Annotated in this window: 48 protein-coding genes, 2 tRNA genes and 1 other RNA gene (1 of these 51 only partly in view); 36 read left to right on the forward strand and 15 right to left on the reverse strand. The window is 55.6% G+C overall.

Going from position 1 to position 57,671, the window contains the following annotated elements:
- From J7E41_RS23090 to J7E41_RS23100, 3 genes are all read right to left on the reverse strand, one after another.
- Window positions 1-1,375, reverse strand: the 5' portion of a protein-coding gene (locus J7E41_RS23090) for a type I restriction-modification system subunit M (protein ID WP_214996537.1). Its footprint begins 95 nt before the window's first position; the window shows 1,375 of its 1,470 coding nt (coding positions 1-1,375); it begins with the start codon at window positions 1,373-1,375; its stop codon lies beyond the left edge, outside the window.
- Window positions 1,376-1,465: 90 nt separating this feature from the next.
- Window positions 1,466-3,832: an EcoAI/FtnUII family type I restriction enzme subunit R gene (gene hsdR, locus J7E41_RS23095; RefSeq protein ID WP_214996539.1), complete on the reverse strand. Its 2,367-nt coding sequence runs from the start codon at window positions 3,830-3,832 to the stop codon at window positions 1,466-1,468.
- Window positions 3,833-4,016: 184 nt separating this feature from the next.
- Entirely contained in the window at window positions 4,017-4,904 is an 888-nt protein-coding gene (locus J7E41_RS23100) for a hypothetical protein (RefSeq protein WP_214996541.1), read from the reverse strand.
- Window positions 4,905-5,588: 684 nt separating this feature from the next.
- Here J7E41_RS23100 and J7E41_RS23105 point away from each other — a divergent pair.
- Genes J7E41_RS23105 through J7E41_RS23115 form a run of 3 tightly spaced genes read left to right on the forward strand, consistent with a single transcriptional unit; the run spans window position 5,589 to window position 8,495 of the window.
- Entirely contained in the window at window positions 5,589-6,632 is a 1,044-nt protein-coding gene (locus tag J7E41_RS23105; RefSeq protein ID WP_214996542.1) for a hypothetical protein, read from the forward strand.
- Between the two features lie 7 nt (window positions 6,633-6,639).
- On the forward strand, window positions 6,640-7,812 hold the full coding sequence (locus tag J7E41_RS23110; RefSeq protein WP_214996544.1) for a hypothetical protein: 1,173 nt from the start codon (window positions 6,640-6,642) through the stop codon (window positions 7,810-7,812).
- Entirely contained in the window at window positions 7,809-8,495 is a 687-nt protein-coding gene (locus tag J7E41_RS23115) for a hypothetical protein (protein WP_214996546.1), read from the forward strand. The genes J7E41_RS23110 and J7E41_RS23115 overlap by 4 nt, the downstream gene beginning before the upstream one ends.
- A 686-nt stretch (window positions 8,496-9,181) precedes the next feature.
- Here the strand turns inward: J7E41_RS23115 and J7E41_RS23120 are convergent.
- Entirely contained in the window at window positions 9,182-9,553 is a 372-nt protein-coding gene (locus J7E41_RS23120; protein WP_214996548.1) for a hypothetical protein, read from the reverse strand.
- Window positions 9,554-9,803: 250 nt separating this feature from the next.
- Window positions 9,804-11,087 carry an ATP-binding protein gene (locus J7E41_RS23125; RefSeq protein WP_214996550.1) on the reverse strand — a complete coding sequence of 428 codons (1,284 nt, stop codon included), beginning with the start codon at window positions 11,085-11,087 and terminating at the stop codon, window positions 9,804-9,806.
- 655 nt (window positions 11,088-11,742) lie between these two features.
- On the opposite strand from J7E41_RS23125, the gene J7E41_RS23130 reads away from it, so the two are divergent.
- Window positions 11,743-13,788, forward strand: coding sequence for a P-loop ATPase, Sll1717 family (locus J7E41_RS23130; RefSeq protein WP_214996551.1), 2,046 nt, complete (start codon window positions 11,743-11,745; stop codon window positions 13,786-13,788).
- Window positions 13,789-14,107: 319 nt separating this feature from the next.
- Here the strand turns inward: J7E41_RS23130 and J7E41_RS23135 are convergent, their stop codons facing one another.
- The gene (locus J7E41_RS23135) at window positions 14,108-14,440 is read right to left on the reverse strand and encodes a hypothetical protein (RefSeq protein ID WP_214996553.1); all 333 of its coding nucleotides are present in this window, start codon (window positions 14,438-14,440) and stop codon (window positions 14,108-14,110) included.
- Between the two features lie 532 nt (window positions 14,441-14,972).
- Here J7E41_RS23135 and J7E41_RS23140 point away from each other — a divergent pair.
- From J7E41_RS23140 to J7E41_RS23160, 5 genes are all read left to right on the forward strand, one after another.
- Window positions 14,973-15,509 carry a LasR-specific antiactivator QslA gene (locus J7E41_RS23140; RefSeq protein WP_214996556.1) on the forward strand — a complete coding sequence of 179 codons (537 nt, stop codon included), beginning with the start codon at window positions 14,973-14,975 and terminating at the stop codon, window positions 15,507-15,509.
- A gap of 1,066 nt (window positions 15,510-16,575) precedes the next feature.
- Window positions 16,576-17,982 carry a YfjI family protein gene (locus J7E41_RS23145; RefSeq protein WP_214996558.1) on the forward strand — a complete coding sequence of 469 codons (1,407 nt, stop codon included), beginning with the start codon at window positions 16,576-16,578 and terminating at the stop codon, window positions 17,980-17,982.
- Window positions 17,969-18,322, forward strand: coding sequence for a hypothetical protein (locus J7E41_RS23150; RefSeq protein ID WP_214996560.1), 354 nt, complete (start codon window positions 17,969-17,971; stop codon window positions 18,320-18,322). The genes J7E41_RS23145 and J7E41_RS23150 overlap by 14 nt, the downstream gene beginning before the upstream one ends.
- Window positions 18,306-19,289 carry an integrase domain-containing protein gene (locus J7E41_RS23155; protein ID WP_214996562.1) on the forward strand — a complete coding sequence of 328 codons (984 nt, stop codon included), beginning with the start codon at window positions 18,306-18,308 and terminating at the stop codon, window positions 19,287-19,289. The genes J7E41_RS23150 and J7E41_RS23155 overlap by 17 nt, the downstream gene beginning before the upstream one ends.
- A complete protein-coding gene (locus tag J7E41_RS23160) occupies window positions 19,286-19,555 on the forward strand; it encodes a hypothetical protein (protein ID WP_214996563.1) in 270 nt (89 codons plus the stop codon). Before J7E41_RS23155 ends, J7E41_RS23160 begins: the two co-directional genes overlap by 4 nt.
- A gap of 147 nt (window positions 19,556-19,702) precedes the next feature.
- Here J7E41_RS23160 and J7E41_RS23165 read toward each other — a convergent pair whose 3' ends face one another.
- The 5 genes from J7E41_RS23165 to J7E41_RS23185 form a co-directional block, all read right to left on the reverse strand.
- A complete protein-coding gene (locus J7E41_RS23165; protein ID WP_214996565.1) occupies window positions 19,703-20,959 on the reverse strand; it encodes an integrase domain-containing protein in 1,257 nt (418 codons plus the stop codon).
- Window positions 20,960-21,145: 186 nt separating this feature from the next.
- Window positions 21,146-21,543: a transfer-messenger RNA gene (ssrA, locus tag J7E41_RS23170) on the reverse strand.
- Between the two features lie 102 nt (window positions 21,544-21,645).
- Complete coding sequence (locus J7E41_RS23175) at window positions 21,646-21,930, reverse strand: hypothetical protein (RefSeq protein ID WP_214996566.1); 285 nt, start codon at window positions 21,928-21,930, stop codon at window positions 21,646-21,648.
- Between the two features lie 137 nt (window positions 21,931-22,067).
- Window positions 22,068-24,878: an FAD-binding and (Fe-S)-binding domain-containing protein gene (locus J7E41_RS23180; RefSeq protein ID WP_214996568.1), complete on the reverse strand. Its 2,811-nt coding sequence runs from the start codon at window positions 24,876-24,878 to the stop codon at window positions 22,068-22,070.
- Window positions 24,879-24,948: 70 nt separating this feature from the next.
- Window positions 24,949-26,649, reverse strand: a complete 1,701-nt coding sequence (locus tag J7E41_RS23185) for a lactate permease LctP family transporter (RefSeq protein ID WP_214996570.1) — start codon at window positions 26,647-26,649, stop codon at window positions 24,949-24,951.
- 260 nt (window positions 26,650-26,909) lie between these two features.
- Between J7E41_RS23185 and J7E41_RS23190 the strand changes: the two genes are divergently transcribed.
- The gene (locus tag J7E41_RS23190) at window positions 26,910-27,677 is read left to right on the forward strand and encodes an FCD domain-containing protein (RefSeq protein ID WP_179449047.1); all 768 of its coding nucleotides are present in this window, start codon (window positions 26,910-26,912) and stop codon (window positions 27,675-27,677) included.
- A gap of 42 nt (window positions 27,678-27,719) precedes the next feature.
- Here the strand turns inward: J7E41_RS23190 and smpB are convergent, their stop codons facing one another.
- Complete coding sequence (gene smpB / locus J7E41_RS23195) at window positions 27,720-28,202, reverse strand: SsrA-binding protein SmpB (RefSeq protein ID WP_214996572.1); 483 nt, start codon at window positions 28,200-28,202, stop codon at window positions 27,720-27,722.
- A gap of 118 nt (window positions 28,203-28,320) precedes the next feature.
- Here smpB and J7E41_RS23200 point away from each other — a divergent pair, with 118 nt between their 5' ends.
- From J7E41_RS23200 to J7E41_RS23210, 3 genes are read left to right on the forward strand one after another with little or no spacing between them, the layout of a single operon-like run.
- Entirely contained in the window at window positions 28,321-29,724 is a 1,404-nt protein-coding gene (locus J7E41_RS23200) for a sodium-dependent transporter (protein WP_214996574.1), read from the forward strand.
- A gap of 7 nt (window positions 29,725-29,731) precedes the next feature.
- Window positions 29,732-30,166: a type II toxin-antitoxin system RatA family toxin gene (locus J7E41_RS23205; RefSeq protein ID WP_214996576.1), complete on the forward strand. Its 435-nt coding sequence runs from the start codon at window positions 29,732-29,734 to the stop codon at window positions 30,164-30,166.
- On the forward strand, window positions 30,159-30,473 hold the full coding sequence (locus J7E41_RS23210) for an RnfH family protein (protein ID WP_214996578.1): 315 nt from the start codon (window positions 30,159-30,161) through the stop codon (window positions 30,471-30,473). Before J7E41_RS23205 ends, J7E41_RS23210 begins: the two co-directional genes overlap by 8 nt.
- A gap of 63 nt (window positions 30,474-30,536) precedes the next feature.
- Here the strand turns inward: J7E41_RS23210 and J7E41_RS23215 are convergent, their stop codons facing one another.
- Entirely contained in the window at window positions 30,537-31,064 is a 528-nt protein-coding gene (locus J7E41_RS23215; RefSeq protein WP_214996580.1) for an outer membrane protein assembly factor BamE, read from the reverse strand.
- 98 nt (window positions 31,065-31,162) lie between these two features.
- Here J7E41_RS23215 and fur point away from each other — a divergent pair, with 98 nt between their 5' ends.
- Entirely contained in the window at window positions 31,163-31,567 is a 405-nt protein-coding gene (gene fur / locus J7E41_RS23220; protein ID WP_010174299.1) for a ferric iron uptake transcriptional regulator, read from the forward strand.
- Window positions 31,568-31,651: 84 nt separating this feature from the next.
- Here the strand turns inward: fur and recN are convergent, their stop codons facing one another.
- Window positions 31,652-33,325 (reverse strand): DNA repair protein RecN, encoded by a 1,674-nt coding sequence (gene recN, locus J7E41_RS23225; RefSeq protein ID WP_214996583.1) that lies wholly within the window; start codon window positions 33,323-33,325, stop codon window positions 31,652-31,654.
- A gap of 253 nt (window positions 33,326-33,578) precedes the next feature.
- Here recN and grpE point away from each other — a divergent pair, with 253 nt between their 5' ends.
- The 8 genes from grpE (at window position 33,579) to J7E41_RS23265 (ending at window position 44,044) form a co-directional block, all read left to right on the forward strand.
- Entirely contained in the window at window positions 33,579-34,139 is a 561-nt protein-coding gene (grpE, locus tag J7E41_RS23230) for a nucleotide exchange factor GrpE (protein WP_003212224.1), read from the forward strand.
- A 102-nt stretch (window positions 34,140-34,241) separates the two neighbouring features.
- Window positions 34,242-36,158, forward strand: a complete 1,917-nt coding sequence (gene dnaK, locus J7E41_RS23235; RefSeq protein ID WP_214996585.1) for a molecular chaperone DnaK — start codon at window positions 34,242-34,244, stop codon at window positions 36,156-36,158.
- A 315-nt stretch (window positions 36,159-36,473) separates the two neighbouring features.
- Complete coding sequence (gene dnaJ / locus J7E41_RS23240; protein WP_010174305.1) at window positions 36,474-37,598, forward strand: molecular chaperone DnaJ; 1,125 nt, start codon at window positions 36,474-36,476, stop codon at window positions 37,596-37,598.
- A 10-nt stretch (window positions 37,599-37,608) separates the two neighbouring features.
- A complete protein-coding gene (dapB, locus tag J7E41_RS23245) occupies window positions 37,609-38,415 on the forward strand; it encodes a 4-hydroxy-tetrahydrodipicolinate reductase (protein ID WP_214996587.1) in 807 nt (268 codons plus the stop codon).
- A gap of 259 nt (window positions 38,416-38,674) precedes the next feature.
- Window positions 38,675-39,811, forward strand: coding sequence for a glutamine-hydrolyzing carbamoyl-phosphate synthase small subunit (gene carA, locus J7E41_RS23250; protein ID WP_214996589.1), 1,137 nt, complete (start codon window positions 38,675-38,677; stop codon window positions 39,809-39,811).
- Between the two features lie 105 nt (window positions 39,812-39,916).
- Window positions 39,917-43,138 (forward strand): carbamoyl-phosphate synthase large subunit, encoded by a 3,222-nt coding sequence (carB, locus tag J7E41_RS23255; protein ID WP_214996591.1) that lies wholly within the window; start codon window positions 39,917-39,919, stop codon window positions 43,136-43,138.
- Window positions 43,135-43,611 carry a transcription elongation factor GreA gene (greA, locus tag J7E41_RS23260; RefSeq protein WP_076013757.1) on the forward strand — a complete coding sequence of 159 codons (477 nt, stop codon included), beginning with the start codon at window positions 43,135-43,137 and terminating at the stop codon, window positions 43,609-43,611. The genes carB and greA overlap by 4 nt, the downstream gene beginning before the upstream one ends.
- A 28-nt stretch (window positions 43,612-43,639) precedes the next feature.
- Window positions 43,640-44,044 (forward strand): MFS transporter, encoded by a 405-nt coding sequence (locus tag J7E41_RS23265; RefSeq protein WP_214996593.1) that lies wholly within the window; start codon window positions 43,640-43,642, stop codon window positions 44,042-44,044.
- Window positions 44,045-44,053: 9 nt separating this feature from the next.
- Here J7E41_RS23265 and J7E41_RS23270 read toward each other — a convergent pair whose 3' ends face one another.
- The gene (locus tag J7E41_RS23270; RefSeq protein WP_154742957.1) at window positions 44,054-44,362 is read right to left on the reverse strand and encodes a YhbY family RNA-binding protein; all 309 of its coding nucleotides are present in this window, start codon (window positions 44,360-44,362) and stop codon (window positions 44,054-44,056) included.
- 105 nt (window positions 44,363-44,467) lie between these two features.
- Between J7E41_RS23270 and rlmE the strand changes: the two genes are divergently transcribed.
- From rlmE to rpsO, 14 genes are all read left to right on the forward strand, one after another.
- The gene (gene rlmE, locus J7E41_RS23275) at window positions 44,468-45,118 is read left to right on the forward strand and encodes a 23S rRNA (uridine(2552)-2'-O)-methyltransferase RlmE (RefSeq protein ID WP_214996595.1); all 651 of its coding nucleotides are present in this window, start codon (window positions 44,468-44,470) and stop codon (window positions 45,116-45,118) included.
- A 200-nt stretch (window positions 45,119-45,318) separates the two neighbouring features.
- Window positions 45,319-47,229: an ATP-dependent zinc metalloprotease FtsH gene (gene ftsH / locus J7E41_RS23280; RefSeq protein ID WP_155584227.1), complete on the forward strand. Its 1,911-nt coding sequence runs from the start codon at window positions 45,319-45,321 to the stop codon at window positions 47,227-47,229.
- A gap of 8 nt (window positions 47,230-47,237) precedes the next feature.
- Entirely contained in the window at window positions 47,238-48,089 is an 852-nt protein-coding gene (folP, locus tag J7E41_RS23285) for a dihydropteroate synthase (protein ID WP_214996597.1), read from the forward strand.
- 16 nt (window positions 48,090-48,105) lie between these two features.
- Entirely contained in the window at window positions 48,106-49,443 is a 1,338-nt protein-coding gene (gene glmM, locus J7E41_RS23290) for a phosphoglucosamine mutase (RefSeq protein ID WP_214996599.1), read from the forward strand.
- A 66-nt stretch (window positions 49,444-49,509) separates the two neighbouring features.
- Window positions 49,510-50,265 (forward strand): triose-phosphate isomerase, encoded by a 756-nt coding sequence (tpiA, locus tag J7E41_RS23295; RefSeq protein ID WP_214996601.1) that lies wholly within the window; start codon window positions 49,510-49,512, stop codon window positions 50,263-50,265.
- A 4-nt stretch (window positions 50,266-50,269) separates the two neighbouring features.
- On the forward strand, window positions 50,270-50,653 hold the full coding sequence (gene secG / locus J7E41_RS23300) for a preprotein translocase subunit SecG (protein ID WP_026078118.1): 384 nt from the start codon (window positions 50,270-50,272) through the stop codon (window positions 50,651-50,653).
- Window positions 50,654-50,675: 22 nt separating this feature from the next.
- Window positions 50,676-50,761: transfer RNA gene (locus J7E41_RS23305), tRNA-Leu, on the forward strand.
- A gap of 96 nt (window positions 50,762-50,857) precedes the next feature.
- Window positions 50,858-50,934 (forward strand) — tRNA-Met (locus tag J7E41_RS23310).
- A gap of 140 nt (window positions 50,935-51,074) precedes the next feature.
- Window positions 51,075-51,533: a ribosome maturation factor RimP gene (gene rimP, locus J7E41_RS23315; RefSeq protein ID WP_169352877.1), complete on the forward strand. Its 459-nt coding sequence runs from the start codon at window positions 51,075-51,077 to the stop codon at window positions 51,531-51,533.
- A gap of 47 nt (window positions 51,534-51,580) precedes the next feature.
- Window positions 51,581-53,062 carry a transcription termination factor NusA gene (gene nusA / locus J7E41_RS23320; RefSeq protein ID WP_214996603.1) on the forward strand — a complete coding sequence of 494 codons (1,482 nt, stop codon included), beginning with the start codon at window positions 51,581-51,583 and terminating at the stop codon, window positions 53,060-53,062.
- Window positions 53,063-53,089: 27 nt separating this feature from the next.
- Window positions 53,090-55,612 (forward strand): translation initiation factor IF-2, encoded by a 2,523-nt coding sequence (gene infB, locus J7E41_RS23325; protein ID WP_214996605.1) that lies wholly within the window; start codon window positions 53,090-53,092, stop codon window positions 55,610-55,612.
- Between the two features lie 159 nt (window positions 55,613-55,771).
- Complete coding sequence (gene rbfA / locus J7E41_RS23330) at window positions 55,772-56,173, forward strand: 30S ribosome-binding factor RbfA (RefSeq protein WP_214996607.1); 402 nt, start codon at window positions 55,772-55,774, stop codon at window positions 56,171-56,173.
- A 3-nt stretch (window positions 56,174-56,176) separates the two neighbouring features.
- Window positions 56,177-57,094 (forward strand): tRNA pseudouridine(55) synthase TruB, encoded by a 918-nt coding sequence (truB, locus tag J7E41_RS23335; protein WP_169352881.1) that lies wholly within the window; start codon window positions 56,177-56,179, stop codon window positions 57,092-57,094.
- A 159-nt stretch (window positions 57,095-57,253) separates the two neighbouring features.
- Window positions 57,254-57,523 carry a 30S ribosomal protein S15 gene (rpsO, locus tag J7E41_RS23340; RefSeq protein ID WP_003176135.1) on the forward strand — a complete coding sequence of 90 codons (270 nt, stop codon included), beginning with the start codon at window positions 57,254-57,256 and terminating at the stop codon, window positions 57,521-57,523.
- Window positions 57,524-57,671: the final 148 nt, after the last annotated feature.

A 57,671-nucleotide genomic window follows, 5' to 3' on the forward strand; every position in this document is an offset into this window, starting at 1 on the left:
GTTCATTCGGGTCATGGCTGATCTTTTCGCCGATATGCGGGTTTTTGCAGTCCAAGTTCCAGTTGCGGGCTTGTAGGTCTTCGACGCGGACCTTCCAGGCAAACTCGTTCTCCACCCGTGCCGCAAAACCATCGGCCTCGCTGCCCCACCAGGCCTCTTCCACGGCGAATTCTTCGATTCGCATGGGGCGGGTCTTGGAGTAGTTCTTAACGCCGGCCGGGTACTGGTGCTCGTAGAACCACACCTGTTTGGTCGGTGTGCCTTTGGTGAAGAACAGCAGGTTGGTCTTGATACCGGTGTAGGGGTTGAACACGCCGTTGGGCAAGCGAACGATGGTGTGCAGGTTGCACTCGGTGAGCAGCTTTTCCTTGATGCGGTTTTTGATGCCTTCGCCAAACAGAAAGCCATCGGGCAGCACCACGGCGGCGCGGCCACCGTCTTTGAGCAACTGCATGATTAGCACGAGAAACAGGTCGGCAGTTTCGCGGGTGCGGAAGGCCGCGGGGAAGTTGTTTTCAATGCCATCTTCTTCCATGCCGCCGAACGGCGGGTTGGCAACGATGCAATGCACGCGCTCGCTCGGGCCCCAACTAATCAGCGGTTTGCGTAGAGTGTTGTCGTGGCGAATCTGATTAGGCACCTCAATACCGTGCAGGATCATGTTAGTGGTAGCCAGCAGGTGCGGCAGCGGCTTTTTCTCCACGCCAAAGATGCTGGCTTGCAAGGTGCGTTCGTCTTCGGTGGTTTTTACATAACGGCTGCGTTTGTGTTCGATGGCGCAGGTCAGGAATCCACCCGTGCCGCAGGCCGGGTCCATCACTTTTTCGTCCAGCTTCGGATCGACCATACGCACCATAAACTCGGTGACTGGGCGCGGTGTGTAGAACTCGCCAGCATTACCCGCGTTCTGTAGGTCTCGTAGCAGCTGCTCATAGAGGTTGCCGAACTCGTGGCGCTCCTGGGCCTTGTTGAAGTCCACGCCTTCCTGAATTTTGTTGATCACCTGGCGCAGCAACTGGCCGGATTTCATGTAGTTGTAGGCGTCTTCAAACACGCTGCGCACCACAAAGGCCGGTGGTGTGTTGCTGTACTCGTGCAGGTTCTGCAACTGGGGGAACAGGTTGTTGTCGATAAAGTCCTTGAGCGCATCTCCGGTCATACCTTCCGGATTGGCGGCCCAGGTGCGCCAGCGGCAACTGTCGGGAATGGGCGAGCGGTAGTTGTCGTCCATCAGTTCCCATTCCAGCTCGCGGTCATCGAAGATCTTCAGGAACAGCAGCCAAACCAGTTGGCCGATACGCTGAGCGTCGCCGTCTACGCCAACGTCTTTGCGCATGATGTCCTGAATGGACTTGATGGTGGAGCTAATGGACATGAAGTTCTCTCAACGCGTACCGCAAAGGGGGGGCGAAATTCTACCGGATAGTGGAGACGACTGCTTTGGCATGTCGTCGGCGCTTAGCCCTTAGCTTGCGTAAAGTTCGTCTTCCAGTTCGTGGATAGCCTTGTTGTAGCCAGCCTTGCCGCCAAAAGCCTTGACCAGCTCGATGGGCGCACCGATTTGGCTAAATGGGTCGAGCTGAAGGATTTTGATGTCCTCGATATGCTCGATGCCGGTATCGGCGTATTTATCCAACAATGCTTCCAGCACCTGGCGGGCTGCACCAGAATACTTGGCGAAATAGTTGCGCTTTTTCACCTGATCGGCTCGCTCGCGGCGTGATAAGGCAGGCTGATCGAAGGCGACGTGGCAGATCAGGTCGAACGGATCAAGCGGCTTGCCTTGTTTCTTTTCCACTTCTTCGGCCAAGGCTTCCCACATCACGCCCTGGACGGCCATCTCTTCGATGATGACTTTCTTTTGCTCGGAATCACTCCAGCGCCGAAGGAAGTCGTCCAGTGAGGCGAATTGCTTTTGTACGCAGGTGCGGGTGTAGTCGTGCAGTGATTCGGTGATCAGTCGGCCGTCCGGGCCGTAGTACTGCACACGCTCGGCGATGACATAAATCGGGACGTTGTCGATGACGTACTTGATGCGTTTTTTGCCCTCATCTTCGCCGGTAAAATCCAGGTCATCGCCCTCGTTATTGTTGCCTGCGCTTATGCCATCTTCATCGGCAAGCGGTTCATCCGGCGGTACGGGGGAGTCATCGCCTTCTGGGGCGTAGATCACTACTGGGTCGCCGTCGAAGGCCGGGTCGGCAAACAGCTCGGTGGCCTTTTTGAAGTCCATGATGGTGAACCAGTACTTGCCGTATTCCTCGTTGATGCGAGTGCCGCGACCGATGATTTGCTTGAACTCGGTCATCGATTTGATGTGCTGGTCGAGCACGATCAGCTTGCAGGTCTGAGCATCGACGCCAGTGGTCATCAGCTTGCTGGTGGTGGCAATCACCGGGTAGCGCTCTTCCGGGTTGATGAAGTTGTCCAGCTCGGCCTTGCCTTCCTGGTCATCGCCGGTGATACGCATGACGTATTTGCGATTCTCGGCCACACGTTCAGGGTTGAGGTTGACCAGGGCTTGGCGCATGCGCTCGGCGTGGTTGATGTCGTCGCAGAAGACGATGGTTTTCTGAAACGGATCGGTGGCCTTGAGCAGTTCGGTGACCTTCTTCGCCACCAGTTGGGTGCGCGCCTCGATAACCAGGGTGCGGTCCATATCCTTGAGGTTGTAGATGCGGTCTTCGATCAGCTCGCCATTTTTATCGAGCATGCCTTTGGGTGGTCGCCAGCCTTGCAGGTCTTTGTCGAAGTCGATGCGCACCACTTTGTAGGGGGCGAGAAAGCCGTCTTCGATGCCTTGCTTCAAGGTGTAGCTGTAAATCGGCTCACCGAAGTAGGTGATGCTGGATACCTCTTTTGTCTCCTTCGGTGTGGCGGTAAGGCCGACATGGGTGGCGCTGGAGAAGTAGTCGAGGATTTCACGCCAGGCTGAATCCTCGGAGGCGCTGCCACGGTGGCATTCGTCGATCACGATCAGGTCGAAGAAGTCGCGGGAGAACTGCTTGTAGATGTTCATCTCTTCATCAGTGCCGGTGACGGCCTGATAGAGCGACAGGTAGATTTCGTAGGAGGTATCGATCTGGCGTTTGGCGATTTTGGTCATCGCCTGGCCGAAGGGCTTGAAGTCATTGTTCTTGGTCTGGTCGACCAAGATGTTGCGGTCAGCCAGAAACAGGATGCGTTTCTTCTGTTTCGATTTCCACAGCCGCCAGATGATTTGGAAGGCTGTGTATGTCTTGCCGGTGCCCGTAGCCATTACCAATAGGATACGGTCTTGGCCGCGCGCCACAGCCTCGACGGTGCGGTTGATGGCATTCATCTGGTAATAGCGCGGCATGCGCCCGGAGCCGTCGTCGTAGTAGGGCGCTTCGATCTTGTGCAGGGCGGTAATATCCAGCCCCTTCCACTGGCAGTAGCGCTGCCAGAGTTCGGTGGGGCAGGGGAATTGATCGAGGGTGAGTTCGGTTTCTACTTGGCTGCCTGTGCCACTGCGGTCATGAAACAGAAAACCATCGCCATTGCTGGAGAACACAAACGGTACGTCCAGCGCCTCTGCATAGCCCAGGGCTTGCTGCATGCCGGAGCCAACGGAGTGCTTGTTGTCCTTCGCCTCGATTACAGCGATAGGCAGGTTGGCCTGGTGGTAGAGGATGAAGTCTGCGCGGCGTGCTTCGCCACGGCTGTGAAGTTTGCCTCGGACGATAATGCGGCCTTTGGTAAAGCTGACTTCCTCGCGCACCTGCTTATGCATGTCCCATCCAGCTTGCTGAACGGCTGGGGCAATGTACTTGCTGCAGATGTCCCGCTCGGAAAGCGACTTTTTGTCCATAACCCCAATTCCCTTTCAAACCGGCCTGGTCGCTCCATTCCGGCACTGCTGATCGTGCTCGATGGGCGTAAATGTACCTTGTTTGATAGTGGCACGGGGGAAGATCAGATTTTGGTGGTTGAAGCTGTATGCAAGATGAGTCGAGGCCATGACAGCGCGAGTGTTTTGCGTCGTCCCGATTCCTTTATCTTGGATCGTTCTCTGCAGCGGGCTGAAGATGGCTAGGGTGGATAGGACCACAAGCGAATCGTTGGTACTGAATTAACTTCCGTCGGCGTACATCACCAATTTGGCGGAGCATGTTCGGTCTTTCCCGATCCATGTAGGCCACTGGAAACAGCGCCGGATCGTAGGGGATGGCGTCCAGCACGTCGATTCCGTATTCGACATAAAGACGCTTGCCGAGCGGTGTCAGGGCCAAGGCCTTAATTCGATGGATATGCTCTGATATGACTCGATACCCATCATGAACCAACAAGTCGCGCAGGTAGTGGTTCGATGCGCGTAGTGCGATCTTCACTCGCACTGACTCCCGGTGCTTTCGATCCTGCCAGTAAGCGAATAGATTGAACAAACGGGACTTTAAACACGTGATGGGGTCGATGACGGCGACCTGCACACCTTCGATATCCAGGACGGATAAATACTTGAAAATCTCTTTTTTGGGCGCGCCCCCTACGCTGTCCATTTCCAGGATATCGACGATGACCTCTTTACCGTCAACCCAGTCAATGTACGCGGCGGCAATATTTATCGTGTTGTCGTCCATCTTGGCCTTGCGAAAAGGGACGCCCATCATCTGGGCGCAATAATCAATAGAGTTGGGCTTGCCGATAAAGTCCAAGTCATCGCTAGTGACGAATCCGACATCCTCGCCTGTCATTTCGTCGATGAGGTATTGCCGGGCCCAAAGCGTAAGCGATTGCCCGCCGACGATCACAAGGCCGTAATCGGTGACAGCTGATTGAATTGAGGGACGGTAGACGCGCTGAATTAGATCGAGGAGGAAAGCGAAGAGCTCAGAACGTTCAAGTAGGGCGAACGGAGGGTCTTCGTTTACCGCTTCGGGCATCAGTTGCTTAGCGCAGAGAATCGTTGTGGGCGAGCGATTGAAGCAGAGTTGCCACGAAGGGCGGCTTTCGCACGGGCAGCAGCCATTTCAAGCATCTGAGGGTCAGCTGCATAGACAGCATCAACCTGGCGGTCACGTGAGCTGCTTTTAAGGCTCATCATTTCCGCAAAGCTAAGGTCTTTTGAATGCTGGTGGCCGCTGATCATGGCGAAAGTACCCATAAGGGTGAAATGGACTTGGATTTGAGGTTAGCACATTCAGTCGGCGCATTTGCAGTCGAAAGGCTGTGATTGCAAGGGATTACCGACGAAATGCATATGGGTAGGGTGCCGTCTAGGTGCAAAGGTATCCATCTGTCAAGTGAAATGTCAATATGGTGGACAGTTTGGTTTGAGCGAATCGGTGGGTATTATGAAAAAAGCCAATGCGCCCTGGGTTTTTCAATACTAGATGTGCGGTTAGGCGGAGTAATCAAAGGCTTGCGTTCTAATTGGGTTGGATGCCCCTTCCAAGGCTCCGCTCCACTGCAACACGTGACGCGCGAGCTGGTGGCCGGACACGATGTTTTACGGTACTTTGTGCTGGCATGAGGCCATACTCACAGCAGGACGCACCCCCACGGCTAGGGCCAATAGCTCCTCGCCAGTACCGTTCCTGCGCATTCATTTCGTGACAGGAACGACCATGTCAGGCGGCGAAACCGAAAAAATTGCGAGGCTCGCGGAGCTCGTTTCAAGCGACATCTTCAACTTTTTCCGCTGGAAGAAAGAGGGGCCTGCCAACCTCAACTTCGCCTGTGTGAAGAAGGAAACACACGCGCCCTTGAAGAAGTCTGAGCACACGCACCCGACTGACGTGGTGTTCAAGTACGCAGACCCTTACCTGAACAAAGCCATCTACCTTCATACGGATTTGAAGAGCTATGCGGTTGGCTCCATCACTCTGGACTCGATCAAGAAGGCCTTGAAGTCCCTGGGCAAGACCATCGACTGTGCCCGTGCTTCGCTGGAATGGCAGACTCGCTACCATTTGGCCAAGCGTGAGAAGTATGAAGTTCGTGGGATGCTGTTCGTCTACAACCACGATGACGAGTACGACAAAAATTTCTACGATCACTTCAAGGATTACAAAGGTGAGAATCTGCACATCAAAGATTCTCAGCAGGTTCATATCGTCGAGCCTTCATTGATCAATTACCTGAAGACACTGCAGCTCGATGTAAACACCCTCAGAGCAGAAGGGAAATTCCCGAAGGAAAATTACACCTTCTATTACCCTGACCTCGTCTTGCACAAGGCCAGTGGTGAGTACTGGGATCGTGCGGCAACCGCAGAGCTCATCGCCTCACCGTATATGATCATTCACCACAAAGAGGTGATGTCGTACTGCGAGAAAGCCAAAGACGTGACTGAAACGTATAGCGAAGGCTATCTGATCTATTATCGCCGCGATGGCAGTACCGAGATCGAGTTCAGGTACCTCTTTGACGCACTGTCCAGGTTCCAGATCCTCAACGCCAACAAGGACTTGAAAATCCGAATCAGGGTTGCCAATCGCCACCATCACAGCAGCATCCTCAGCAACTTCAATGCTGCCATCAACAGCTATGTGACTGAGTGGGGCGAAGACGAAAACCGCAAGCGGAAACTGCAGGCGATCGAACTGGAAATCGTGAATCACGCGATTCCGAACTATAAGCCCGAAGCGATCGGATGGGAGCGAGACTGACATGAGAATGGGGAGTTTGTACTTTGCATCCGACAAAGCGATCTACGATGCGCTAACGCAGCGAAGCCTGACGAGCGCTGAGCTCAGGAAAGTATTCCTCTCCAGAGGGATCGTGATCTCCAACGAGTCGGACAAAAAATTCCTAGCCAATCGATTCAGTGCCCTGTTCCATGACTACTACGATTATCGGAATCTGTCGCTCCTGGTGGGTGGCCGTGACAGTCGTGAGAAAACCACCAACGTGGTCGTCACGACAGCGGTTACCAAAGATCAACTGACCGACGCTCTCACCTCCGTCAAGGAATGGCTGGTGGATGACCAGCACGAGCAGGCTGAGGTGGCCGTCCACGGTGATCAGCTCAAGCTCACCGTCAAATACCAGAAGCTCGATCTGAGTCAGGCAGAGTTCCGTCAGGTGGTTGAGAAGACGGCGGAGGTGATCCTCGAGAAGCAGGGCAGTGGCTGGAAGATCACTGGCCCCATGAACGACAAGTTCAAGGACATCACAGATCAGTTGTATTCCCAGATCGAGATCGTCACTGATCAGGACGTGGCGACCCGAACCATTTCCTTGGAGGCGATCCCTGATGCGGGTATCAGGACGAACTTCCTTCGCAGCTTGATCCGCAATCTCAAGGACATGGAGGTGGTCGATGTGGTCGACGTCTCCACGTTCAACCCTAAAGACCAAGAAGATGATGACCTGGATCTCAGTGACGATGCGCTGGTGATCGAGGATTCGATTGAGGTTGAGTCAGAAGATGAGGGTGAGGAAGTGGAGGATGGCGACCCTGAAGCCGAACTGGCCAGGCCGCAGCCAGAAGCCAGGATTCACAAGATCATCCGCATCGACAAGGCGTCCCTGAAGGGTAAGGGTGTCTTGGAGTCGAAGCAGTTGCTTGAGCTTGAAGGCCACGGGTTCTATATGTGGAAGATTCGATGGAAAGCTCGTGAGAAGCTCGTTGGATCTGAGCTAGTCCTGTTTGAGGCTCAGTTTGGTAACCAGGCCAAGTACTGCGATTTCTCCTACATCGTCAAAGGTGTCTATAACTACAACAACGGGAAATACGCCAAAAACCTGGTACGTGCCGAGCCGGTATTCGAGCAGAAGCTCAAGATCCGCTTGGAGGAGGCGGCGCAGAAGACTCTGAATGACATCGAAAGGAGTCTGACGACATGAAGTCAAAGCGGCTGAAACTCTGGGTTCTGACCGCTCGCATTGACTTTCAGACCCTTGTGCATGGCCTTCGACAGCAGCCTTTCAACGAGCAGAGCCGGGTCGGTGTCGAGGCTATTGAGATCCTGGATGGCAAAGCTACTTTCCGGTACCACGAGCAGCGCGATATCACCCAGTCGTTCACGAACCCTCTGGGCGAAACCGTCGAATCGAGCTACTCGACGTTCATCAGCTTCGACATGGTATTCGAAACGCTTGGGCCGGATCGGTATTCGATCTGCATGGGTTCGCCGCCGAAGGATTTGAAGCCGTTCGTGGAGCTCATCCGAGCGGCAACCGGGACGAACTTCGCGCTGGAAATCGTGAAGTCGGACATTTCTTTGGTCTATCAGCAGCTCAAGGCTGACAAGCGCTTCACGAGAGTCATGGCCAAGCGGATCGTTTCTGGAGCGGTGACGTTTGATATCGAAAGCAGCTATCGAGTCGATATTGCATCGACAGGGAACGCAATGACCAAGTTGTTGGAGATCACGGGTGGCCGCGCGGCACCGATCGACAAGATCAAAATCGTCTACACGTACGACTCAACGCCCGTTCAGATTGAGCTGTCGCGCTCAGGTTCGATATCTGTGTCGTGGGATGACGAGGAGCATCTGGCCCTGCTGACAGATCTCTTGATCCGGTAGATAGAGAGGTCGAGCGGGATGTCTCAGGTCTGTCTCGGCGCTTGGGGCGTTCACAGAACCCGGCGCTGCCCATCATGCCCCTGACTATCAGTAACCAGAATTGGGGCGGCTTTATATTATCGAGTGGCCCCTTTTGGCCCAGAGTGTGTAAAAACGCTTCGACAAAATTGAAGTGTGCGCGTCTACGTTAAATCTGAAATTTATCGACACGTCAGCAGATGTGGATTTCGCGTAGAAGCGAGATTCCCCGTCCGTTTTTGAGTACCTGTCGCGCTCAAAAATGTTTTTACACAGCCTCGGCCGAAAGCTGCCTGTTGCGAAGGGCAGCTTTCGGCCGATTCTGTTGAAAAAGTCGGTTCTCTCGAATTGCCCGGAAGCTGAGCGGTGAAGGAGCCTATTTTTCGCGCGGCTACGTGAAATCTGTGTCCGAATGCCTGTGCGGCCATTTGAGATTTCAATCTCATGCGCTTACTTTTCTGCCCTGAGAACCGCGTCCGACTTTTTCAATACAATCGGCCAAAAGCAGTCACCGAGCTGACAGTGATTTAGCTCTGAATGGTCTTTCTGTTTTTATATGCCTTAAATTTTCTTGAAACCCAAGGTAAGGCCATTTTTTCCAGCTCTTTTGTAAGCTCACTATGTGCGAGTCCGTAAATTAATGACACCACATTTGTAGTTCTGCTTACTCAGTCCTTGAATTGTTCTTTCGACATTGCCGGCTCATTATAACCCGGCTTAGTAATAATTTGCCAAAATGTATTGTTAAGCACATCAACAGATGAACCAAAGTTTGAACCTTTTATCTTATGCATCAGGATCAGTCCTTCATGAAAATATTCGCGCGAGTATTTCCTTGACGCAATGGGTATTTCATCACCAACAAACTCAAAATTCGCGCCATAAAGCTCGCCGATAAACTTTTCAATATCAACCAGTACAGAGTTACGCCGTTCAATTAACATCTCAAAAGTCTTAAGCCTCAACTGGTTTCGATATGTTGAATAAGCTACAATTATGGCCGTAAATATAGTGATATATGGTGCAATTTCCGCGATCATCCGAAGCCCCTTTTAGCTAACCCTCACATTAAGGGCAGCTACCATACTTGTTCAAATAGCATGAGTAAATATTGTCTAGAGCGCATATTAGGTACCTTCTACTTCGAAGGTGACTAACTATTCGGCCTATATTAATTACTCGCTTGCGACTCAAGCATTCCGGTCAGAAATTTTGACCAATAGTTGTCGGTCATAAGCACGAAAAGTTTCAAAAAATTAGAACTTCCGCCCTGCCCTGACAGATCTAATACTATCTTGGTTTTTTATTAATGCCAGCAAGTAAAGCCTCGATCACACTGCTCAGACTGATCTCTAAAGTAGTCTTCGGCTCATCGGAATTTAATGCCATGGCAAACGCACGATATAGTGGGTCAATGAACGAATATTTTCCAGAATTTTCATCAAGCCGAACCAGAGGAGTCGGTTGAACCAAACATAGCTTTTCGATTCCATTCGCTAGGTTCCTCTTGCTGTAGCTTGACTCTTTGTTTTTTATTTTTTGAAGAATCTGATCAGCTGTCGCCCCTTCTTGAGCCAATTGAGCTAATGCATGGATTATAAGTTTTGAATGAGCGTATTTGGTTTTTCGCTTTTGCTTTAATGATGCTTCAAACGCCATTTTTAGAGAGTCCGAAGTGTTAGATAGATACTTGTTCAAAGCAGGCTCAAGATGCTCAACGGAAAGTGTTACTAGAGTTGTTAACTGATGGCTGACAGAATTTCCATGACATATATTTAAGCACAGCGTGTGGCAAATCGCGGGCAATCCGTTAGCATAATGACTAATTTTATTTGTAAGCGACGGACTAAATCTAATATTTAAAAGTTTGGTTCCAAGATTCACGATCTCCTGAAGCTCGTGAGGTTCCATAAGCGGAACATGAATTTCTGCAATACGAGTACGCATCTCTGAATCATATTGCACCACTTGCCTTGCCGAGTCCACCGCACCAATTGCAATAACTTTTACATTTCTATAGTCATCCGCCATATCCATGAATACTTTCATAGTCTGAGATAGTTGGGTACGTTCAACCTCATCTATTTTATGAAAATCCTCAAGTACCCAGCAGCAATTAGCTTCCCCCATCAATCTCGCTAAATTCTGGGCTGTTAGTTGAGGAGGGATTACTCTGATCTTTTTATTTGATACTTCGCTAGATGCTGCCGCCGCTAGCTGAATCCTAATAGCAGCCAACGTTGAATGTGCAGATGCCGAGATGGAGCTTGTTTTCTTATCTAACTTTTCAGAAATATAGTAAGAGTCCAGATCATCGAAAGCGCTAAGCATAAGCTGGTCAAAACTAGTAGAGGAAGTGCAACGCGTAGTGATTTCACGCTCATATAGCTGCCGGAGTTTATTCCTCAGAAGTGTAGATTTCCCCGACCCAGAATATCCGTACACTACCAGTTGCGTACCGGGGGTCATTAGTGCTTCCACCAGTTTATCATTGACCTCCTCTCTTTCGATGAATGATGCCCTGGCCGGTGTGGTTGGCGTAAAAACCTCATAAACACTTATTGGTGAGCTCATCACTTAACACTCAATTATTAAAAATAAAAATACTATTTTTTATAAAAAACTTTAATGCGTAACGCATTAGCTTCAAGATACCACTACCCATTACTCGAAAAAAATTCTTAAAAAAGTGCAATCTTAAATCGACTGCTGCAATAATTGTCCTTGAGGTTTTTCGACATCAAAAAAACTTTCTTCATAAAAATCCCTTTTGATTATTTGTTAAGCATCGCTGATGCGTAGAAGCTCTAATTTTAGCCATCATAATGCCAGCCTCGTGTACCTTGCGCCAGCCAGGAGAGGCAGAGAGTTTCAAATGTGGAACAAACAAGCGCATCGGGGAGGAAACTGATTGAATGGCCGTTTTCTGCCTGTTGCCGAGGTCCAAATCGCCTCATAGATGGGAGTGGTTGCGGGTACAGATCGTCCCAATGCGAACCTCGACGTTGACGGAGCATGCCCCACGCTCATAAGAGAGTGATGCCAAAAATAGGCTGAATACGGTCGGCTTATGAGCGAAACCGTTGGAATTGGTAAAAAATGAATCTGGCATCCGACCAATAACCGCCCGTGGATGGAGATTTCGCCGAATTCAGCTACTCTCCGCTGCGGAGCGTTAGAGCTATTTATCCCTTTGTATGCGTCTCTGATAAGCACAAGGATGTTCCCTTTGGCTAAAATCCAGTTACCTAAAGATGCTTTGCAACGAGTAAAGCTGGGCCAGGCTTTTGCAGAGTACGATATAATTAGAAGTGATCATGAATTATTCGTAACTACACCGGCGACTCTCTCTGCGCTCAATCCGGATAGCTCTAACTGTTTTTTTATAGGCCGTCGCGGTGCCGGGAAAACCGCTATTACGTTTGAAGTTGAGCGGCGTTTCCCTCGAACGATCAACATTGTTCCACAAATATTTGATCTCTTACGGCTCCCACTAGAGCAAGAGTTGTTTCTAGACACAAGGCAGCGTCCTTTCAAATCATTAATGCATTCGATGGAAAGGGCTTTGATCGATGAGGTGATCAAGGTATGGGTCATGGAAGGGCGTTTAAGTTTCGACAAAGCGCCAGATACTATCCGACGAGAAAGAGGCCTGATTGAGGATTGTGATTTTGATCAGCGTATCTTGAATTTGACCGAAGAGATTTTTGATGCATATACCAAAGACAATGATAAGTTATGGCTTCGCCAGATAAGTCGAAGCAAAAACCTGCTGGCGGAAATTAATCAGATCTCATTTTCTTCGCCAATGAGTTATATCATCCTAATTGATCGACTGGATGAGTCCTGGGATGGTTCTGGCTCAGCTATAATATGTCTCATGGCATTGATGCATGCCACGGTTAGATTAATCGCGTCAACTCCACACGTAAAGCCCTATGTCTTCATACGCGAAAACATCTATGACAGAATTCGCTCCCTCGATAACGAGTTTGCGAGGCTTGAGACGTCAGTGGTTTTTCTTGATTGGTCCTCTGAAAAACTTACCGAGCTTGTAGAGCGTCGATTGGTAAAGCCTTTTACTACTAAACCAAAACTAGGAGGAGAGGCATGGAATTGTTTTTTCGAGGAGGAAGACTCAAAAACTAGCGTGCCCTCGGTGATGAGCCTTTGTCAGCATCGGCCTCGGGATGTACTGATGTTAACTAGCTATGCAATAGACTCAGCCATTAATCACGGAAACCAAAAGGTTAGAAACGCAGATATGGATGTCGCGTCCAAACGCTATAGCACAAGTAGACTGAAAGATTTGGGTGACGAGTATGCTGAGAATTATCCAAATATTAGTTTAATTCTCGAGTACTTTTTTGGCTTAGGTAATGAGTACACCTTGGTGGCAATTGAAGATTTTATTCAAAAGTTGCTGGTTACGGAATCCATCAACAAATACTGCAATGGTTGGTTTTACGACTACACAACGCCTTTTCGTTTCGTCGAAGTTTTGTATGGAATCGGTTTTCTTGGTATTCGACGAAAAAAAACTGTGGAGTATAAAGAGTCTGGTAAAGACTCAAATGCCAAGCCATCATTTGATAATAGCTCAACCTTCTATATTCATCCAACCTACCACGAAGCGCTAAATCTTCAACCACTGCTATTGAAGGATTTGCGCGACGAAACGCAGCTGAAGAATGAAGGCATCTTAGAGGAACTGCCCGACACTTTTAACTTGGACGACTATAAAGGTGCGTTGCAGGACACATTAGATAATTTGCGTACCCTGCCCAAGGGACCGTCGGGGGCTGCTGGATTTGAAGAAGTTGTAGGCAATATCATAAAACTTTGTTTCTTTCGGTCTTTGACGAATGTTCAACCACACGAGCGAAGTCACGATGGCGCGTCAATACGGGATTGGATAGCGTCAAACCGAGCGCCTGACGGATTTTGGGAAGTCATAAGGAATAAATACGGTTCTACCCAAGTCGTATGGGAGTGTAAAAATTACGAAGACCTGAGCGCAAGTGATTTTCATCAAATCAACTATTATCTTAATGACACTTTTGGACGATTTGGTATCCTTGCCTTTCGTGGCGAGGAGGTAAAAAACAGTTATTATCGTCACATCTCTAACATAATAAACCGAAACAAATCAGGACTGGTTGTGTTGTTGACGCAGAAAGACTTGGAGGTTTTTCTACGCCAAGCAATCAAGGGGGCTTTTAAGGAATCACACTTACAGGACAGATATGATCAAACGATTCGCCAGATATCATAGGCAGCTGAAGAAAAAACGGTGTCTAAATTAGTGCAAATCTTTGACGTTCTAGCCGGTTGCTCCCGGCCGCTCTCTGAATCGCCCCCAATTTCTTGCACAAATCTGACCGACTACTTTTGGCCGGTTTCTGCCTGTCGCCGCTCTGGGGTGAGGGGGAGGACTGGCGTCCAATTAGGACTTAAAATTTTTGATGGAGCGCAAGTTTTTTAGTTTGGGGACGGCTAACGCCAAGGAGGCTTAAGGCCTCGCTCAACATGAACTGTTGTCCTGAGTGAGCGACAGGAATGGAATGCGGTTGATGGGAAGCTGGCGGGTCCACTTACATCGAACTAACCGAAATAACTTCCACAAACCTGAATTTTTTCTTGGCTATCTTTGTAGCTTCTTGCTCTGCAGCTAGGGAACTGAGCGTATTGGCCTCGTGTACGATCTCGTGCATCTTGCCTTCAAACTCATTCCCCACCCTCAGTGTGACTCTCAATCTGGGAGTAAAGGTTTTTGATAATTTCTTTTTCTTCATTGCATTTGTCGGCTCCTCGATCACAAATTCCGGTGCAGTGTCTTGCTCGTGGGTGTCGATCACTGATGTAGGGGCCTCAGGTTCACCGAATAGCGCCCGACGCATTTCTTCTTCCGTCAGCTCTGTAGTCATAACATTTCTCGAGAGTGTGTCGTGTGTAGCGTCACGGATTCTATCACTGTGGACGGCTTCGGAAATAAGAAGGCTTTGTGTGGTATCCGGTTGGCCATCGCCACTAAATTCGGATGAGCGTGAGTTTCTGCCCGGAGCGCTCTTTTGAAGGCGGCGCTTATTGACACTCATGCTTGTGTTGTCGCCGCTTCACATTTACGCTTTGTCCCGTCGCGGTCAATCCCGTGGCCGGGTGTCAGAACCTGAATTGTTCGAGGCGCATAGCGCCATAGCTAGCGATTAAGTGCTTTCAGAGGCTTAGCTGCTGCTTTTCTATGGCGGTCCGTGCGGGGCAGGCTTCGGCCTGGCCGGTTCCCTCGGACGCCGGTTTCTGACCCCCGTACGGTCCGCCACCCATTTCGTGTCAGAACGGCTGGGTGGACGGCTCCTTAACTGTCCGAGGAGATAAGGAAAATGACCTGTCCCCCTTTTAAGCTCGTGCGCCACCCCGGCCAAATGGTTCAAGCTGCAAACTATCTCGGAGGATTCCGCGATGTTTGATCTTTCGCTTCTCATTGGCCTCCCCAAACCCAACAGCATCGATACTTCATCGCTTAGCCCTGAAGATGCCGCGATTAAACTGCGGCAGGCTGCCACTCTCCGGCTTAACGGAGCCCAGAGTATTCTGCTTCATTTTCCGCAAGACGTTGAACTGGCAGTGGAATTGTTGGATGACACCGCCGTGTTGTACGACAAGGCATTCCGGAATTTGACTGGGATCCCAGCTCAAAGCGTTTATCAACAGATTCATGAGTATGTCTCTGTCCCGTCCGCTGAAGGATCTCCCGCGATCCAAACTCCGTGGGGCGATGAGTTCGCTCCGGTAATAAAGGAGGGTGTTCGGTGCGCAGAGACGTGGCTTGAAGGCTCATCATTACCGTTATGGTGGGCGCTGTCTCAGAACCGAAAGCGTCATCGTCCAGGTGATCCACAAGAGGCATTTGAAGCAGGTTTTTTGCTGCGGTTGCAGCAGACGCTGATCATGCGACGTGAGGCCGTCACTTCCCAATCAACCCGCCTTGATGCCTGAGTCTGTAATTGACGTTTGAGATTTGCTTTTCCCGCCAACCCTCCGATCAAGCGATCTTTGATCGCGCTGATCGGAGGGTTCACTCGCTTTTTCTCGAAGCCGCCGCGTTCCATCCTCTCGTTTTCAGATTTGATTAACGCCACGTTTGCTTTCACTCGTCAGTAATTCCCGTGATCTCTATCGAGCGCAGCGTCATTCAGTGTGCGTGCGAATCTTTTTGCTGGGCATGTATGTAGGTGTGGCGACAGCGGCGACGCCGGCGACAACCCACGTAGAACGTGGCCTGGGGCATGGCGACAGAAGTGGCGACAGTCGCCACTTTTTCAGCGCATTGACCGTGACGCTTGACCGTCTTTTCGAGTGGGTATAAAAATTGGCGCACGGATCGCTGTCGTTGACAGCACCAGCCCAGGTAGCCAGAGCCTTTAAGGCTACGCCACTTGCGTGGTGGTTCTTCCCCAAGTGCGATTAGCGTCCGGCGGCTCGCACGGTCACTCCCCGAGAGTGATGGATGCCTACTCTACCAATCTGTCCACTGCGGCAGACGATGGACCTACCTCGCTGCGCTGCAGCAATCTTACCTTTCGGCACACTTCGGTGCGCCAGACCGCGCCCGTCTCTTTCTCCTGGAAAGAGACGGGCGCTCGTACCACTGCTGCAAGCCACGCCGTACATGGCATTGCCGCAACTCTCCTCGTGACAATCGGCCTGACAAATCCGATTCGTCGCCATCTGCAACGACAAAGGACCGGTGCCGCAGCCTATGGAAGGGCTGCACCTGACTGACAGTCAGGCATGCCCCAGGTGTCCACGTCGTTGCCTTCTCCCACCCAGGATCTCCAGGTGCCGAACTCGTCAGTCGGCACAGCCTCCACCCGCCCGTATCTTCGGATGCGCTTAGGGAGGCCAGATCTTTGGGTTCATGCCCTCGCTCCCGGTCGTAAGGAGCCGTGCGTTCCGCGTCAGTGAACACCTCACAGGCCGCAGGGGCCTTGATCCCTGATAACACTCAACACCCGTGGCGGGATTACGTGAGGACAACCAGCAATGAACGAGGAGAGGACCCATGCAGCAGTTAGATCCCAAGCTTGAGCTACCACGGCCACCTCGACCGTTAATCGAGTTGAATCCTGTCGCCGAGACTTATCCGGTCCAGGCACTGGGTGGGATTCTTGGGCCTGCGGTCGAGCGCATGGCCGAAGTCATCGGCGTGCCCCTGGCGCTGGCCGCACAATCGGTGTTGGCTGCCTCAGCACTAGCCACCCAGGGCCATGCGGGCTTACAGCTCGACGGAAGAAATTACCCCCTGTCGCTGTACCTGATCACGGTGGCCGCGTCAGGTGATCGTAAGACAGCAGCAGATCGATTTGCCTTGCTGCCAGCAAGGCAATGGGAGCGTGAACAGTGGCAACGCTATCGTGAACAGCTTGCTCGATACCGTGCCTTACAAAAACATTCTCAGCCTAATAATCCTGGCGATCCTGACTCCGCAAACCGTATGCTCGTAGAAGAGGAGCCCTCTGCCCCTAGGTTGATCACTACGGACCCGACTATCGAGGCGCTGATCAAAGGGCTCTGTCACGACTTACCGAGCATGGGCCTGTTCTGCGACGAGGGCGGGCAATTCCTCGGTAGCAGCACCATGAGTCGGGATAACCGTTTGAAAGCGGTCACGACCTTGTCGTCACTCTGGGACGGTAGCCCAATTGATCGTGCCCGCTCCATGGCCGGGGAAAGCTTACGGGCTTATGACCGGCGTTTGAGTCTGCACTTGATGCTGCAACCGTACTTGGCGATTCAGTTGCTCAGCGATCCTTTGCTGCAGGGGCAAGGCATCCTTGGTCGCTGCCTCATGACCTGGCCTACTAGCCTGGCCGGACAACGCAGCTACCAGGCTGTCGACTTGTCCAAAGATCCCGCCCTGAAGCGCTATCACCACCGTCTTTCAGGCCTGTTTCATCAGCCTTGGTCGCTGTCCGCTGACGGCGCTCTGCTGCTTTCAACGCTGACCCTCAGTGCGTTGGCTCGCCGTCGCTGGATTGATCTGCATGACGCCATCGAGGCCCAGTTGGGTGAGTTTGGCGAGCTGGCCAATGTGCGGCCCAGTGGATCAAAGGCCGCCGATAACCTGCTGCGTGTCGCCGGCATCCTTGCGGTCCTGGAGGAAAGCAGTGTAGTGGAGGTTGACCATATCCAGCGGGCCTCGACCTTGATGGGCTACTACCTTACCGAGATTCAGCGCCTGACCGAACAGGAGCCGGTGTGCCAGGTAAAGGAAGAGGCGGATCGGTTGCTGCGCTGGCTACAGGAGAAGGATTGGAAGCGTTTCAGCGTTCGAGAGCTAAATCGCAACGGCCCCCGCTTTGCCCGTAAGAGCAGCCGTCATACCACCAAGCTGTTGGTCGAGTTGATTGATCATCAGTGGCTGATCACTGACGGCCAGACCTTCGAGGTGCGCCATGTTCAATCTTGACGAAGCGCTGCGCAATCACCTGGCTCAACGCCAAAAGGAGCCTAAAGCGCGTTTTGTCGCCGCCAGTGTCGCCACTTTGTCGCCAGGCTCAAAGCCCGGTGGAACAAAGGTTGTCGCCGCTGTCGCCGATGTCGCCACCCTCCGTAAAACCATCACCTCGCCGACAGCCATCATCCAATGGTTGAAAGAGGAGGGCGCGTATCTCTACGTCTCCGATAACAGGCTGAGTTTTCGTCCGACGGATTGGGCCCAGCTCGCCATCGTGAGTGCGCACTGGCAAGCCCTTTTGCATGATCTCGCTGCAGTCGATCAGGAACAGGAAAATGACTCGAGTCGGTAAGCGAGCGGGACGTAATTTTGGCTTCGGTCGCCAGCTCAGCTATGCCGGACCGCAAGCACTGAAAGATCTGTTTGGCGACGGCCATTTTGCTACCGTCAAAGCCCATAGCGATCGCTGGCAGGCATTCGTGCGCTGGTGTCGATCCGAGGAGGGGCCAAGGCTCAATGATGCGCGACAGATCGACCGCGAGATCCTTATGCAGTACGCCTTCCATTTGCGCGAGCAGGTTGATCAGGGCAACGTCGGCATCGCCACCGCGCAGAACCGCCTGTCCAGCGTGAACCGAACGATGGCCGCGCTGCGCGGTGATCAGTACGTCAAAATCCCCAGTCCGAGCAAGGCGCTTGGCTTGCAGCGCTCAGGTGTGCGTAGTGAGGCTCCGCAATGCCAAGACCGTGTCCAGATCGAGTTGATCGCACAGGCGTTGTCAGAGCGAGGCCAGCAATCGAGGGTGAGTGCCATTGTGCTCCTTGCTCGGGAGGCCGGCATGCGCCTGCGTGAAGCGATCTTGGCGGACTTGCCCCGGCTGCAACGTGAGGCTCGGCAACTGGGCAAGATCAATATCCAGGACGGCACCAAAGGCGGTCGATCAGGCGCATCGGCACCGCGTTGGATTGCGGTCACGGATCAAGTTCATGGAGCCCTCGACAGGGCCAGCGAGGCTTCACCCACGGGCAGTCGGAATCTGTTAGCACCTGAAGAAAGCTACAAAGATTTCCTGCAGACAATCGTGCGACCGGCACGGGACATCCTGCATGAGCATGGATTGAAAGGCTTTCATGAACTGCGGGCGGCTTACGCCTGTGAGCGCTATGAGCAACTGACCGGCTTCTCCGCGTCCATCAATGGCGGTCGTGGTCATCGAGAGGATCAAGCACTCGATCAGCGTGCACGCCAGCAGATCAGCCACGAGTTGGGGCATAACCGCATTGACGTGGTGAGTGCCTACATCGGAGGTCGTCGATGAAGTCCGAGTTCGATATGGCGTTGTTTCTGAGTCCCGTGCTCAAAGGTGCGCATGCCACGCGGCAGCGGCATATCGGGCAGGCAGAAAGGATGCACGAGGCGATTCGTGAGCGCTGGAGTTGTGCGACCCCCTGGTCCTGGAAGGAAAAGCACACCAGATGGTTTTTAGAGCACTATCTGCGTTGCTCAGCACCAGCGACCGTTTATTACTATGAGTTAACAGCAGGGCTGATCCGCCGCAGAAAGGCGCAACTCGTGGTTGTCTGATAGACGCTTTTAAGCGTGAGCCCCTGAGTATGGGAATGCGGAGCCTTCCCATACTCAGGGGCTTGGCCGAAGGAGCGCAGGCATGCGGCAGATCAGCGACAGTCGCCACTTCAGTCGCCCTGCTGCACGACACGGATTGTCGCCGGCTCAGCGTATCGGCACGGCGTTACGGTCCCTAGTTTGATTGATGGCGGATGCCGACAGGCTGCCGGTGGCTGCCTTCTGGATATGTTCACTCCACCAGGCCATCATCGGACGCCGGCGTTCGATGTAATCCGCCCGGTTGTAGGCGCTGCGAACTTCGTCCTTGTCGACATGCGCTAGCGCGACCTCGATCAGCTCCGGATCCCAGCCATGCTCATTCAGGATGGTGCTCGCCATCGAGCGCAAGCCGTGGCTGACTAGACGGTCCTGAAAGCCCATGCGCTTCAACGCCATGTTGGCGGTCTGGCTATTGGCATGGGTGCGGGGGTTTCTATCTGAGGGGAACACGTAGTCTCTGTTACCGCTGAGTTGCTTGAGTGTCTCCAGTAACGAAAGTGCCTGATCGGTAAGAGGGATTGTGTGCGGCCGACGCTTTTTCATGCGCTCTGGCGGAATGGTCCAAATGCGCTTGTCGAAGTCGATATCTGCCCATCGCGCGGTGGCTGCTTCGGCAGGGCGGGTCATCGTGTGCAGTTGCCATTCGATCAAGCAGCGGGTCGTGCGCTTGATGCTGGCGTTCGCGATCTCCATCATGAGCTCGGGAAGCTCCTCAGGTGGTAGCGCAGCCATGTTCTCTTTTTTGGGTTTCTTGAACACCGCCCGAATTCCATTGAGGGGGTTCGCAAATATCAGCCCGGAGTTGACCCCGTAGGTCATGATCTCGTTGAGTCGTTGGCTCAATCGTTTCACGGTTTCGAGGCTCCCTTTGGCCTCGATTGGGCGAAGGATCTTAATAACCATCGGAGCAGTGATTTGAGAGATCGGCGTTGTTTTCATGCTTGGGAAAACATGGAGCGTCAGCGATCTCCAAATGTCTTCGGCGTAGGCTTTGGTTACGGAGTCTTTCTTCAGCTCGAACCAGGCAGTGGCCACCTTCTCGAAAGTGTGTTCAGTCTCAGCAAGTTTGGCTTGCCTTACCTCATCACGCTGGGCTTTGGGATCAGTGCCCAAAGCGAGCAACTCACGCGCCTCTGAGGCTTTCTTCCGGGCGTTGGCTAGCGAGAGGTCGGGGTATGGACCAAGCGCCATGTTGATACGGCTTCTGGTCAACGGCTCTCGGTAATTGAAATTCCACATCATTGAGCCGCTCGCGCGTACTCGAAGCTGTAAGCCATCGCCGTCGCTGAGGACGAAGTCTTTACCAGTTGCCTTGACTGCCTTGAGCTGGCGATCGGAGAGGCGGGTTGCGTTAGTAGGCATGGGGGCTACCTCCAGCACCGTTTTGGTATCCTGAAAATAGCATTTGGCAGTCCGGGATACCACCTGGGATACCAAAACGCCTGGAACTCAGAAACCCTGCAAAGACCCCGTAAGCGCTGAAACCCCCGTATTTACTGGATTTCAGGCACAAAAAAAGACGTCCGTGGACGTCTTTAGTTGATTAAATGGTGGAGCCGGGGGGATTTGAACCCCCGTCCGCCAGTACTCCGCTGTCGGTACTACATGCGTAGCCGTGTCTATTAAGTTAACCCTCAGCGACCCGACGGGCAGGGTGCTTTGGGCGAGTTGTGTAAGTTTTAGCCGCTTCGTCCACAACGTACTGCACGGCGATTCTGTTCTATATGACAATCACTTTGGGTTTACAGACATCCCCTGGTGATTGCTGGACCCGAAGGTACCAGAAGCTCAGGATCTAAAGCTGCTTACGCAGCGAGAGAGAATTCCTGGCCGTAGGTTTCGTCATTGGCAACTATAAGTAGTTGCAACAGTGGATTTACGAGTTCTGTTACCAACTCGGCATGCACCTAAAGTTTCGCGACCGGCGTCGAATCCTAAACGGCCCCGTGCTTGTTGCTCGGTGTTTCAAAGTGAGCGACAAGCCTGTGCAGTGTACGTCAAACGGTCACAGAAGGCCAACCCGAAGGTTGGCCTTGAGCGGTGTCAGGTTATTGGTTGCCGCCTTTTTCGCTGTCCTGCAGGTCTTGCAGAGCCTTGGAGGTGATCTCGATGCATTTCTTGTCATCACCTGCGGCCAGGGCCGCCTTGGCTTGGGACACGGCGGTGTCTATTTCGCCGCTTTTGCCGCTGGTGTCGGTCGCGAGCAAGGCTTTCCCGTTGTTGATTTTGTCCAGGTTGATTTGGCACAGTTCGTCAGTTTTACCGGCTGCAAATGCAGGGGACGCGAGCATCGCAGCAGTAATGAACAAGCCAGCAAGAGCGGAACGCTTCATGGGTATCTCCTTGTGCAAAGAGGGCTCGATGCTGCGCGGTGGTTGCGGGCAGCCAGCGAGGTCACTGATCAGCCTCGTTCAACAAGGCTTATGCAGATGACTACGCCAGCGCGCAGGGGTTCTGTTGGGTGGTTGAATTAGTGGGCGCGGGCCTGGGTTACGCGATCCACCAGATACACCAACCCGTGATAATCAATCCCGCCATGCTGGCTCAGGCCGATTTCACAGGTACGGCTGGTGGAGATGCCCTCGCTGCAGTGTTGTACCGCGTCTTTCAACGAGCGCAGTGAGTGGGCATTCAACTCCGGTGTGGTGAAGCCTTTGTCACCGGCAAAGCCACAGCAGTGAATGCCTTCGGGGATTACCACGGTGTGGCTGCATTGCCGGACGAGGTCGATCAAGGCCTGGCTTTCTCCCAGGTGCTGGGTGCTGCAGGTGACGTGTACGGCGATGGGCGCCTCTTGGGGAGTGAAGTCGAGACGGTTCATCAGGTGGGTGCGGATAAACCGTACCGGGTCGTAGAGGTCCAGGCGGGTTTCGCCCAGGTCTTGCACCAGTCGCAGGGTGCAGGGGCTGGTGTCGCAATAGATCGGGTCGAGACCGCCACGGCTGGCGTGGAGCAGGGCGCCGATCAGTTCCTGGCGCTTGTGTTCGGCTTGTTCGGCGTAGCCTTTGGAGGCGAACGGTTGGCCGCAGCACAGGTTGTCCTGATTGTCGGGGAAGACGACCTGATAGCCGGCCTTTTCCAGCAGACCTCGGGTTTTGTCATACAGCGACATTTGTTCTTTGTCGCCCGCCGACGGCCCCATTGCCCGTGACACGCAGGCCGCCAGATACACGACGCGCGGCCGCTCATCGTTTACGGCAGGACTGAAGCGAATGGCCTTTTCGGGCTGCGGCATGGCGTTGGTCCATTGGGGGATTTGACCCTTGGACAGTTTCGTCATTGTTGCGGAAAGCTTTGCCAGCCGAGGCGCGCCCAACAGCATCCGGGCGCCATTGGCCACATGTAACGTGAAGCGTGCACCTTGTAGTGCGGTAGCAAAATGCGTCGCCAGCCAGTCGGCCGTTTTCGTACGGCCGGCATCGTGGCTGCGCAGCTTTTTCACCAGGTCGCCGGTGTTGATTCCTACGGGGCAACGTTGGGCGCACAAGCCGGTTGCGGCACAGGTGTCGATGCCTTGGTAGTGGTAAGCGGTTTCCAATTCGGTGGTGTCGACGCCTGCGCGTTTTTTGGCCTGGATGTCGCGCCAGATCACGATGCGCTGGCGCGGGCTCAAGGTCAGGCCTTTTGACGGGCAGACCGGTTCACAAAAACCGCACTCGATGCACTTATCCACAAGTTCGTCGGCGGCGGGCAGTGGCTTGAAGTGTTTCAGGTGGATTTGCGGGTCTTCGCTGAGCACCACGTCCGGGTTGAGAATGCCGTTGGGGTCCAGCAGGCGCTTGAGCTGCCACATCAGTTGGTAGGCATCGCTGCCCCATTCCAGCTCGACGAAGGGCGCCATATTGCGGCCGGTGCCGTGCTCGGCTTTCAGTGAGCCACCAAACTCCACCGCCACCAACTGTGCGACGTCGTCCATGAACGCCTGGTAGCGTGCGACTTCTTCGGCGCTGTTGAAGCCTTGGGTGAAGACAAAGTGCAGATTACCTTCCAGGGCATGTCCGAAAAGGATGGCTTCGTCGTAGTGATGCTTCTCGAACAGTTCGATCAAGCGATTCACGCCGATGGCCAGTTGTTCGACTGGGAAGGTCACGTCTTCGATGATCACCGTGGTGCCGGTTTTGCGCACGGCGCCGACGGCGGGGAAGGTGTCCTTGCGGATTGCCCACAGGCGGGCGTTTTCCACGGGGTCTTCGGTGAAGTCGACTTGTTTCTCCACAGGGAAACCGGCGAGTGACGCCATGATCAGCGCCAGTTGCTCATGGAGCAGTGTGGACGAAGCGGCCCGGGATTCGATCAACAATGCGCAGGCATTTTCCGACAGGTGTTGTACGAAAGCCGGCATGCCTGGTTTGTCCTGCACCGAACGCATGCTGCGTCGGTCCAGCAGTTCGACCGCCGAGACTGGCTGGGTTTTCAGGACTGTCACCGCGTTGCAGCAGGTTTCTACATCCGGGAACACAATCAGGGCTGACGCTTTGTTGGGATGATCGATCACGGTGTCGTAGGTCACCGCACTGATAAAGCCCAGGGTGCCTTCGGAGCCCACCAGCAAATGGCTGAGGATATCCAGCGGGTCATCGAAGTCTACCAGGGCATTGAGTGACAGGCCGGTGGTGTTTTTCAGACGGTATTTGTGGCGGATTTTTGCAGCCAGTTCAGCGTTGGCGCGGGTCTCGCGGCCCAGTTTTGCCAGGTGCTCCAGCAGGTCGCCGTGGTGCTGGCGGAAGGCCGAGACGCTGGCGGCATCTTCGGTGTCCAGGCGACTGCCATCGGCGAGTACCAGGCGAATGCCCGCGAGGGTGTGATAGGTGTTTTGCGCAGTGCCGCAGCACATGCCGCTGGCGTTGTTGGCGACGATGCCGCCGATCTTGCAAGCATTGATCGACGCCGGATCCGGGCCAATCTTGCGCCCGAACGGCGCGAGCCAGGCGTTGGCCTGGGCACCGATCACGCCGGGTTGCAGGCGGATTTGCGTACCCTGGCCGCGAATTTCGCGAGCGTTCCAATTGTCGCCCAGCACAATCAGGACCGAGTCGCTGATGGCCTGTCCGGAGAGGCTGGTGCCGGCGGCGCGAAAGGTCATCGGCACCCGGTCGCGCTGCGCCAGTTGCAGCAAGGCGACCACCTCGTCCTCTGATTCGACGCGGATCACCAGTTGTGGGATCAGTCGGTAAAAGCTGGCGTCGGTGCCGAAGGCGAGCGTGGAAAGCGGGTCGTCGAAGCGTCGATTTTTCGGGATCAACTGTGCGACATCAGCAAGAAAAGCAGCAGGCAGGCTCATGGGTCCTCCAGGAATAGCGGACGCCGGAATGGTTGTCCGGCGTCGTTGCTTACCCTATTACGTGTAGGTCTCAGTGCACCAGCATGCCGGTGAACCAATAGGCCTGGGCCAAGGTGATCAGCCCGACAATTGTCGCGAAAAACAGGCTGTGCTTGAGGGTGAAGCGGAACAGGTCGGACTCTTTGCCCACCAGACCGGTCGCGGCGCAGGCCACGGCGATCGACTGTGGGGAAATCATCTTGCCGGTTACGCCACCGCTGGTGTTCGCCGCCACCAACAAGGTGTCGTTGACACCGATCTGGTGGGCGGTGGTGGCTTGCAGGGAACTGAACAGGGCGTTGGACGAGGTGTCGGAGCCGGTCAGAAACACCCCCAGCCAACCCAGGAAAGGCGAGAAGAACGGGAAGGCTGCACCGGTGCCGGCCAGGACCAGGGCCATGGTCGACGACATGCCGGAGTAGTTGGTGACGAATGCGAACGCCAGCACCATACCGATAGACAGGATCGGCCAGCGCAGTTCGTAGAAGGTCTCTTTTAAAGTGGTAAGACCAGTTCTGATGTCAATCTTCAGCACCAGCATCGAGATCAGGGCTGAAAAGAAAATCGCCGTGCCGGTCGCAGAGATCGGGTCCAGTTTAAACACGGCTGGAATGGCGGTCGGGTTAGTAACGATAGGCGCGACTTTGATCACCAACTGGTCCAGATGCGGGATCGCAAAGTTGAAGACCCAGCTGTACATCGAGCCGCTGGTGGCGAACATCGCCTTGAATGGCTTGAGGGTCCAGATGGTGACCAGAACCGTCAGAATCAGGAAGGGCGACCAGGCCTTGAAGATTTCCCCCAGGCTGTAGGGCGAAGCGACAGTGCTGCGAGGCAGGCCGAAACCACCGGCGCTGGCAGTGACTGCCGCGCTGGACGTTGCCCCGGCAATCTGTGCGCCTGCGCCTGCGGTGCGCTTGGGCTGCCAGACTTTCAGGAACAACGTCAGGGAAATCAGGCTGGCCAGGGCCGAGGTGATGTCCGGCAGTTCCGGGCCGATGAAGTTTGAAGTGAAGTATTGGGTAACGGCAAAGCTGAAGCCCGCCACCAGCGCCGCTGGCCAGGTTTCCTTGACGCCCCGCAGGCCATCCATCATGAACACCAGCCAGAACGGTACGAACATCGACAGCAACGGCAGTTGGCGGCCGGTCATGGCGCCGATCTTGAACGCGTCGATGCCGGTGACTTGGCCCGCGACGATGATCGGAATTCCCAGGGCACCGAAGGCTACCGGCGCGGTATTGGCTATCAAGCACAGGCCGGCGGCGTACAGTGGGTTGAAGCCCAGTCCGACCAGCAACGCCGCGGTAATCGCTACCGGTGCGCCGAAGCCGGCGGCACCTTCCAGGAAGGCGCCGAAGCAGAAGCCAATCAGCAGCACCTGCAGACGCTGGTCGTCGGTGATCGACAACACGGAGCTGCGGATGATTTCGAACTGGCCGCTTTTCACCGTCAATTTGTAGAGGAATACGGCGGCGACAATGATCCAGGCGATCGGCCACAGGCCGTAGGCAAAGCCATAACCGGCGGCAGCCAGGGCCATATCGACGGGCATCTTGAAAGCGAAGATCGCTACCAGGATCGACAGCACCAGGGTGATGCTGCCGGCCACGTGGCCCTTGAGGCGAAATACGGCCAGGGCCAGGAAGAAAAATACGATGGGGATAACGGCGGCCAGTGCGGACAGGCCGAGGCTGCCGAGTGGGCTATAGAGTTGTTGCCAGGTTTGCATATGGGGTGGCCCCTAATTGTTGTTGGTCAGGCACTTTTAGCTGATTTGGATAATTGGTATTACCAATTTACAATCGCTGTTGGCTAGGTTAAGAGCCTTGCAGGGGGCGTGTCAATTTGCCGCTTTCGAAACTTTGGTCGAATACCGGCGGCGGGTTGATCTGATGGGTTGAATCAAAGGCGCTCTGATAGGTGCTGGCGACGCGGCAATAGGCCAGAATAGAGGCCCTGGCGAGTGGTCGGGATTGTGGAGAATGAGTTATGGGCTTTGATCAGGTGCGTCAGCGCCGTTTGTCTGACGATATTGTCGAGCAGCTTGAGGGCATGATCCTTGAGGGCACGCTGAAGTCGGGTGAGCGCTTGCCGGCTGAGCGCGCGCTGGCCGAGCAGTTCGGCGTGTCGCGACCGTCGTTGCGTGAAGCCATCCAGAAGCTGGCGGCCAAGGGTTTGCTGGTCAGTCGTCAGGGTGGGGGCAACTATGTGGTGGATTCGTTGGGCTCAACCTTCAGTGATCCGCTGCTCCATCTGTTGGAAAACAACCCTGAGGCACAGCGCGATTTGCTGGAGTTTCGCCAGACCCTTGAAGCGTCGTGTGCGTATTACGCAGCGTTGCGTGCCACCGAAGTGGATCGTGAGCGGCTGACTGCTGCGTTTGAAGCCTTGCAGGATTGCTACGCGCGGGCGGATGAAGTCAGTCGCGTGGAAGAGGGCGCGGCCGATGCCCGGTTTCATCTGGCTATCGCCGAGGCCAGTCATAACGCTGTGCTGCTGCACACCATTCGTGGCTTGTTCGACCTGCTCAAACGTAACGTGGTGACCAATATCGGTGGGATGTACCAGCAGCGTACCGAGACCCGAGACATGCTGATCAATCAGCATCGGGATTTGTACCTGGCGATTATCGAAGGGCGAGCGGAACAGGCGCGGGAGGTTTCAACACGACACCTGCTGTATGTGCAGGAAGTGCTGGAGGAAGTGCGTCAAGAGGTTCAGCGCATGGCCCGTGCGGAGCGGCGCAAGGGGATATAGCCGAGGGCGTCTGACGCCCTCGTCACACAAGTCGACAGGAATTCAGTCTTCCTTGCCCTTGTTACGCACGGCGCGATGCAATTCCCGATTGGAGTCGCGCTCGCGCTCGGTGTCACGCTTGTCGTATTCCTTCTTGCCCTTGCCCAGAGCGATCTCGCACTTGACCAGGTGCTTGCTCCAGTACCACGACAGGCATATGCAGGCATAACCTTTTTGTTGCACTGCAGCGGCGAGCTTTTCCAGTTCGCGGACATTGAGCAGCAGCTTGCGCGTACGTACCGGGTCGGCAATGATGTGGGTGCTGGCGGTGGTCAGCGGTGTGATATGACTGCCGAGCAGCCAGGCTTCACCGTCTTTGAGCAGCACGTAGCTGTCGACCAGTTGCAGCTTGCTTGCCCGCAGACTCTTTACTTCCCAGCCGGCCAGGACCAAGCCAGCCTCGAAACGATGTTCGATGAAGTAGTCGTGTCGCGCCTTTTTGTTTTGCGCGATGGTCCCTGTTGGGTGTTTCTTTTGTTTAGCCATAGGGGCGGCATTATAGGCAGTTGCGAGCGTGTCGGCTACGGTCAACCTGCGTGCTTGAGCGTGTTGTGTGAATCCCGGACAATGCGCGCTCTTTTTTGATCGGTTGGGCGTGTTAACGATGTCGACGGACAAGGTTTCTGTCCACGGAGGGTGGGCGAGCCGCTGGGTCTTCGTACTCGCTGCCACCGGTTCTGCGGTAGGGCTGGGAAGTATCTGGAAGTTTCCCTACATGGTGGGAATGTACGGCGGCGGGGCGTTTGTCCTGGTGTTTCTGGCGTGCATCGCCCTCATCGGCCTACCCGTCATGTTGGCCGAAACCCTGATAGGCCGGCGTGCGCGGCAAAGCCCGGCGAACGCCTTGAAGGTACTCGCACTGGAGGCGGGGCATTCTGCGCGCTGGTCCTGGTGGGCGTTTGCCGGAATGATCACCGCATTGTTGATCCTGTCTTTTTATAGCGTGGTCGGTGGTTGGTCCCTGGACTACATCATTGATATGGGGCGCGGCGATTTTCAGGGGGTAACGTCTGACCAGGTGGGAGCCTACTTCGGCAAGGTCGTGGCGGACCCTTGGCGTCTGACATTCTGGCATACGCTCTTTATGGTGCTTTCTGCCGTGGTGATCGCCCGGGGCGTAGTGGCGGGGTTGGAGCGCAGTTTACGGATCATGATGCCGTTGTTGTTCGTGATGTTGCTGTTGCTGCTGGGCTATAGCATGACCACCGGGCACTTCATGCAGGGTGTGCACTTCATGTTCGACTTCAATTCCGAGCGGTTGCTCGAAGGATTGTTGCCGGCCATGGGGCATGCGTTCTTTTCCCTGAGTGTCGGTGTCGGCTCCATCATGATTTACGGGGCGTATATGCCCAAAGGCGCATCGCTCTCGGGAACGGTGGTGGGCGTGGCGCTGCTGGATACGTTCGTTTCATTGTTGGCGGGGATGGCGCTGTTTCCGATTGTCTTCGCTGCTGGGTTGAGCCCAAGTGAAGGTCCCGGCTTGATGTTTGTCAGCCTGCCATTTGCCTTTGGTAATGTGGCGTTCGGGCAATTGATGGGTGTGGTGTTTTTTGTGCTGGTGGCCATTGCGGCCTGGAGTTCGGCCATCTCTTTGTTGGAGCCGATGGTCGCGTATCTGGTGGAGCGTACACAGGTTCGTCGTGCCTGGGTTACCTTTTGGCTGGCCTTCAGTTGCTGGTTTGTTGGTTTGGGAACGGTGTTTTCCTTTAACATCTGGCAGCAGGCCAAGTTTTTCGTGAACGAGGGTGGTGTCTTTCACCTCTACCAGTGGGGTGCCATCAACGGTCTGGATTTCTTTGGCGTCATTGATTTCTTTACCTCGCGAATCATGTTGCCCTTGGGTGGTTTGTGTTTCGTGGTGTTTGCAGGTTGGGTGATGGGACGCGAAGCGGTTCGGGATGAGCTGTCGATTCGCAGCCCGGTAATGTTCGCCCTGGCTTTCTTCTTGATGCGCTATATAGCGCCCATCGGCATTCTCGTAGTGTTTGCCGCTCAGCTGTGGAAATAACGCTCACATGACGACGCATATTCAACGTTCGGCCCTGCTGCCCTATCCGGCGCAAGCGCTCTATGACCTGGTCAATGACGTGGCGCGTTATCCGGAATTCCTGCCTTGGTGTTCGTCTGCCGAGGTGCTGGAGAGCAGTGATGAGCACATGCGCGCCAGCCTGGCAGTGGCCAAGGGTGGGCTCAGCCAGCATTTCGTCACGCGAAATACCTTGGTGCCAGGCCAATCGATCGAGATGAATCTGGAGGAGGGGCCATTCACTCAGTTGCACGGTGTCTGGGTATTCAAGAAATTGAATGACAAGGCCTGCAAGATCAGCCTGGATTTATCGTTTGATTATGCCGGGCCTATTGTTCGTGCGACCCTCGGGCCGCTGTTCAATCAGGCCGCCAATACGCTGGTGGATGCGTTCTGTCAGCGGGCCAAGCAATTGCATGGCTGAGTCATTGGTCGAGATTGAGCTGGTGTATGCCGCTGTGGATCGTCAGCTGCTGCTTGTGTTGTCCGTTGCGCGAGGCACCAACCTGAGGGCTGCGGTGCTCGGGTCAGGGATTGCTGCGCAGTTTCCGGAGCTGGATCTGATGGTTTGCCCCTTGGGGGTATTCGGTAAGGTTGTGGCGGACGCGGATGTTCGTGTAGTGCAGGCTGGAGATCGTATTGAGATTTACCGGCCATTGCTGGCCGATCCCAAGGAAGTTCGCCGGCTACGTGCCGCCAAGGCAGCCAAGGCGAAACAGCAGAACTCTTGAATTCATGAAACTGCAGACAACAAAAAGCCCGGCATGCCGGGCTTTTTGTTGTGCGTTACAAACTTATTGCGGGCTGGCGTCCAGGGGTTCTGGAGTCGGGACCGGAACGGTTTGTACGCCGTCGACGTCTTTCTGGATCTGGTCCAGCAAGGAGCCTGGCTTGGCTGGCTCCTCGGACTTGGGCTGCTCGACGTTCTGCGCAGGCGCAGTGACGTTGGTGCCGTTGTCCTTGCCCATCAAGGCTTCATCACGGCTTACGCCTGGCATGAAGTCACCCGACAGGCTGACGAGCTGGTCATTGCCATTGAAGATGACGCTGACGCGCTCCTGCTGGCGTTCACCGCCACCAGGCTGGATGCTATAGAGATAATCCCAGCGATCGGCATGGAATGTGTCGGTCAGCAGGGGGTTGCCCATAATAAACCGTACTTGCCGTCGGGTCATTCCCGGGCGTAACTGGTCTATCATGTCCTGCGTGACGACATTGCCCTGCTGGATGTCGATTTTGTAAACCCCGGGGAATGAACAACCGGCGAGTGCGAGCAGTCCCACAAAGGTGAAACTGGTTAGCAAGAGCTTGGTGTTTTGCATCGGTGGGCGACTTCCACTATCTTGGCTGGGACAACGTAAACGCCGATCATACCCGTATTAAGAGAAGCTGCGAAGCAGCATCCGCGAGAAAGCTAACCATGGTTGAAAATAGCGAACTACGCAAAGCCGGTCTTAAAGTGACTCTGCCACGAGTCAAGATTCTACAAATGCTCGATTCTGCTGAGCAGCGCCATATGAGTGCCGAGGATGTATACAAGGCGCTCATGGAGTCTAACGAGGACGTCGGCCTGGCCACGGTTTACCGTGTACTGACCCAGTTTGAAGCCGCAGGGCTGGTGGTTCGTCATAATTTCGACGGCGGTCATGCAGTATTCGAACTGGCCGATAGCGGTCACCACGACCATATGGTCGATGTGGAAACTGGCGAGGTTGTCGAATTCGTCAGCCCGGAAATCGAGAAGCTGCAGAAGGCTATCGCCGAAGAGCACGGGGTCGAATTGGTGGATCACAATTTGGTTCTGTACATACGTAAGAAAAAGTAAGAAAGCTACGCAGATTCGCTCTGCGAAACGATCGAAGGCGACCTTAGGGTCGCCTTCGTGCTTTCTATTAAGAGGAAATGTGGCTCAGACCTTCGTGGTCACCACCATTTTCTTCGCATGAGCCAGGGACTCCTTGGTCAGATCAATACCGCCCAGCATGCGTGCCACCTCTTCAATCCTTTCGGTTTTGTTCAGTTTGGACACCGCCGTATGGGTTGCATCATTGCCCCGAACCTTATGCACAAACAGGTGCTGATGCCCTTGTGCGGCCACTTGTGGCAAGTGGGTGACGGTCAGCACCTGTCCACGCTCCCCCAGGCGACGTAACAGTTGCCCCACAATTTCCGCCGTTGGGCCGCCAATGCCTACGTCCACCTCATCGAATACCAGCGTGGGCACCCGTGAGGTCTGGGCGGTAATGACCTGGATCGCCAGGCTGATCCGCGACAGCTCGCCGCCGGAGGCTACTTTCGCCAATGCCTTGAGTGGTTGGCCTGGGTTGGCACTGACCAACAGTTCTACTTGCTCCAGGCCATTGGGTAATAGCTCATTGCTGCTGTTGGGGTGCAGCTCGATGGTGAAGCGCCCGCCCGGCATGCCCAGGCGCTGGATTTCCTGCTCCACGGCGCTGGCCAGGCTGGTCGCCGCTTGTTGGCGCAGATCACTCAGCTGACGAGCCTTCTCCTGATAATGGCGTGCGAAGGAGGCCAGCTCCTCCCCCAGTCGCTCGATGGATTCATCGTTGGCATCCAGGGTTTCGATTTCATCCAGCAGCTTCTGCTGCATTGTTGCGACTTCGGTCGGCTGTATACGGTGTTTGCGTGCCAGGGTGTAGATAGTGTCCAGGCGTTCTTCTATCTCTTGCAGGCGCGCAGGATCGGCATCGAAGTGGTCAAGGAATCGATTCAGTTCACCTACCGCTTCTTCCACCTGGATCTGTGCGCTGGTCAGCAGGGTGGTAGCTTCATTTAGCGAGCCTGAAGCGTTGTTCACGCTGGACAGGCGATTGAGGCTGGCAGTCAGGGCGTTGAGTACATTGCCTGAGTCACTTTCGCTGCACTGCTCCACCACCTGGCGGCAAATACTCAGCAGGGTTTCGGCGTTGGTCAGGTTCTTGTGTTCCTGCTCCAGTTGCTCCAGTTCGGTCTCGCCCAGCCCCAGGCTTTCCAGTTCTTCCAACTGGTAGCTGAGCAGTTGGTGACGGGCGCGCTGCTCGTCGCCGGAGTTGGAAAGGCGCTCCAGCTCCTGGCGGGTCTGGCGCCAGCGCTGTGCGGCCAATTGCACTTGACGCGCAAGGTCGGTAGCACCGGCGTATTCGTCGAGCAGGCGACGATGAGTATCGGTTTTCAGCAGTGACTGGTGTTCATGCTGGCTGTGGATGTCGATCAGCAGTTCGCCCAGGGCTTTCAAGTCGCCGAGGGGGCAGGGTGTGCCATTGATATAGCCGCGCGACCGGCCTTCAGCGGTGATGACGCGGCGCAGGATGCACGGGCCGTCATTATTAAGGTCGCGCTCGGCAAGCCAGGCCTCGGCTTCGGGGATGTCCGCGAGGTCGAAGGTCGCGAGAATATCGGCCTTGTCGGCACCGGGGCGAACGACTCCATTGTCGGCACGATCACCCAGGGTCAGGCCGAGAGCGTCGAGCATGATCGACTTGCCGGCGCCGGTTTCGCCTGTGATTACGCTCATCCCGCGATCCAGCTCAAGATCCAGGTGTTCGACGATGGCGTAGTTATGTACGGACAGGTGCACCAGCATGACGGCCGCTCCCAGGCTTTATGTCTGGTTATTTATACAGTGTTTTGTTTGATGCTGACAATCCTGGCACTTAGCTCGATTTGCTTGATCGGTTTGTTTTTTTAGCGCAAAGAGGAATGAGCCGTGAAAATTAATCTGAGACAAGTGAAAGACTTTTGGTAACGCCCCCGCCCTTGAACCTGAAAATTGTGGCCCCATATACCGGAACAGAAGCGCGAGTCGAGTTCGCGCATGATTTTGAAAGGAGAAATCTATGGCTGACGAACAGACGCAGGATACGCAAAATCCAGACGCCAATCAGGCAGCAGGTGAAGACCTGGCCGCTCGTGTACAAGTGCTCGAAGAGCAATTGGCTGGCGCACAGGATCAATCGTTGCGTGTTGCCGCCGATCTGCAGAACGTCCGCCGCCGCGCCGAGCAGGATGTAGAAAAAGCTCACAAGTTTGCCCTGGAAAAATTTGCCGGTGATCTGTTGCCGATCATCGACAGCCTGGAGCGTGGCCTTGAGTTGTCCAACCCGGACGACGAAAACATCCGCCCAATGCGCGAAGGGATCGAACTGACCCTGAAAATGTTCCAGGACACTCTGAAGCGTTATCAGTTGGAAGCCATCGATCCACAAGGCGGCGAACCGTTCAATGCCGAGCATCATCAAGCGATGGCGATGCAGGAAAACGCTGATCTTGAGCCGAACAGCGTATTGAAGGTGTTCCAGAAGGGTTACCAGCTCAACGGTCGCTTGCTGCGCCCGGCAATGGTTGTGGTGAGCAAGGCTCCTGCACCTGTTGCACCTTCGATTGATGAGCAGGCTTGAAATAAGTCGTAACGGCCCCATCTATAAGTCAAGCGTTTAAGTACTGCCGCAGTTAGCCACCACTGCTGCGGCAACAAAATCTAAGTTTCGGGAGAGTAAATCATGGGCAAAATTATCGGTATCGACCTGGGGACTACCAACTCCTGCGTCTCCGTGCTGGAAAACGGCGTATCCAAAGTTATTGAAAACGCTGAAGGCGCGCGCACCACTCCGTCCATCGTGGCTTATGCCAACGACGGCGAAATCCTGGTGGGCCAGTCCGCCAAGCGTCAAGCTGTGACCAATCCGCATAACACCCTGTACGCGGTGAAGCGTCTGATCGGTCGTAAGTTCGACGAAGAAGTCGTACAGAAAGACATCAAGATGGTCCCTTACAAAATCGCCAAGGCTGACAACGGTGACGCCTGGGTTGAAGTAAACGGTCAGAAAATGTCGCCGCCGCAAATCTCGGCTGAAATCTTGAAAAAGATGAAGAAAACTGCCGAAGACTACCTCGGTGAAGCAGTGACCGAAGCGGTAATCACCGTTCCGGCCTACTTCAACGACAGCCAACGCCAAGCGACCAAAGACGCCGGCCGTATTGCTGGCCTGGACGTGAAACGTATCATCAACGAACCTACCGCAGCCGCTCTGGCCTACGGTATGGACAAGGCCAAGGGCGATCACACCGTGATCGTTTACGACCTGGGTGGCGGTACTTTCGACGTTTCCGTGATCGAAATCGCTGAAGTCGATGGCGAGCACCAGTTCGAAGTGTTGGCCACTAACGGCGACACCTTCCTGGGCGGCGAAGACTTTGACATTCGTCTGATCGACTATCTCGTTGACGAATTCAAGAAAGAAAGCGGCATGAACCTCAAGGGTGACCCGCTGGCGATGCAGCGCCTGAAAGAAGCCGCTGAGAAAGCCAAGATCGAACTGTCTTCGAGCAATTCGACCGACGTTAACCTGCCGTACATCACTGCAGACGCCACCGGTCCCAAGCACTTGAACGTGAAAATCTCCCGCGCCAAGCTGGAAGCGCTGGTAGAAGACTTGGTTCAACGCACCATCGAGCCTTGCCGCATCGCGCTGAAAGACTCGGGTATCGACGTTGGTTCGATCAACGACGTGATCCTGGTAGGCGGTCAGACCCGTATGCCGCTGGTTCAGAAGCTGGTCACCGAGTTCTTCGGTAAAGAAGCGCGTAAAGACGTTAACCCGGACGAAGCGGTTGCCATGGGTGCTGCCATCCAGGGCGCGGTATTGGCCGGTGACGTGAAAGACGTGCTGCTGCTGGACGTAAGCCCGCTGACCCTGGGTATCGAAACCATGGGTGGCGTGATGACTGCGCTGATCGAGAAAAACACCACGATTCCTACCAAGAAATCCCAAGTGTTCTCGACTGCCGACGACAACCAGGGCGCTGTGACCATTCACGTGCTGCAAGGTGAGCGTAAGCAAGCCGGTCAGAACAAGTCCCTGGGCAAGTTCGACCTGGCCGAGATTCCACCAGCGCCACGTGGCGTGCCACAAATCGAAGTGACCTTCGACATCGACGCCAACGGCATCCTGCACGTAGGCGCCAAAGACAAGGCCACAGGCAAGACTCAGTCGATCGTGATCAAGGCTAACTCGGGTCTGTCCGAGGAAGAAATTCAGCAGATGATCCGTGATGCTGAAGCCAACGCTGACGAAGACCGCAAGTTCGAAGAGTTGGCCGCTGCCCGTAACCAGGGTGATGCACTGGTTCATTCGACTCGTAAAATGGTCGCGGATGCTGGCGACAAGGTTACTGCTGAAGAGAAGGCTGCGATCGAAGCTGCAGTGGTTGCCCTGGAAGCTGCCGTTAAAGGCGACGACAAGGCTGCCATTGAAGCCAAGGTTGAGGAACTGTCGAAAGTTTCCGCGCCAGTGGCCCAGAAGATGTATGCCGAACAAGGCCAGCCGGCTGATGGCGCTGCACACCAGGCAGAACCTGAAGCCAAGCACGACGATGTTGTCGATGCCGAGTTCGAAGAAGTCAAAGACCAGAAGTAACTTGGTCGCCCGGTTGACCGCTCACAAGCGGTGACTGGTAGGATGTCGCCGCGCGGGAGCTTGCTCCCGCGTTGGCGTGTCTGGGGTAAGCGAATTTTTACAGCATGCGACAACGCTCGGATGCTGGCGGTGTGATCGGGAATGCTCCTGCTTTCCGAGCGACAGTACCGCGTTTTTAGCTGGGTCTCGGCTGAAAGCAGTAAAGACCAGGATCGTTGAATTGACGTGAGTTGGGTCCGGGCCTGTATTGGGGCTCAACGAGTTTGGCAAGGCTCAGGAGGGTTTTGCCGAACGTCCTTAAGAGTGCAAAGACTTATGGCAAAGCGTGACTATTACGAAGTATTGGGTGTGGAGCGCGGCTCCAGCGAGGCGGACCTGAAAAAGGCCTACCGTCGCTTGGCGATGAAGCACCACCCGGACCGTAATCCGGATAACAAAGAATCCGAAGATTTGTTCAAAGAGGCCAATGAAGCCTACGAATGCCTGTGTGATCCGAACAAGCGGGCGGCCTACGATCAGTATGGTCACGCGGGTGTCGATCCAAGCATGGGCGGCGGCGGTGCCGGTTTCGGTGGCCAGAACTTCTCCGACATTTTCGGCGACGTGTTCAGCGACTTCTTTGGTGGCGGCCGCGGTGGCCAGCGTGGCGGTGCCCAGCGTGGCAGTGACTTGCGCTACACCCTGGAGCTGAATCTTGAAGAAGCGGTGCGTGGCACCAGCGTCAATATTCGCGTTCCGACGCTGGTCAACTGCAAGCCGTGTGATGGTTCGGGTGCCAAGAAAGGTTCCTCGCCGATCACTTGCCCGACCTGTGGCGGTATTGGCCAGGTACGCATGCAGCAAGGCTTCTTCTCGGTGCAGCAAACCTGCCCGCGCTGCCATGGTCAAGGCAAGATCATTTCCGACCCGTGCGACTCCTGTCACGGCGAAGGGCGTGTCGAAGAGTACAAGACCCTCTCGGTGAAAGTGCCGGCGGGTGTTGATACCGGCGACCGCATTCGTCTGTCGGGTGAGGGCGAGGCGGGGACTCAGGGCGGCCCGACGGGCGACCTGTACGTGGTGATCAACGTGCGTGAGCACTCGATCTTCCAGCGCGACGGCAAGCATCTGTTCTGTGAAGTGCCGATCAGTTTTGTCGATGCGGCCTTGGGTGGCGAGCTGGAGATTCCGACGCTGGATGGTCGAGTCAAGCTCAAGATCCCTGAGGGGACGCAGACCGGCAAGCAGTTCCGTATCCGCGGCAAAGGTGTTGCGCCGGTGCGCGGTGGCGGTGCTGGCGACTTGATGTGCCGTGTGGCGGTAGAGACTCCAGTCAATCTGGGTCGCCGTCAGCGGGAGCTGTTGGAGGAGTTCCGTAGCTCCCTGGCAGGCGATGACACTCATTCGCCAAAAACCACTGGCTGGTTCGAAGGCGTGAAGCGCTTCTTCGGCGACCTGTAAGGAAGTGAGTATGCGACGTATCGCGGTGATGGGCGCTGCCGGGCGCATGGGCAAGACCCTGGTCGAAGCAGTGCAGCAGCGTTCGCCGGCCTCCGGGCTGACGGCAGCAATTGTTCGTCCCGGCAGTACCTTGATTGGTGCGGATGCTGGCGAGTTGGCGTCCCTGGGGCGGATTGGTGTTTCGTTGTCCGGCAACCTGGAGCAGGTCGCTGATGAGTTCGACGTGCTGATCGACTTTACTCTGCCTGAAGTGATGCTGAAAAACCTGGCGTTCTGTCGCAAGGCGGGCAAGGCCATGGTAATCGGTACCACTGGTTTGAGTGCGGAGCAGAAGCAGCTGCTGGTCGAGGCGGGCAAGGATATTGCGATCGTGTTCGCGGCCAACTTCAGCGTCGGCGTCAATCTGTCGTTGAAATTGCTCGACATGGCGGCGCGCGTCCTGGGAGATGAGGCTGATATCGAGATCATCGAGACTCATCACCGGCACAAGATTGATGCGCCGTCCGGTACTGCGCTGCGTATGGGTGAGGCGATTGCCGATGCCCTTGGGCGAGATCTTTCGAAAGTGGCGGTGTATGGCCGTGAAGGTCATACCGGCGCCCGTGCTCGCGACACTATCGGTTTTGCCACCGTTCGCGGTGGTGATGTGGTGGGTGATCATACGGTGCTGTTCGCAACCGAAGGTGAGCGTCTTGAAATCACGCACAAGGCGTCCAGTCGCATGACCTTCGCCAAGGGCGCGGTGCGTGCGGCGCTGTGGTTGGATGGTCGCGAACCTGGTCTTTACGACATGCGCGACGTGCTTGATCTGCATTAAGAAGTAGCTAAAACGGGGTCCAGGCTTTAACCTTGGGCCCTGTTTTTACCCGCTAAGCGACGTCCTGTTGCATTCTCCTGCCTTTAAGGCTCTTTAGCGGTGGACCAAAAAAGCCTTTTTCTGTAAGCTACAGCTTTAGTGTGTCCACTAAAAGCGCGCAGAATAATTCAGTGAAGAAGCGGGGTGACGTGTCCATACGTCACTCCGCTTTTTTACAACCTGCGATCGCCCTTTCAGGCTTTATTTACGGGAGGTCTTCTTGACTAAGCCAGCCATACTCGCCCTTGCTGATGGCAGCATTTTTCGCGGCGAAGCCATTGGAGCCGACGGTCAGACCGTTGGAGAGGTGGTGTTCAACACCGCCATGACCGGCTATCAGGAAATCCTTACCGATCCTTCCTACGCCCAACAGATCGTTACCCTGACCTATCCGCACATCGGCAACACCGGTACTACGCCGGAAGACGTCGAGTCTGATCGTGTCTGGTCCGCGGGTCTGGTGATTCGTGACCTGCCACTGGTTGCGAGCAACTGGCGTAACACGATGTCTCTGTCCGACTACCTGAAAGCCAACAATGTGGTGGCGATCGCCGGTATCGACACGCGTCGCCTGACACGCATCCTGCGTGAGAAGGGCTCGCAGAACGGCTGCATCATGGCCGGTGACAACATTTCCGAAGCCGCGGCGATTGCAGCAGCCCAAGGTTTTCCTGGCCTGAAAGGCATGGATCTGGCAAAAGTCGTCAGCACCAAGGAACAGTACGAATGGCGCTCCACCGTCTGGGACTTGAAGACCGACAGCCACGCGACCATCGAAGCCGCTGACCTGCCGTACCACGTCGTGGCCTACGACTACGGCATCAAGTACAACATCCTGCGCATGTTGGTCGAGCGCGGTTGCCGCGTGACGGTAGTGCCGGCACAAACCCCGGCCAGCGACGTGTTGGCCCTGCAGCCGGACGGTGTGTTCCTGTCCAACGGCCCAGGTGATCCTGAGCCTTGCGACTACGCCATCCAGGCCATCAAGGAAGTGCTGGAAACCGAGATCCCGGTATTCGGCATCTGCCTCGGTCACCAACTGCTGGCACTGGCTTCCGGCGCCAAGACCCTGAAAATGGGCCACGGCCACCACGGTGCCAACCATCCTGTGCAGGACCTGGATACCGGCGTTGTCATGATCACCAGCCAGAACCACGGTTTTGCGGTAGATGAAGCGACCCTGCCGGGCAACGTCCGGGCGATTCACAAGTCGCTGTTTGACGGTTCCCTGCAAGGCATCGAGCGCACCGACAAGAGTGCGTTCAGCTTCCAGGGCCACCCTGAAGCAAGCCCGGGCCCGAACGACGTAGCGCCGCTGTTCGACCGTTTCATCAATGAGATGGCCAAGCGACGCTGAGTGAGCGGCCTGAGGGTGGCCCCGTAAACCGGTGGCCCCCTCGGGCTCTTCAAAGATTGTTCAAGACGGCTTGCCGACTGACCTGCGGATTTGAGTGACAAACCCATGCCAAAACGTACAGACATAAAAAGCATCCTGATTCTCGGCGCTGGCCCGATCGTGATCGGCCAGGCCTGCGAATTCGACTACTCCGGCGCCCAGGCCTGCAAGGCTCTGCGCGAAGAGGGTTACCGCGTCATCCTGGTGAACTCCAACCCGGCCACCATCATGACCGACCCGGACATGGCCGACGCCACCTATATCGAGCCGATCAAGTGGCAGACCGTTGCCAAGATCATCGAGAAAGAGCGCCCGGACGCGCTGCTGCCAACCATGGGCGGCCAGACTGCTCTGAACTGCGCACTGGACCTGGAGCGCGAAGGCGTTCTGGAGAAGTTCGGCGTAGAGATGATCGGTGCCAATGCCGACACCATCGACAAGGCTGAAGACCGTTCGCGTTTTGACAAGGCGATGAAGTCTATCGGCCTGGATTGCCCGCGTTCGGGTATCGCCCACAGCATGGAAGAGGCCAATCTAGTTCTCGAAAAGCTTGGCTTTCCGTGCATTATCCGTCCGTCCTTCACCATGGGCGGCACCGGTGGTGGCATCGCTTACAACCGTGAAGAGTTCGAAGAAATCTGCGCCCGTGGTCTGGACCTGTCGCCGACCAAAGAGCTGCTGATCGACGAATCGCTGATCGGCTGGAAAGAATACGAGATGGAGGTTGTCCGTGATAAGAAGGACAACTGCATCATCGTTTGCTCCATCGAAAACTTCGACCCGATGGGCGTGCACACGGGTGACTCGATCACTGTTGCGCCAGCACAGACCCTGACGGACAAGGAATACCAGATCATGCGTAACGCCTCTTTGGCGGTGCTGCGTGAGATCGGCGTTGAAACCGGTGGCTCCAACGTCCAGTTCGGCATCTGCCCGGACACTGGCCGCATGGTTGTGATCGAGATGAACCCGCGTGTATCGCGTTCTTCGGCGCTGGCATCGAAAGCTACCGGCTTCCCGATTGCGCGCATCGCTGCCAAGTTGGCGATCGGTTACACATTGGACGAACTGCAGAACGAAATCACTGGCGGCGCAACGCCGGCATCCTTCGAGCCGTCGATCGACTACGTCGTCACCAAGCTGCCACGCTTCGCTTTCGAGAAGTTCCCGAAAGCCGACGCCCGCCTGACCACTCAGATGAAGTCGGTGGGTGAAGTCATGGCCATCGGCCGGACCTTCCAGGAGTCCCTGCAGAAAGCCCTGCGTGGCCTGGAAGTCGGCGTTTGCGGTCTGGACGAGAAACTCGACCTGAGCAACCCGGAAAGCATGAGCGTGCTCAAGCGCGAGCTGACCGTGCCGGGTGCCGAGCGTATCTGGTACGTGGCCGATGCTTTCCGCGCCGGCATGACCGTCGAAGACATCTTCGGCATGAATATGATCGACCCGTGGTTCCTGGTGCAAATCGAAGATCTGATCAAGGAAGAAGAGAAGGTCAAGACCCTCGGTCTGTCCTCGATCGACCGCGACCTGATGTTCCGCCTCAAGCGCAAAGGTTTCTCCGACCAGCGCCTGGCCAAGCTGCTGGGTGTGACCGAGAAGAACCTGCGCACGCATCGCCACAAGCTGGATATCTTCCCGGTCTACAAGCGCGTTGATACCTGTGCGGCCGAGTTCGCAACCGACACCGCGTATATGTACTCCACCTACGAGGAAGAGTGCGAAGCCGCGCCGTCGGGCCGCGACAAAATCATGATCTTGGGTGGCGGTCCAAACCGTATCGGCCAAGGCATCGAGTTCGATTATTGCTGCGTACACGCCGCTCTCGCCCTGCGCGAAGACGGGTACGAGACCATTATGGTCAACTGCAACCCGGAAACTGTTTCCACTGACTACGACACGTCCGACCGTCTGTACTTCGAGCCGGTAACGCTGGAAGACGTACTGGAAATCTGTCGCGTCGAGAAGCCAAAAGGCGTGATCGTCCAGTACGGCGGCCAAACCCCGTTGAAACTGGCTCGCGCACTCGAAGCTGCTGGCGTACCGATCATCGGTACCAGCCCTGACGCTATCGACCGTGCCGAAGACCGTGAGCGTTTCCAGCAGATGGTTGAGCGTCTGAACCTGCGTCAGCCGCCTAACGCTACCGTGCGCAGCGAAGACGAAGCTATTCGTGCCGCCAGCAAGATCGGTTACCCGCTGGTGGTGCGTCCGTCCTACGTATTGGGCGGTCGGGCGATGGAAATCGTCTACGAAGAAGAAGAGCTCAAGCGTTACCTGCGCGATGCGGTGAAAGTATCCAACGACAGCCCGGTGCTGCTGGACCACTTCCTCAACTGCGCCATCGAAATGGACGTGGATGCGGTTTGCGACGGTACCGACGTGGTGATCGGCGCGATCATGCAGCACATCGAGCAGGCAGGCGTTCACTCCGGTGACTCCGCTTGTTCGTTGCCGCCCTACTCGCTGCCGGTGCGCATTCAGGACGAGATGCGTGAACAGGTCAAGAAAATGGCCCTGGAGTTGGGTGTGGTTGGCCTGATGAACGTACAGTTGGCGCTGCAAGGCGAAGACATCTACGTTATCGAAGTCAACCCGCGCGCTTCCCGCACCGTACCTTTCGTTTCCAAGTGCATCGGTGTTTCCCTGGCGATGATTGCCGCCCGTGTGATGGCCGGTAAGACCCTGAAGGAAATTGGCTTCACCAAGGAAATCATTCCGAACTTCTACAGTGTGAAAGAGGCGGTGTTCCCATTCGCTAAATTCCCTGGTGTGGACCCGATCCTGGGCCCAGAGATGAAGTCCACCGGCGAAGTGATGGGTGTGGGCGATACCTTCGGTGAAGCGTTCGCCAAGGCCCAGATGGGCGCCAGCGAAGTGCTGCCGACCGGCGGTACTGCCTTCATCAGTGTGCGTGATGATGACAAGCCACTGGTTGCAGGCGTAGCCCGTGATCTGATCAACTTGGGCTTCGAAGTCGTGGCGACTGCCGGGACCGCCAAGCTGATCGAGGCTGCCGGCCTGAAAGTGCGTCGCGTAAACAAAGTGACGGAAGGTCGTCCGCACGTGGTCGACATGATCAAGAATGACGAAGTCACTCTGATCATCAACACCACTGAAGGTCGCCAGTCGATCGCGGATTCGTACTCCATTCGTCGTAACGCCTTGCAGCACAAGATCTACTGCACCACCACTATTGCTGCTGGCGAAGCTATCTGCGAAGCGCTCAAGTTCGGTCCGGAAAAGACCGTGCGTCGCTTGCAGGATCTACACGCAGGATTGAAGGCATGATCAAATACCCCATGACCGTCCAGGGCGCCAAGGCCCTGGAAGAAGAGCACGCTCACCTGACCAAGGTCGTCCGTCCGAAGCTGAGCCAGGACATCGGTACGGCCCGCGAGTTGGGTGACTTGAAGGAAAACGCCGAATACCACGCTGCTCGTGAGCAGCAAGGTATGGTCGAGGCGCGGATCCGTGACATCGAAGGCCGCATGCAGAATGCGGTGATCATCGACGTCACGACCATCCCGAAAACCGGCAAGGTGATTTTCGGCACCACCGTGGAAATCGCCAACGTCGAGACTGACGAAAGCGTGGTTTACCACATCGTGGGCGAGGACGAGGCTGACTTCAAGCTCGGCAAGATCTCCGTCGGTTCGCCGCTGGCCCGCGCCTTGATTGCCAAGGAGGAGGGTGACGTGGTGGCCGTCAAGACGCCTGGTGGCGTGATTGAGTACGAGATTGTCGAAGTTCGTCACATCTGAAAAACGGCGCCCGCTACGTGCGGGCGCCATGCTTTGGCAGTTTGCCCAGATGCTCTGGGTTGGCGGCCTATGGCTGTTGCACATTGGCGTGTTACCGGCGCTGGGCCTGATTGGCCTGGCTCCGTTGCTGATCGATGAGATCGGCGGATTATTGAGTACGTTGCTGGTAGGTTTTGCGGCGACGTGCGTGACGCTTCAGGCGCTGGTGCTGATCAAGGCCGAAGGCTTGGGGAGTTTGTGGCGGGATATTCGCGGGCAACTGCTGTTGATGGCGCTGTATGCCTGCGCAATGTACTGCGTGGTACGCATCTGGCTGCCGGAGGCGTTGCGCTGGCAGCTATTCAGCTATCTTGTGCTAGGGTTCTCCGGCCTGGTGTTGGTTGTACAACCCGCGCCAGGATGGAGTGGCAGGGCGCGCGAAGCACGCCCGTGACCCTTGTTATCATTTGAAGCGATGAACGTTCGACAGTTGCTTGTTGACGCTGAAATTCTTGCGATACAGCAGCGCCATCTTGCCGATGACCTGAACCAGGTCTGCCTTACCGACCTTGCAGAGTTCTGCAATGGCCGCCAGGCGCGACTCGCGATCAAGGATGTTGACCTTGATCTTGATCAGTTCGTGATCGCCCAATGCGCGTTCAAGTTCGGCTAACACACCTTCAGTCAAACCGTTGTCAGCCACAATCAAAACTGGTTTCAGATGGTGGCCAATGGATTTGTACTGTTTCTTCTGCTCTTGAGTGAGCGGCATAATCTGACCCCTGCGTCTGATCTTGTAAAAAGCGGCGGCCAGTTTACCCGAGCGAGTCCGGGACCGCCCAGTTAATCACGACCCGTTTTATTTTCGAGGTGGCCCGTGGCCCGTTCCAAAACTAGCCTTAAGTGGCTGCAAGAGCATTTCAACGACCCTTACGTCAAAATGGCGCAAAAGGATGGCTACCGCTCCCGGGCCAGCTACAAGCTGCTGGAGATCCAGGAAAAGGACAAATTGATCCGTCCTGGCATGACCGTAATCGATCTTGGTGCAGCCCCGGGTGGCTGGTCCCAGGTGACCAGTCGTCTGATTGGTGGGCAAGGTCGCCTGATCGCTTCCGATATCCTGGAAATGGACAGCATTCCGGACGTGACCTTCGTTCATGGCGATTTTACCCAGGACGCGGTACTGGCGCAGATCCTTGAGGCGGTTGGAAATTCGCAGGTAGACCTTGTGATTTCCGATATGGCCCCCAATATGAGTGGATTACCAGCCGTGGATATGCCACGAGCGATGTTTCTTTGCGAATTGGCACTGGATCTGGCTGGTCGGGTTTTGCGCCCAGGTGGTGATTTTCTGGTCAAGGTCTTCCAGGGTGAAGGTTTCGACGAGTATCACAAGAACATCCGCAAGCTGTTCGACAAGGTGCAGACGCGCAAGCCAGACTCTTCGCGGGACAGGTCCCGTGAACAGTATTTGCTGGGTCGGGGTTTCCGTGGCATTGAAGGCGCTGCCAGCGAAGAGCGTTTTTGAGGAATTCGACGAGGGCGATAGGTTTTTTTATATCGCTTTCGTCATGAAGCTTTACGAATATTGTGTAGTCAAAGTTTCACAAAGGGTTACAGACGGCGCCTGCCAGAGTTGTAGGTAATGTAGTAAGTTAGGCCGGTGAATATCATGCGAAGCACGCGCCAGTAGCGGAGCTTGCTTCAGAGGGTAGTTAATTGAACGATATGGCAAAGAATCTGATCCTGTGGTTGATCATCGCGGCTGTCCTGGTGACGGTGATGAACAACTTCTCCAGCCCTAACGAGCCGCAGACCCTCAACTATTCCGACTTCATCCAGCAAGTTAAGGATGGCAAGGTCGAGCGCGTAGCCGTGGACGGCTATGTGATTACCGGCAAGCGCAACGATGGCGATAGCTTCAAGACCATTCGTCCGGCAATTCAGGACAATGGTCTGATCGGCGACCTGGTGGATAACCATGTGGTCGTTGAAGGTAAGCAGCCTGAACAGCAAAGCATCTGGACTCAGCTCCTGGTCGCCAGTTTCCCGATCCTGGTGATTATCGCCGTGTTCATGTTCTTCATGCGCCAGATGCAAGGTGGTGCGGGCGGCAAGGGCGGGCCGATGAGCTTCGGCAAGAGCAAGGCGCGCCTGCTCTCCGAAGATCAGGTGAAAACTACCCTGGCTGACGTTGCAGGTTGCGACGAAGCCAAGGAAGAAGTGGGCGAGCTGGTTGAGTTCCTGCGTGATCCGGGCAAATTCCAGCGTCTGGGCGGTCGTATTCCCCGCGGCGTTCTGATGGTTGGCCCTCCAGGTACCGGTAAGACCCTGCTGGCCAAGGCCATTGCTGGCGAAGCCAAAGTACCTTTCTTCACCATTTCCGGTTCCGATTTCGTCGAAATGTTCGTCGGTGTTGGTGCCAGCCGTGTTCGCGATATGTTTGAACAGGCCAAGAAACACGCGCCTTGCATCATTTTCATCGATGAAATCGACGCCGTTGGTCGCCATCGTGGCGCCGGCATGGGCGGTGGTCATGATGAGCGTGAGCAGACCCTCAACCAATTGCTGGTTGAGATGGATGGCTTTGAGATGAACGACGGTATCATCGTGATTGCCGCTACCAACCGTCCTGACGTACTTGACCCGGCGTTGCTGCGTCCAGGCCGTTTCGACCGTCAGGTTGTGGTCGGTCTGCCGGACATCCGTGGACGCGAACAGATCCTGAAAGTACACATGCGCAAAGTGCCAATGGGCGACGACGTGGCTCCGGCCGTGATTGCTCGTGGTACTCCAGGCTTCTCCGGTGCTGACTTGGCCAACCTGGTGAACGAGGCGTCGCTGTTTGCCGCTCGTACCGGCAAGCGTATCGTTGAGATGAAAGAGTTCGAGCTGGCGAAAGACAAGATCATGATGGGCGCTGAGCGCAAGTCGATGGTCATGTCCGAGAAAGAGAAGCAGAACACCGCTTATCACGAAGCCGGTCACGCCATTGTCGGTCGCGTTGTGCCTGAGCATGACCCGGTCTACAAGGTGTCGATCATTCCTCGTGGTCGTGCGCTGGGTGTCACCATGTTCCTGCCGGAAGAGGATCGCTACAGCCTCTCCAAGCGCGCCCTGATCAGTCAGATTTGCTCGCTGTATGGCGGCCGTATCGCTGAAGAGATGACCTTGGGCTTTGACGGTGTGACTACCGGCGCATCCAACGACATCATGCGTGCCAGCCAGATTGCGCGAAACATGGTGACCAAGTGGGGGCTGTCGGAAAAACTCGGTCCTCTGATGTACGCTGAGGAGGAAGGCGAAGTATTCCTGGGTCGTGGTGGTGGCGGTCAAGGTGCCAGCTTCTCTGGTGAGACAGCCAAGCTGATTGACTCCGAAGTGCGCAGCATCATTGATCAGTGCTATGGCACGGCTAAGCAGATTCTTACAGATAACCGCGACAAGCTCGACGCAATGGCTGATGCCTTGATGAAGTACGAGACCATTGATGCCGAGCAGATAGACGACATCATGGCGGGTCGCACTCCTCGCGAGCCACGCGATTGGGAAGGTGGTTCGGGTACTTCGGGAACTCCGCCGGTGGTAGAAAGCGAACGCCCCGAAACCCCGATCGGCGGCCCGGCGGCCGACCATTAAGGTTTGAAATGACTTCTGCGTTGTCCTCGACCCGGTTGCCTTGCGGCAGCCGGGTTCTTGATTTGGCCCATACACATGTCATGGGTATTCTTAACGTAACCCCCGACTCTTTTTCCGACGGTGGCCGCTTTAGCCAGCTTGATGCGGCGCTGCGGCATGCCGAGGCAATGGTGGCTGCTGGCGCGACCTTGATCGATGTCGGTGGTGAGTCGACACGTCCCGGTGCCCGTGCGGTTTCTCCCCTGGAGGAGCTGGAGCGTGTTGCGCCAATTGTCGAGCGCATCCATCGCGAACTGGATGTAATCATCTCTGTTGATACGTCCACGCCAGCCGTCATGCGCGAAACCGCGCGTCTGGGCGCAGGCTTGATCAATGATGTGCGCTCCCTGCAGCGTGATGGTGCACTGGATGCTGCTGCAGCCACTGGATTGCCGGTGTGTCTGATGCATATGCTGGGAGAGCCCGGCACAATGCAGAACGACCCGCATTACGACGATCTCGTGGGTGAGGTGACGGGGTTTCTTGCTGGGCGTGTTGCTCAGTGCGGCGCAGCAGGAATTGCTCCCGAGCGGATCATCCTCGATCCAGGGTTTGGCTTTGCTAAAACCTTGCAGCACAATTTAAGTCTGTTCAAGCATATGGAGTCCCTGCATGCCCTTGGTCGCCCCTTGTTGGTTGGGGTTTCGCGCAAGAGCATGATAGGTCAGGCGTTGAATCGTCCGGTGGGTGAGCGGCTGCCTGGCGGCTTGGCTCTCGCGGCGCTTGCTGTGGTCAAGGGTGCGCGTATCTTGCGTGTGCATGACGTGGCCGAGACGGTGGATGTGGTACGGATGATCGCAGCTGTAGAATCAGCCGAATAAGAATGATGGAGCACTTATGACTAAAAAGTATTTTGGCACCGACGGTATACGCGGTCGGGTCGGCGAATTTCCGATTACCCCTGACTTCATGCTCAAGCTGGGCTGGGCTGCGGGTATGGCGTTTCGCAGCATGGGTGCATGCCGCATTCTGGTCGGCAAAGACACTCGAATCTCGGGTTATATGTTTGAGTCCGCGCTTGAGGCGGGACTTTCCGCCGCCGGAGCTGATGTCATGTTGCTGGGGCCGATGCCTACGCCGGCGATCGCTTACCTGACGCGTACCTTCCATGCTGAAGCCGGTATTGTGATCAGTGCCTCGCATAATCCTCACGATGACAATGGCATTAAGTTCTTCTCGGGGCAGGGTACCAAGCTGCCGGATGAGATCGAGCACATGATCGAAGAGTTGCTGGATGCGCCGATGACCGTCGTCGAGTCGAGCAAGTTGGGCAAGGTCTCGCGAATTAACGATGCTTCCGGTCGTTACATTGAGTTTTGCAAAAGCAGTGTGCCAAGCAGTACCAATTTTGCCGGTCTGAAGCTGGTCATCGATTGCGCTCATGGTGCTACCTATAAGGTGGCGCCCAGTGTGTTCAAGGAGCTGGGTGCGCAAGTTACTGTGCTATCGGCCCAGCCTAACGGTTTAAACATCAACGACAATTGCGGTTCGACCCATATGGGGCAGTTGCAGGCTGCGGTTTTGGCCGAGCACGCTGATCTGGGTATCGCATTCGATGGCGATGGTGATCGAGTGCTGATGGTCGATCACACCGGTGCGATTGTCGATGGTGATGATCTGCTGTTTATCATCGCCCGCGACTTGCACGAGCGTAACAAGCTGCAAGGCGGCGTTGTCGGCACCTTGATGAGTAATCTGGGGTTGGAGTTGGCCCTGGCAGATCTTGGGATTCCGTTCGTGCGCGCTAATGTCGGCGACCGTTACGTAATCGCTGAGTTGCTGGAGCGCAACTGGCAGGTGGGCGGGGAGAACTCAGGGCATGTTGTTTGCTTCCAGCACACCACCACTGGGGATGCGATCATCGCGGCGCTGCAGGTGCTGCTGGCCTTGCGCCGTCGTGACGAAGGCCTCGCCCAGGCTCGCCAGGCGCTGCGCAAGTGTCCGCAAGTGCTGCTCAATGTCCGTTTTGCGGGCGGCGCGAATCCTATCGAACATCCGGCCGTCAAAGAGGCTAGTGAGCGCGTTACTGCGGCGATGGCAGGCCGTGGGCGAGTCTTGTTGCGCAAGTCGGGCACCGAGCCTCTGGTTCGTGTAATGGTCGAAGGCGAGGACGAAACGCAGGTTCGTGGCTATGCCGAAGAGCTGGCAAAACTCGTAACTGAAGTTTGCGCCTGAATTCGGCTTGCCAGTGATGATGTGGTTGGGTAACATCTGCGCCCACTTTGACCGACGAGGTACAGCATGCGTCGCACTATGGTAGCTGGTAACTGGAAAATGCACGGTACCCGCGCCAGTGTCGCTGAGCTGATCAACGGCCTTCGTCATTTGGCCTTGCCGAGCGGTGTTGATGTCGCGGTATTCCCGCCTTGCTTGTATATCAATCAAGTGATTGATGGCTTGAAAGGCAAGTCGATTCAGGTCGGCGCGCAGAACTCTGCGGTGGAAGCCATGCAAGGTGCATTGACCGGTGAGATTGCACCGAGTCAATTGGTTGATGCGGGATGTTCCCTGGTGCTTGTTGGGCACTCCGAGCGCCGTCAGATGATGGGCGAGCGTGATGGGGCACTCAATCGCAAATTCGCGGCGGCACAGGCTTGCGGCTTGGTTCCGGTGTTGTGCATAGGGGAAACCCTGGAGCAGCGAGAGTCCGGAAAAACTCTTGAGGTTGTCGGGCGTCAGCTGGGCAGTATCATCGAGGAGCTGGGAGTCGGTGCCTTTGCAAATGCAGTAATTGCTTACGAGCCGGTCTGGGCCATTGGCACCGGGCTGACTGCTTCGCCGCAACAGGCGCAGGATGTGCATGCAGCCATTCGCGCGCAGTTGGCGGCAGAGAATTCTGAGGTCGCACGAGGTGTGCGGCTTCTATACGGCGGCAGCGTGAAGGCGGCCAATGCGGTCGAACTGTTCGGCATGCCGGATATCGATGGGGGGCTCATTGGTGGGGCTTCCCTGAATGCAGATGAGTTCGGTGCGATCTGTCGCGCCGCGGGAAACTGAAAAAATGCTGGAAACAGTCATCGTTGTTTTTCATCTGTTGGGTGCGCTGGGCGTAGTTGCTCTGGTTTTGCTGCAGCAGGGTAAAGGTGCGGACGCTGGTGCGTCTTTCGGGGCAGGTGCTTCAAATACTGTGTTCGGAAGCCAAGGTTCCTCTACCTTTCTTAGTAAGTTTACTGCTATACTTGCCGCCGGTTTCTTCATAACCAGCTTGGGGTTAGGTTACTTTGCTAAAGAGAAAGCTCATGTGCTGACTCAGGTAGGTCTCCCAAATCCAGCAGTGTTGGAAGTACCAAAAGCAAAACCGGCTTCTGATGATGTCCCGGTGCTTCAAGAGCAAAAGTCGGCTACTCCAGCGACTGACGTGCCTCCAGCTCAAGAGCAGAAGTAAGAAGGGTTTCAAACGTAGTATTGCCGAGGTGGTGGAATTGGTAGACACGCAACCTTGAGGTGGTTGTGCCCATAGGGTGTAGGGGTTCGAGTCCCCTTCTCGGTACCAATTATCAGGAGAGCCCGCTGTTGCGGGCTTTCTTGTAGGTGGAAGGTTACATTGACCCTGTAAGGGATCGGTCGTATACTTCCGCCCCAGCTTTGTCGCGGGGTGGAGCAGTCTGGTAGCTCGTCGGGCTCATAACCCGAAGGTCGTCGGTTCAAATCCGGCCCCCGCAACCAGTTTTAGCGGAGCCCCTTTTAAGGGGCTTTTTGTTAGCTGGACACTTTCAACGCCGCTGTTCGACGGCGTTTCAAGGATGGGCGTTTCGCCCATTTTTTTATTTTGCACAGCATGCACATACATGCACGAGGGGGTTCAGGTGTCGAGCAAGCTAGAAGAGTTGCAGGCCTTGTTGGCCCCGGTGGTCGTGGCCCTAGGCTATGAATGCTGGGGTATTGAGTTTTCGGCTCAAGGTCGCCACTCAATGTTGCGCGTTTATATCGATAAAGAGGGCGGCGTGCTGGTGGACGATTGTGCCATTGTCAGCCGTCAGATCAGCGGTGTTCTGGATGTTGAAGATCCGATCGCTGTTGAGTACACCCTTGAAGTTTCCTCGCCTGGCATGGAACGCCCACTGTTCACTATTGAGCAGTATGCAAAATTTGCCGGTGAACAAGTGAAGATCAAGCTGCGCTCTCCCTTTGAAGGGCGGCGCAACTTTCAGGGCCTTCTGCGCGGCGTAGAAGAACAGGATGTCGTGGTGCAGGTTGAAGACCATGAATTCCTGTTGCCGATCGATATGATCGACAAGGCCAACATTATTCCCAGTTTTGACTGAGACGCGGATCCCGCGGATCCAATGGCTTGCGAAAGGCGAGGCGTACGATGAGCAAAGAAGTACTGCTGGTTGTTGAGTCGGTATCCAATGAAAAGGGCGTACCGGCAAACGTGATTTTTGAAGCGCTGGAGCTGGCCCTGGCCACTGCTACCAAAAAGCGTTTTGAAGACGAAGTTGATCTGCGTGTGGAAATCAATCGCCACACCGGTGCCTATGAGACTTTCCGTCGTTGGACGGTCGTCGAAGAAGCCGATCTTGATGATCCGGCCATCGAAACCTGGCCGAGCAAGGTTGCTGAAACGCACCCGGGCGCCCTGGTTGGTGATGTCGTCGAAGAAAAGATCGAGTCCATCGAGTTCGGCCGTATTGCTGCACAGACTGCCAAGCAAGTCATCGTGCAAAAGGTTCGTGAAGCCGAACGCGCTCAAGTCGTTGACGCCTATCGCGAGCGCCTGGGGGAAATCATCTCCGGCACCGTGAAAAAAGTGACCCGCGACAATGTGATCGTTGACCTGGGTAACAATGCTGAAGCGTTGCTGGCCCGTGAAGACATCATTTCCCGCGAAACTTTCCGGGTTGGCGTGCGTTTGCGTGCGCTGCTCAAGGAAATCCGCACCGAGAACCGCGGCCCTCAGTTGATCCTGTCGCGTACCGCGCCGGAAATGCTGATCGAGCTGTTCCGTATCGAAGTGCCGGAAATTGCCGAAGGCCTGATCGAAGTCATGGCTGCGTCCCGCGACCCGGGTTCGCGCGCCAAGATCGCGGTCCGCTCCAAGGACAAACGCATCGACCCGCAAGGTGCTTGCATTGGTATGCGCGGCTCGCGCGTCCAGGCCGTATCGGGCGAATTGGGCGGTGAGCGTGTGGATATCGTCCTGTGGGACGACAACCCTGCGCAGTTCGTGATCAACGCCATGTCACCGGCCGAAGTCGCGGCAATTATCGTTGACGAGGATGCCCATGCAATGGACATCGCCGTTGGCGCAGACAATCTGGCTCAGGCCATCGGTCGCGGTGGTCAGAACGTACGTTTGGCCAGCCAGTTGACCGGCTGGACCCTGAACGTGATGACCGAATCGGACATCCAGGCTAAGCAGCAAGCAGAAACCGGCGACATCCTGCGCAACTTCATCGACGAGTTGGAAGTCGACGAAGACCTGGCACAGGTGCTGGTAGATGAAGGCTTTACCAGCCTGGAAGAGATTGCCTACGTACCGTTGGAAGAAATGCTCAACATCGACGGCTTTGACGAAGACACCGTCAACGAGCTTCGCGCTCGGGCCAAGGATCGTTTGTTGACTAAAGCCATCGCTACTGAGGAAAAGCTGGCAGACGCCCATCCGGCCGAAGACCTGCTCTCGCTTGAGGGTATGGACAAGGATTTGGCGATGGAACTGGCGGTGCGCGGCGTAATTACCCGCGAAGACCTGGCCGAGCAGTCTATTGACGACCTGCTCGACATCGACGGCATTGACGATGATCGTGCCGGCAAGTTGATCATGGCCGCCCGAGCCCATTGGTTCGAGTAATTAGGCGCGGCCTGAGGAGAGAAGTGCATGACGCAAGTCACGGTGAAACAACTGGCCGATGAGGTCAAAACACCGGTAGAGCGCCTGTTGCAGCAGATGCGTGAGGCAGGTCTGCCGCACACCGCCGCCGATGAAGGTGTGAGCGATAGTGAGAAGCAGTCTTTGCTGACTCACTTGAAGAGCAGCCACAAGGCGAAAGTGGAAGAACCGCGCAAGATTACATTGCAGCGCAAAACTACCAGCACCCTGCGTGTTGCCGGTAGCAAGAGCATCAGCGTTGAAGTACGCAAGAAGAAAGTTTTCGTACAGCGCAGCCCGGAAGAAATCGAAGCCGAGCGCAAACGCGAGCTGGAAGAACGTCGTGCAGTAGAAAATGCTGCTCGTCAGAAGGCTGAAGAAGAAGCCAAGCGTCGCGCCGAAGAAGAAGCGCGTCGTCAGCCTGCTGCTGCGCAACCTGCTGGTACTGATGCGGTCGCGGCACCTGTTGCGCCTGTAGAAGCTGTGCGCGAGGCCGCTCCGGTTGCCGCGGCACCGGCTCCTGCAGCTGACGCTCGTAAACGCGACGAACCTCGTCGTCCGGACAAACCACGTGCCGATGATAACAATCGTCGTGGCAGTGGCGATGGCGAGCGTAAAAACGCTCCACATCGTGCTTCGGTCAAAGAGAAGGCGCCAGCGCCACGGGTTGCTCCACGTACTACCGACGAAGAAAGCGACAGCTTCCGTCGCGGTGGTCGCGGCAAGGCCAAGCTGAAGAAACGCAACGCCCACGGTTTCCAGAGCCCAACCGGCCCTGTCGTGCGTGATGTGCAGATCGGCGAGACCATCACTGTTGGCGATCTCGCCAATCAGATGTCGGTCAAGGCTGCTGAAATCATCAAGTTCATGTTCAAACTGGGTACTCCAGCGACCATCAACCAGGTGCTTGATCAGGAAACTGCTCAACTGGTAGCCGAAGAGCTGGGCCACAAAGTGACCCTGGTCAGCGACACCGCCCTGGAAGATTCCCTGGCTGAGTCCCTGAAGTTTGAAGGCGAGACCTTTTCCCGTGCACCAGTCGTGACCGTAATGGGCCACGTTGACCATGGTAAGACTTCGCTGCTCGACTACATCCGTCGTGCCAAGGTAGCTGCAGGCGAAGCCGGCGGCATCACCCAGCACATCGGTGCGTACCACGTTGAAACCGAACGCGGCATGGTCACCTTCCTCGACACCCCAGGTCACGCCGCGTTTACCGCAATGCGTGCCCGTGGTGCCAAGGCGACCGACATCGTGATTCTGGTAGTTGCAGCGGACGACGGCGTAATGCCGCAGACCATTGAAGCTGTCCAGCACGCCAAGGCCGCTGGTGTTCCACTGGTTGTTGCTGTGAACAAAATCGACAAGCCGGGCGCCGATCTCGATCGCATCCGTAGCGAGCTGTCGGTTCACGGCGTGACTTCCGAAGAGTGGGGCGGTGATACGCCGTTCGTTTCGGTTTCGGCGAAAGTCGGTACCGGCGTAGACGAACTGCTCGAAGCTGTTCTGCTGCAAGCCGAAGTTCTCGAACTGAAAGCAACGCCATCGGCCCCGGGTCGTGGAGTTGTGGTTGAGTCGCGTCTCGACAAAGGTCGTGGCCCGGTTGCAACCGTTCTGGTTCAAGACGGTACTCTGCGCCAAGGCGACATGGTTCTGGTCGGTTCGAACTACGGCCGTGTACGTGCCATGCTCGACGAGAACGGCAAGCCAATCAAGGAAGCCGGTCCTTCCATCCCTGTCGAGATCCTCGGCCTGGACGGTACTCCGGACGCTGGCGACGAGATGAGCGTGCTGTCGGACGAGAAGAAAGCCCGTGAAGTGGCTCTGTTCCGTCAAGGCAAGTTCCGCGAAGTCAAGCTGGCCCGTGCTCACGCCGGCAAGCTGGAAAACATCTTCGAGAACATGGGCCAGGCAGAGAAGAAGACGCTCAACATCGTCCTCAAATCTGACGTTCGCGGTTCCCTCGAAGCGTTGAACGGCGCCTTGAATGGCCTGGGTAACGACGAAGTGCAAGTGCGTGTTGTCGGTGGCGGTGTCGGTGGTATCACCGAGTCCGACGCCAACCTGGCACTGGCTTCCAACGCTGTACTGTTCGGCTTCAACGTGCGTGCCGATGCTGGCGCACGGAAGATCGTCGAGCAGGAAGGCCTGGACATGCGTTACTACAACGTCATCTACGACATCATCGAAGACGTCAAGAAGGCCCTTACCGGCATGCTTGGCAGCGACGTTCGGGAAAATATCCTGGGTATTGCTGAAGTTCGCGATGTGTTCCGTTCGCCGAAATTCGGCGCGATCGCCGGTTGTATGGTTATCGAAGGTGTTGTGCACCGTAACCGTCCAATCCGTGTACTGCGTGAAGACATCGTTATCTTCGAAGGCGAGCTGGAATCCCTGCGCCGCTTCAAGGATGACGCTTCCGAAGTACGTGCAGGCATGGAATGCGGTATCGGCGTCAAGAGCTACAACGACGTCAAAGCTGGCGACAAGATCGAAGTTTACGAGAAAGTTCAGGTTGCTCGCAGCCTCTAACTCGCGCACTTCAAGGGCCACGCGGCGCCCGGGCATGCAAATGCCTGGCGCGGCGTCCGGACTCTAAACGCAACGCCCGGTCTGGCTTTTGTCAGGCCGGGCGTTTGCCGCTTTCAGACCCCACGGGTTTCACCGTGTGGCAGTAACAGGTAACAAGACATGGCAAAAGAATACAGCCGTACCCAACGTATCGGCGATCAGATGCAGCGCGAGCTGGCACAGTTGATCCGTCGTGAAGTAAAAGATCCACGTGTTGGCCTGGTCACCATCACCGCCGTTGAAGTCAGCCGTGACGTGGGTCACGCCAAGATCTTCATCACCGTGATGGGTCAGGACAGCGCCGAAGAAATCGCGCAAAGCATCAAGGTGCTCAACTCGGCCGCAGGCTTCCTGCGTATGCAGTTGGCCCGCGAAATGAAGTTGCGCAGCGTTCCTCAGTTGCACTTCCACTACGACGAAAGCGTCGTGCGTGGAGCGCACCTGTCGGCACTGATCGAGCGGGCCGTGGCTGAAGACAGCCAACACCCGGAAGCGGCCACACCTGAAGACGCCAAGGAGTAATCGGTGGCTCAGGTCAAACGTATCCGTCGTAATGTCAGCGGCATCATTCTGCTCGACAAGCCCATTGGCTTTACCTCCAATGCGGCCTTGCAGAAGGTTCGCTGGCTGCTCAATGCCGAGAAGGCAGGGCATACCGGCAGCCTTGATCCCCTGGCCACCGGTGTCTTGCCGTTGTGCTTTGGCGAGGCCACCAAGTTCTCGCAATACCTGCTTGATTCCGACAAGGGTTACGAAACCCTGATGCAACTGGGCAAAACCACCACCACGGCAGACGCCGAAGGTGATGTTTTGCAGGTTCGGGATGTGACCGTTGGTCGTGCTGATATCGAAGCTGCTTTACCCGCTTTTCGTGGGAAAATCAGTCAGATACCGCCGATGTACTCGGCGCTCAAGCGTGATGGCCAGCCTCTTTACAAGCTGGCGCGTGCGGGCGAAGTAGTGGAGCGCGAACCGCGTTCTGTTACTATTGCGCGCTTGGAATTGCTCGCCTGTGAAGGTGACACCGCCCGCTTGTCGGTGGACTGCAGCAAAGGCACCTATATCCGTACCCTGGTGGAAGATATTGGTGAGCAACTCGGTTGTGGCGCATACGTTGCAGAATTGCGACGGACCCAGGCAGGCCCTTTCACCTTGGCCCAGACGGTCACGTTGGAAGAGCTGGAAGCCGTACACGCCGAAGGCGGTAATGAAGCGGTTGATCGCTTCCTGATGCCATCGGACAGCGGTTTGCTGGATTGGCCATTGCTGCACTTTTCGGAGCACAGCGCGTTCTACTGGCTTAACGGCCAGCCGGTACGTGCCCCGGATGCCCCGAAATTCGGCATGGTGCGAGTACAGGATCATAACGGTCGCTTTATCGGTATCGGTGAAGTGAGCGAAGACGGGCGCATCGCGCCACGTCGACTGATTCGGTCAGAATGACCGGAACCAGTTTGAGGTAAAAGTACAACAGCTTTTACACAAACTGGAACGAGGGTGGCTGTTAGCAGGCATGGTCACTACTCATTTTTAGATACAGGGATTTGTCCCTGGCCTGTTGAAACCGCCCTTTGGGTGGTTTCCTGATAAAAGGATTGCCTCATGGCTCTCGACGTTCAAGAAAAAGCACAAATCGTAGCTGACTACCAGCAAGCTGTTGGTGACACTGGTTCGCCAGAAGTGCAAGTTGCACTGCTGACCCACAACATCAACAAGCTGCAAGGTCACTTCAAGGCCAACGGTAAAGATCACCACTCCCGTCGTGGTCTGATCCGCATGGTAAACCAGCGTCGTAAGCTGCTGGACTACCTGAAAGGCAAGGATCTGGGTCGCTATCAGGCTCTGATCGGTCGCCTGGGTCTGCGTCGCTAATCAGCGATTGCGCTAGAGGTTGGTTGTCTGCCGTGTGTCAGTGGGATTCCCGCTGGCCCATGGCAGGCTCCCAGCCTCAAGTTTTATCTGGCTACACGTTTTACCCTGGACAGGCGTTGGGCCGATTCCCGACATTGCCCAAGAATTT

Origin of the sequence: Pseudomonas fluorescens, from assembly GCF_018614655.1 — a bacterium.
Lineage (GTDB): Bacteria > Pseudomonadota > Gammaproteobacteria > Pseudomonadales > Pseudomonadaceae > Aquipseudomonas > Aquipseudomonas fluorescens_BX.

Coding starts and splice junctions, on each gene's coding strand:
- hsdR (WP_214996539.1), bottom strand. CDS start 3,832: ATGGACAAAAAGTCGCTTTCCGAGCGGGACATCTGCAGCAAGTACATT.
- J7E41_RS23100 (WP_214996541.1), bottom strand. CDS start 4,904: ATGCCCGAAGCGGTAAACGAAGACCCTCCGTTCGCCCTACTTGAACGT.
- J7E41_RS23105 (WP_214996542.1), top strand. CDS start 5,589: ATGTCAGGCGGCGAAACCGAAAAAATTGCGAGGCTCGCGGAGCTCGTT.
- J7E41_RS23110 (WP_214996544.1), top strand. CDS start 6,640: ATGGGGAGTTTGTACTTTGCATCCGACAAAGCGATCTACGATGCGCTA.
- J7E41_RS23115 (WP_214996546.1), top strand. CDS start 7,809: ATGAAGTCAAAGCGGCTGAAACTCTGGGTTCTGACCGCTCGCATTGAC.
- J7E41_RS23120 (WP_214996548.1), bottom strand. CDS start 9,553: ATGATCGCGGAAATTGCACCATATATCACTATATTTACGGCCATAATT.
- J7E41_RS23125 (WP_214996550.1), bottom strand. CDS start 11,087: ATGAGCTCACCAATAAGTGTTTATGAGGTTTTTACGCCAACCACACCG.
- J7E41_RS23135 (WP_214996553.1), bottom strand. CDS start 14,440: ATGACTACAGAGCTGACGGAAGAAGAAATGCGTCGGGCGCTATTCGGT.
- J7E41_RS23140 (WP_214996556.1), top strand. CDS start 14,973: ATGTTTGATCTTTCGCTTCTCATTGGCCTCCCCAAACCCAACAGCATC.
- J7E41_RS23145 (WP_214996558.1), top strand. CDS start 16,576: ATGCAGCAGTTAGATCCCAAGCTTGAGCTACCACGGCCACCTCGACCG.
- J7E41_RS23150 (WP_214996560.1), top strand. CDS start 17,969: ATGTTCAATCTTGACGAAGCGCTGCGCAATCACCTGGCTCAACGCCAA.
- J7E41_RS23155 (WP_214996562.1), top strand. CDS start 18,306: ATGACTCGAGTCGGTAAGCGAGCGGGACGTAATTTTGGCTTCGGTCGC.
- J7E41_RS23160 (WP_214996563.1), top strand. CDS start 19,286: ATGAAGTCCGAGTTCGATATGGCGTTGTTTCTGAGTCCCGTGCTCAAA.
- J7E41_RS23165 (WP_214996565.1), bottom strand. CDS start 20,959: ATGCCTACTAACGCAACCCGCCTCTCCGATCGCCAGCTCAAGGCAGTC.
- J7E41_RS23175 (WP_214996566.1), bottom strand. CDS start 21,930: ATGAAGCGTTCCGCTCTTGCTGGCTTGTTCATTACTGCTGCGATGCTC.
- J7E41_RS23180 (WP_214996568.1), bottom strand. CDS start 24,878: ATGAGCCTGCCTGCTGCTTTTCTTGCTGATGTCGCACAGTTGATCCCG.
- J7E41_RS23185 (WP_214996570.1), bottom strand. CDS start 26,649: ATGCAAACCTGGCAACAACTCTATAGCCCACTCGGCAGCCTCGGCCTG.
- J7E41_RS23190 (WP_179449047.1), top strand. CDS start 26,910: ATGGGCTTTGATCAGGTGCGTCAGCGCCGTTTGTCTGACGATATTGTC.
- smpB (WP_214996572.1), bottom strand. CDS start 28,202: ATGGCTAAACAAAAGAAACACCCAACAGGGACCATCGCGCAAAACAAA.
- J7E41_RS23200 (WP_214996574.1), top strand. CDS start 28,321: ATGTCGACGGACAAGGTTTCTGTCCACGGAGGGTGGGCGAGCCGCTGG.
- J7E41_RS23205 (WP_214996576.1), top strand. CDS start 29,732: ATGACGACGCATATTCAACGTTCGGCCCTGCTGCCCTATCCGGCGCAA.
- J7E41_RS23210 (WP_214996578.1), top strand. CDS start 30,159: ATGGCTGAGTCATTGGTCGAGATTGAGCTGGTGTATGCCGCTGTGGAT.
- J7E41_RS23215 (WP_214996580.1), bottom strand. CDS start 31,064: ATGCAAAACACCAAGCTCTTGCTAACCAGTTTCACCTTTGTGGGACTG.
- fur (WP_010174299.1), top strand. CDS start 31,163: ATGGTTGAAAATAGCGAACTACGCAAAGCCGGTCTTAAAGTGACTCTG.
- recN (WP_214996583.1), bottom strand. CDS start 33,325: ATGCTGGTGCACCTGTCCGTACATAACTACGCCATCGTCGAACACCTG.
- grpE (WP_003212224.1), top strand. CDS start 33,579: ATGGCTGACGAACAGACGCAGGATACGCAAAATCCAGACGCCAATCAG.
- dnaK (WP_214996585.1), top strand. CDS start 34,242: ATGGGCAAAATTATCGGTATCGACCTGGGGACTACCAACTCCTGCGTC.
- dnaJ (WP_010174305.1), top strand. CDS start 36,474: ATGGCAAAGCGTGACTATTACGAAGTATTGGGTGTGGAGCGCGGCTCC.
- dapB (WP_214996587.1), top strand. CDS start 37,609: ATGCGACGTATCGCGGTGATGGGCGCTGCCGGGCGCATGGGCAAGACC.
- carB (WP_214996591.1), top strand. CDS start 39,917: ATGCCAAAACGTACAGACATAAAAAGCATCCTGATTCTCGGCGCTGGC.
- greA (WP_076013757.1), top strand. CDS start 43,135: ATGATCAAATACCCCATGACCGTCCAGGGCGCCAAGGCCCTGGAAGAA.
- J7E41_RS23265 (WP_214996593.1), top strand. CDS start 43,640: ATGCTTTGGCAGTTTGCCCAGATGCTCTGGGTTGGCGGCCTATGGCTG.
- J7E41_RS23270 (WP_154742957.1), bottom strand. CDS start 44,362: ATGCCGCTCACTCAAGAGCAGAAGAAACAGTACAAATCCATTGGCCAC.
- ftsH (WP_155584227.1), top strand. CDS start 45,319: ATGGCAAAGAATCTGATCCTGTGGTTGATCATCGCGGCTGTCCTGGTG.
- folP (WP_214996597.1), top strand. CDS start 47,238: ATGACTTCTGCGTTGTCCTCGACCCGGTTGCCTTGCGGCAGCCGGGTT.
- glmM (WP_214996599.1), top strand. CDS start 48,106: ATGACTAAAAAGTATTTTGGCACCGACGGTATACGCGGTCGGGTCGGC.
- tpiA (WP_214996601.1), top strand. CDS start 49,510: ATGCGTCGCACTATGGTAGCTGGTAACTGGAAAATGCACGGTACCCGC.
- secG (WP_026078118.1), top strand. CDS start 50,270: ATGCTGGAAACAGTCATCGTTGTTTTTCATCTGTTGGGTGCGCTGGGC.
- nusA (WP_214996603.1), top strand. CDS start 51,581: ATGAGCAAAGAAGTACTGCTGGTTGTTGAGTCGGTATCCAATGAAAAG.
- infB (WP_214996605.1), top strand. CDS start 53,090: ATGACGCAAGTCACGGTGAAACAACTGGCCGATGAGGTCAAAACACCG.
- rbfA (WP_214996607.1), top strand. CDS start 55,772: ATGGCAAAAGAATACAGCCGTACCCAACGTATCGGCGATCAGATGCAG.
- rpsO (WP_003176135.1), top strand. CDS start 57,254: ATGGCTCTCGACGTTCAAGAAAAAGCACAAATCGTAGCTGACTACCAG.